This window comes from Methylobacterium sp. A54F, from assembly GCF_053346035.1.
This window is the reverse complement of the sequence record NZ_JBKFBF010000006.1, coordinates 1-54036: the sequence shown is the minus strand read 5'-3', so window position 1 is coordinate 54036 and position 54036 is coordinate 1. Positions and strand designations below refer to the sequence as shown.

Annotated in this window: 56 protein-coding genes, 1 tRNA gene and 1 pseudogene (1 of these 58 only partly in view); 28 read left to right on the top strand and 30 right to left on the bottom strand. The window is 71.2% G+C overall.

The annotated features are described in order from the left end of the window. The 3 genes from ACLBXP_RS11490 to ACLBXP_RS11480 all read right to left on the bottom strand — a co-directional run. Positions 1-1793, bottom strand: the 5' portion of a protein-coding gene (locus ACLBXP_RS11490) for an isocitrate dehydrogenase kinase/phosphatase AceK regulatory subunit (RefSeq protein ID WP_447667793.1). 7 nt of this gene lie to the left of the window's left edge; the window shows 1793 of its 1800 coding nt (coding positions 1-1793); its start codon is at positions 1791-1793; its stop codon lies beyond the left edge, outside the window. 84 nt (positions 1794-1877) lie between these two features. Beyond that, entirely contained in the window at positions 1878-2912 is a 1035-nt protein-coding gene (locus ACLBXP_RS11485; RefSeq protein WP_447667792.1) for a sensor histidine kinase, read from the bottom strand. Between the two features lie 55 nt (positions 2913-2967). Continuing rightward, entirely contained in the window at positions 2968-3381 is a 414-nt protein-coding gene (locus tag ACLBXP_RS11480) for a response regulator (protein WP_447668033.1), read from the bottom strand. A 230-nt stretch (positions 3382-3611) separates the two neighbouring features. Between ACLBXP_RS11480 and ACLBXP_RS11475 the strand changes: the two genes are divergently transcribed. Next, positions 3612-5111, top strand: a complete 1500-nt coding sequence (locus tag ACLBXP_RS11475; RefSeq protein ID WP_447667791.1) for a sensor histidine kinase — start codon at positions 3612-3614, stop codon at positions 5109-5111. 10 nt (positions 5112-5121) lie between these two features. On the opposite strand, the gene ACLBXP_RS11470 is transcribed toward ACLBXP_RS11475, so the two are convergent. Continuing rightward, positions 5122-6867, bottom strand: a complete 1746-nt coding sequence (locus ACLBXP_RS11470; RefSeq protein WP_447667790.1) for a pilus assembly protein TadG-related protein — start codon at positions 6865-6867, stop codon at positions 5122-5124. A 225-nt stretch (positions 6868-7092) separates the two neighbouring features. Here ACLBXP_RS11470 and ACLBXP_RS11465 point away from each other — a divergent pair, with 225 nt between their 5' ends. Next, entirely contained in the window at positions 7093-7695 is a 603-nt protein-coding gene (locus tag ACLBXP_RS11465; protein ID WP_447667789.1) for a TadE/TadG family type IV pilus assembly protein, read from the top strand. A gap of 3 nt (positions 7696-7698) precedes the next feature. Beyond that, on the top strand, positions 7699-8343 hold the full coding sequence (locus tag ACLBXP_RS11460) for a TadE/TadG family type IV pilus assembly protein (RefSeq protein ID WP_447667788.1): 645 nt from the start codon (positions 7699-7701) through the stop codon (positions 8341-8343). 15 nt (positions 8344-8358) lie between these two features. Here the strand turns inward: ACLBXP_RS11460 and ACLBXP_RS11455 are convergent, their stop codons facing one another. From ACLBXP_RS11455 to ACLBXP_RS11445, 3 genes are read right to left on the bottom strand one after another with little or no spacing between them, the layout of a single operon-like run. Then, complete coding sequence (locus ACLBXP_RS11455; RefSeq protein WP_447667787.1) at positions 8359-9924, bottom strand: PhnE/PtxC family ABC transporter permease; 1566 nt, start codon at positions 9922-9924, stop codon at positions 8359-8361. After that, positions 9921-10589 (bottom strand): ATP-binding cassette domain-containing protein, encoded by a 669-nt coding sequence (locus ACLBXP_RS11450; RefSeq protein WP_447667786.1) that lies wholly within the window; start codon positions 10587-10589, stop codon positions 9921-9923. The genes ACLBXP_RS11455 and ACLBXP_RS11450 overlap by 4 nt, the downstream gene beginning before the upstream one ends. An 11-nt stretch (positions 10590-10600) precedes the next feature. Beyond that, positions 10601-11524 carry a putative selenate ABC transporter substrate-binding protein gene (locus tag ACLBXP_RS11445; RefSeq protein ID WP_447667785.1) on the bottom strand — a complete coding sequence of 308 codons (924 nt, stop codon included), beginning with the start codon at positions 11522-11524 and terminating at the stop codon, positions 10601-10603. Positions 11525-11716: 192 nt separating this feature from the next. Between ACLBXP_RS11445 and selD the strand changes: the two genes are divergently transcribed. Next, positions 11717-12766, top strand: a complete 1050-nt coding sequence (gene selD, locus ACLBXP_RS11440; protein ID WP_447667784.1) for a selenide, water dikinase SelD — start codon at positions 11717-11719, stop codon at positions 12764-12766. A gap of 76 nt (positions 12767-12842) precedes the next feature. Here selD and selB read toward each other — a convergent pair whose 3' ends face one another. The 4 genes from selB to ACLBXP_RS11420 all read right to left on the bottom strand — a co-directional run bounded on the left by selB (position 12843) and on the right by ACLBXP_RS11420 (position 17727). After that, complete coding sequence (gene selB / locus ACLBXP_RS11435) at positions 12843-14777, bottom strand: selenocysteine-specific translation elongation factor (RefSeq protein ID WP_447667783.1); 1935 nt, start codon at positions 14775-14777, stop codon at positions 12843-12845. A 68-nt stretch (positions 14778-14845) separates the two neighbouring features. Continuing rightward, positions 14846-15829: an ABC transporter substrate-binding protein gene (locus tag ACLBXP_RS11430; RefSeq protein WP_447667782.1), complete on the bottom strand. Its 984-nt coding sequence runs from the start codon at positions 15827-15829 to the stop codon at positions 14846-14848. Beyond that, positions 15830-16330, bottom strand: a complete 501-nt coding sequence (locus tag ACLBXP_RS11425; RefSeq protein WP_447667781.1) for an ABC transporter substrate-binding protein — start codon at positions 16328-16330, stop codon at positions 15830-15832. It abuts the gene before it with no gap. Between the two features lie 146 nt (positions 16331-16476). Next, positions 16477-17727 carry a DNA topoisomerase IB gene (locus ACLBXP_RS11420; protein WP_447667780.1) on the bottom strand — a complete coding sequence of 417 codons (1251 nt, stop codon included), beginning with the start codon at positions 17725-17727 and terminating at the stop codon, positions 16477-16479. 166 nt (positions 17728-17893) lie between these two features. Between ACLBXP_RS11420 and ACLBXP_RS11415 the strand changes: the two genes are divergently transcribed. The 3 genes from ACLBXP_RS11415 (at position 17894) to ACLBXP_RS11405 (ending at position 20479) form a co-directional block, all read left to right on the top strand. Then, positions 17894-19054, top strand: a complete 1161-nt coding sequence (locus ACLBXP_RS11415) for a glycosyltransferase (protein WP_447667779.1) — start codon at positions 17894-17896, stop codon at positions 19052-19054. Positions 19055-19065: 11 nt separating this feature from the next. After that, entirely contained in the window at positions 19066-19725 is a 660-nt protein-coding gene (locus ACLBXP_RS11410) for a class I SAM-dependent methyltransferase (protein WP_447668032.1), read from the top strand. Between the two features lie 181 nt (positions 19726-19906). Then, positions 19907-20479 (top strand): NAD(P)H-dependent oxidoreductase, encoded by a 573-nt coding sequence (locus tag ACLBXP_RS11405; RefSeq protein WP_447667778.1) that lies wholly within the window; start codon positions 19907-19909, stop codon positions 20477-20479. 63 nt (positions 20480-20542) lie between these two features. Here the strand turns inward: ACLBXP_RS11405 and ACLBXP_RS11400 are convergent, their stop codons facing one another. Beyond that, positions 20543-21145, bottom strand: coding sequence for a glutathione peroxidase (locus ACLBXP_RS11400; protein WP_447667777.1), 603 nt, complete (start codon positions 21143-21145; stop codon positions 20543-20545). A gap of 207 nt (positions 21146-21352) precedes the next feature. Between ACLBXP_RS11400 and ACLBXP_RS11395 the strand changes: the two genes are divergently transcribed. Next, positions 21353-21901, top strand: coding sequence for a PRC-barrel domain-containing protein (locus ACLBXP_RS11395; RefSeq protein ID WP_447667776.1), 549 nt, complete (start codon positions 21353-21355; stop codon positions 21899-21901). Positions 21902-22087: 186 nt separating this feature from the next. After that, the gene (locus tag ACLBXP_RS11390; RefSeq protein ID WP_447667775.1) at positions 22088-22645 is read left to right on the top strand and encodes a cytochrome b; all 558 of its coding nucleotides are present in this window, start codon (positions 22088-22090) and stop codon (positions 22643-22645) included. A gap of 3 nt (positions 22646-22648) precedes the next feature. Here the strand turns inward: ACLBXP_RS11390 and ACLBXP_RS11385 are convergent, their stop codons facing one another. Then, positions 22649-23494 (bottom strand): AprI/Inh family metalloprotease inhibitor, encoded by an 846-nt coding sequence (locus ACLBXP_RS11385; protein WP_447667774.1) that lies wholly within the window; start codon positions 23492-23494, stop codon positions 22649-22651. Then, positions 23491-24459, bottom strand: a complete 969-nt coding sequence (locus ACLBXP_RS11380) for a 2-hydroxyacid dehydrogenase (RefSeq protein ID WP_447668031.1) — start codon at positions 24457-24459, stop codon at positions 23491-23493. The genes ACLBXP_RS11385 and ACLBXP_RS11380 overlap by 4 nt, the downstream gene beginning before the upstream one ends. Before the next feature lie 280 nt (positions 24460-24739). Between ACLBXP_RS11380 and leuC the strand changes: the two genes are divergently transcribed. The 3 genes from leuC to ACLBXP_RS11365 all read left to right on the top strand — a co-directional run bounded on the left by leuC (position 24740) and on the right by ACLBXP_RS11365 (position 27031). Continuing rightward, complete coding sequence (gene leuC, locus ACLBXP_RS11375) at positions 24740-26152, top strand: 3-isopropylmalate dehydratase large subunit (protein ID WP_447667773.1); 1413 nt, start codon at positions 24740-24742, stop codon at positions 26150-26152. Positions 26153-26276: 124 nt separating this feature from the next. Next, positions 26277-26361, top strand: a tRNA-Leu gene (locus ACLBXP_RS11370). Positions 26362-26524: 163 nt separating this feature from the next. Further along, positions 26525-27031, top strand: a complete 507-nt coding sequence (locus ACLBXP_RS11365) for a GAF domain-containing protein (protein WP_447667772.1) — start codon at positions 26525-26527, stop codon at positions 27029-27031. 73 nt (positions 27032-27104) lie between these two features. On the opposite strand, the gene ACLBXP_RS11360 is transcribed toward ACLBXP_RS11365, so the two are convergent. The 3 genes from ACLBXP_RS11360 to ACLBXP_RS11350 form a co-directional block, all read right to left on the bottom strand. Next, the gene (locus tag ACLBXP_RS11360) at positions 27105-27716 is read right to left on the bottom strand and encodes a PAS domain-containing protein (protein WP_447667771.1); all 612 of its coding nucleotides are present in this window, start codon (positions 27714-27716) and stop codon (positions 27105-27107) included. Between the two features lie 245 nt (positions 27717-27961). Continuing rightward, entirely contained in the window at positions 27962-28183 is a 222-nt protein-coding gene (locus ACLBXP_RS11355) for a hypothetical protein (protein WP_447667770.1), read from the bottom strand. Positions 28184-28707: 524 nt separating this feature from the next. Then, a complete protein-coding gene (locus tag ACLBXP_RS11350) occupies positions 28708-28932 on the bottom strand; it encodes a hypothetical protein (protein ID WP_447667769.1) in 225 nt (74 codons plus the stop codon). Between the two features lie 213 nt (positions 28933-29145). Between ACLBXP_RS11350 and ACLBXP_RS11345 the strand changes: the two genes are divergently transcribed. Both ACLBXP_RS11345 and ACLBXP_RS11340 read left to right on the top strand, forming a co-directional pair. Continuing rightward, the gene (locus ACLBXP_RS11345) at positions 29146-29700 is read left to right on the top strand and encodes a PAS domain-containing protein (protein WP_447667768.1); all 555 of its coding nucleotides are present in this window, start codon (positions 29146-29148) and stop codon (positions 29698-29700) included. A gap of 46 nt (positions 29701-29746) precedes the next feature. Continuing rightward, positions 29747-29998, top strand: coding sequence for a hypothetical protein (locus ACLBXP_RS11340; RefSeq protein ID WP_447667767.1), 252 nt, complete (start codon positions 29747-29749; stop codon positions 29996-29998). A gap of 58 nt (positions 29999-30056) precedes the next feature. Here ACLBXP_RS11340 and ACLBXP_RS11335 read toward each other — a convergent pair whose 3' ends face one another. From ACLBXP_RS11335 to ACLBXP_RS11310, 6 genes are all read right to left on the bottom strand, one after another. Then, positions 30057-32231: a TonB-dependent siderophore receptor gene (locus ACLBXP_RS11335; RefSeq protein ID WP_447667766.1), complete on the bottom strand. Its 2175-nt coding sequence runs from the start codon at positions 32229-32231 to the stop codon at positions 30057-30059. Between the two features lie 261 nt (positions 32232-32492). Continuing rightward, positions 32493-33176, bottom strand: a complete 684-nt coding sequence (locus ACLBXP_RS11330) for a class I SAM-dependent methyltransferase (RefSeq protein WP_447667765.1) — start codon at positions 33174-33176, stop codon at positions 32493-32495. Between the two features lie 135 nt (positions 33177-33311). Beyond that, entirely contained in the window at positions 33312-33515 is a 204-nt protein-coding gene (locus ACLBXP_RS11325; RefSeq protein WP_447667764.1) for a CsbD family protein, read from the bottom strand. Between the two features lie 75 nt (positions 33516-33590). Then, positions 33591-34514: a PhnA-like protein gene (locus tag ACLBXP_RS11320; RefSeq protein ID WP_447667763.1), complete on the bottom strand. Its 924-nt coding sequence runs from the start codon at positions 34512-34514 to the stop codon at positions 33591-33593. A gap of 47 nt (positions 34515-34561) precedes the next feature. Continuing rightward, on the bottom strand, positions 34562-34909 hold the full coding sequence (locus ACLBXP_RS11315; RefSeq protein WP_447667762.1) for a CsbD family protein: 348 nt from the start codon (positions 34907-34909) through the stop codon (positions 34562-34564). A 293-nt stretch (positions 34910-35202) separates the two neighbouring features. Further along, the gene (locus ACLBXP_RS11310; RefSeq protein ID WP_447667761.1) at positions 35203-36663 is read right to left on the bottom strand and encodes a helix-turn-helix transcriptional regulator; all 1461 of its coding nucleotides are present in this window, start codon (positions 36661-36663) and stop codon (positions 35203-35205) included. 449 nt (positions 36664-37112) lie between these two features. Here ACLBXP_RS11310 and ACLBXP_RS11305 point away from each other — a divergent pair, with 449 nt between their 5' ends. Continuing rightward, a complete protein-coding gene (locus tag ACLBXP_RS11305; protein WP_447667760.1) occupies positions 37113-38288 on the top strand; it encodes a serine hydrolase domain-containing protein in 1176 nt (391 codons plus the stop codon). Positions 38289-38307: 19 nt separating this feature from the next. Here ACLBXP_RS11305 and ACLBXP_RS11300 read toward each other — a convergent pair whose 3' ends face one another. Both ACLBXP_RS11300 and ACLBXP_RS11295 read right to left on the bottom strand, forming a co-directional pair. Beyond that, positions 38308-38670, bottom strand: coding sequence for a hypothetical protein (locus ACLBXP_RS11300; RefSeq protein WP_447667759.1), 363 nt, complete (start codon positions 38668-38670; stop codon positions 38308-38310). Continuing rightward, entirely contained in the window at positions 38667-39416 is a 750-nt protein-coding gene (locus tag ACLBXP_RS11295) for a hypothetical protein (protein WP_447667758.1), read from the bottom strand. Before ACLBXP_RS11295 ends, ACLBXP_RS11300 begins: the two co-directional genes overlap by 4 nt. 738 nt (positions 39417-40154) lie before the next feature. Here ACLBXP_RS11295 and ACLBXP_RS11290 point away from each other — a divergent pair. The 6 genes from ACLBXP_RS11290 (at position 40155) to ACLBXP_RS11265 (ending at position 44800) form a co-directional block, all read left to right on the top strand. After that, the gene (locus ACLBXP_RS11290; protein WP_447667757.1) at positions 40155-41030 is read left to right on the top strand and encodes a hypothetical protein; all 876 of its coding nucleotides are present in this window, start codon (positions 40155-40157) and stop codon (positions 41028-41030) included. 108 nt (positions 41031-41138) lie between these two features. Then, positions 41139-41462, top strand: a complete 324-nt coding sequence (gene csgH / locus ACLBXP_RS11285; protein WP_447667756.1) for a curli-like amyloid fiber formation chaperone CsgH — start codon at positions 41139-41141, stop codon at positions 41460-41462. Between the two features lie 336 nt (positions 41463-41798). After that, positions 41799-42374 carry a hypothetical protein gene (locus ACLBXP_RS11280; RefSeq protein WP_447667755.1) on the top strand — a complete coding sequence of 192 codons (576 nt, stop codon included), beginning with the start codon at positions 41799-41801 and terminating at the stop codon, positions 42372-42374. Beyond that, positions 42371-42865: a curli assembly protein CsgF gene (locus tag ACLBXP_RS11275; RefSeq protein ID WP_447667754.1), complete on the top strand. Its 495-nt coding sequence runs from the start codon at positions 42371-42373 to the stop codon at positions 42863-42865. The genes ACLBXP_RS11280 and ACLBXP_RS11275 overlap by 4 nt, the downstream gene beginning before the upstream one ends. 18 nt (positions 42866-42883) lie before the next feature. Next, positions 42884-43840: a CsgG/HfaB family protein gene (locus ACLBXP_RS11270; protein WP_447667753.1), complete on the top strand. Its 957-nt coding sequence runs from the start codon at positions 42884-42886 to the stop codon at positions 43838-43840. A gap of 6 nt (positions 43841-43846) precedes the next feature. After that, on the top strand, positions 43847-44800 hold the full coding sequence (locus ACLBXP_RS11265) for a lytic transglycosylase domain-containing protein (RefSeq protein ID WP_447667752.1): 954 nt from the start codon (positions 43847-43849) through the stop codon (positions 44798-44800). On the opposite strand, the gene ACLBXP_RS11260 is transcribed toward ACLBXP_RS11265, so the two are convergent. Both ACLBXP_RS11260 and ACLBXP_RS11255 read right to left on the bottom strand, forming a co-directional pair. Continuing rightward, on the bottom strand, positions 44794-45159 hold the full coding sequence (locus ACLBXP_RS11260; protein WP_447667751.1) for a hypothetical protein: 366 nt from the start codon (positions 45157-45159) through the stop codon (positions 44794-44796). The two genes, ACLBXP_RS11265 and ACLBXP_RS11260, sit on opposite strands and share 7 nt — an antisense overlap. A gap of 274 nt (positions 45160-45433) precedes the next feature. Further along, complete coding sequence (locus tag ACLBXP_RS11255) at positions 45434-45712, bottom strand: hypothetical protein (RefSeq protein ID WP_447667750.1); 279 nt, start codon at positions 45710-45712, stop codon at positions 45434-45436. A gap of 172 nt (positions 45713-45884) precedes the next feature. On the opposite strand from ACLBXP_RS11255, the gene ACLBXP_RS11250 reads away from it, so the two are divergent. The 4 genes from ACLBXP_RS11250 to ACLBXP_RS11235 all read left to right on the top strand — a co-directional run bounded on the left by ACLBXP_RS11250 (position 45885) and on the right by ACLBXP_RS11235 (position 49974). After that, a complete protein-coding gene (locus ACLBXP_RS11250; RefSeq protein WP_447667749.1) occupies positions 45885-47096 on the top strand; it encodes an L-dopachrome tautomerase-related protein in 1212 nt (403 codons plus the stop codon). Positions 47097-47585: 489 nt separating this feature from the next. Then, positions 47586-48677 carry a class I SAM-dependent methyltransferase gene (locus tag ACLBXP_RS11245; RefSeq protein WP_447667748.1) on the top strand — a complete coding sequence of 364 codons (1092 nt, stop codon included), beginning with the start codon at positions 47586-47588 and terminating at the stop codon, positions 48675-48677. A gap of 272 nt (positions 48678-48949) precedes the next feature. Beyond that, on the top strand, positions 48950-49462 hold the full coding sequence (locus ACLBXP_RS11240) for a hypothetical protein (protein ID WP_447667747.1): 513 nt from the start codon (positions 48950-48952) through the stop codon (positions 49460-49462). Next, positions 49462-49974: a hypothetical protein gene (locus ACLBXP_RS11235; protein WP_447667746.1), complete on the top strand. Its 513-nt coding sequence runs from the start codon at positions 49462-49464 to the stop codon at positions 49972-49974. Before ACLBXP_RS11240 ends, ACLBXP_RS11235 begins: the two co-directional genes overlap by 1 nt. A gap of 19 nt (positions 49975-49993) precedes the next feature. Here the strand turns inward: ACLBXP_RS11235 and ACLBXP_RS11230 are convergent, their stop codons facing one another. Together ACLBXP_RS11230 and ACLBXP_RS11225 are read right to left on the bottom strand one after the other, a co-directional pair. Then, on the bottom strand, positions 49994-50395 hold the full coding sequence (locus ACLBXP_RS11230) for a helix-turn-helix domain-containing protein (RefSeq protein WP_447667745.1): 402 nt from the start codon (positions 50393-50395) through the stop codon (positions 49994-49996). A 201-nt stretch (positions 50396-50596) separates the two neighbouring features. Further along, positions 50597-51193, bottom strand: coding sequence for a PAS domain-containing protein (locus ACLBXP_RS11225; protein WP_447667744.1), 597 nt, complete (start codon positions 51191-51193; stop codon positions 50597-50599). A 621-nt stretch (positions 51194-51814) separates the two neighbouring features. On the opposite strand from ACLBXP_RS11225, the gene ACLBXP_RS11220 reads away from it, so the two are divergent. Next, the gene (locus ACLBXP_RS11220) at positions 51815-52045 is read left to right on the top strand and encodes a hypothetical protein (RefSeq protein WP_447667743.1); all 231 of its coding nucleotides are present in this window, start codon (positions 51815-51817) and stop codon (positions 52043-52045) included. A gap of 181 nt (positions 52046-52226) precedes the next feature. Continuing rightward, the gene (locus ACLBXP_RS11215) at positions 52227-52649 is read left to right on the top strand and encodes a hypothetical protein (RefSeq protein ID WP_447667742.1); all 423 of its coding nucleotides are present in this window, start codon (positions 52227-52229) and stop codon (positions 52647-52649) included. A gap of 27 nt (positions 52650-52676) precedes the next feature. Here ACLBXP_RS11215 and ACLBXP_RS11210 read toward each other — a convergent pair whose 3' ends face one another. Next, positions 52677-52886, bottom strand: a complete 210-nt coding sequence (locus ACLBXP_RS11210) for a hypothetical protein (protein ID WP_447667741.1) — start codon at positions 52884-52886, stop codon at positions 52677-52679. Positions 52887-53561: 675 nt separating this feature from the next. Between ACLBXP_RS11210 and ACLBXP_RS11205 the strand changes: the two are divergent. Continuing rightward, a pseudogene (locus tag ACLBXP_RS11205) lies at positions 53562-54036 on the top strand (porin family protein); the annotation flags it as partial.

Sequence of the window (54036 nt, the reverse complement as noted above, 5' to 3'; positions counted from 1 at the left end):
GTGCGCAGCGCGTGGCGGTGCAGGCGGCGGCCCGGCGGGTAGCTGCGGACGCGGGGGACCTTGCCGGCCCCGAGCGCCCGCTGCATCCCCTCCCAGTAATCGACGGTCAGCAACTCCGCATGGGCCTCCCGGAAGGTCCGGCGCAGCGCGGGATCGTCGAGGCGCAGGCCCGTCATCATCTCCTCGGGCAGGAACACCGTGCCCTCCTCGAAGTACCAGTCCGGGATGCCCTCCTCGCCGTCCTCGCGGCCGAGGTTGGTGCGGATCTTCACGTTGGTCAGCGGCTCGACCGCGTCGTAGTCGAACAGGAACACGCGCCGTACGGCGCTGACGCCGTAGTTGCGCCCGTCGAGGTCTCGGTTGAACAGGTTCGCGGCGGCGTTGTTCTTGATGCAGTCGCCGAGGTTGAGGACTGCCCGCACGGCTTCCTCGCTGGAGGCGGTCTCCAGGAAAAGCGGCAGCGGCGTCATCTTCATCTGGGCGATCAGGTGCCCGAACAGCACCGCGTCCCCGTGGCGGCTCACGGTGCCGGCGCCGGCCTCCAGCAATTCGTCCAGCAGCGCCGGCGCGAACAGATCGGCCGGCAGCGAGGCGTTGGTGTAGAGGATGTTGTCCAGCATCGAGCCGGCGCGGTCCGCGCCGTGGACGAGATCGTACTTGTCGAGCACCGCCCGAACGCCCGGGAAGTGGCCCCACTTGTAGCCCGAGGTCGGCCGGTCGCGGATGATCTTCATCACGTAGCGCGACGAGGGCATCGAGAAACCGATCGCCACCGTGCCGCGAAAGCCCGCCGCCGTGTCGAGGCGCTCGCCCGTGCGGGCGTGCTCGGCCAGGATCTCGCGCATCACCGCGCCCTTGCCGACGTGGTTGAAGCCGATGGTCGAGTAGTGGGTGCCGATGGGGCGCCGCGGCATCAGCCCGTGCAGGAAGGCCGCGAGCTCGTGGTAGCGCGGGTTGGTGACGTGGAAGTTCGCGAGCGTCGAGGAGAAGGCGTATTGCAGGTCGTCGCCCTCGGTCAGGACCGCGTCCACGAACAGGCCGTCGCGACCGTGCAGGACCATGATCATCAGGGGCAGGGGCGGGCCCTCGCCCGCCTCGATCCGCCCGACGAGCGCCGCGCCCCGGTCGCGGAAGAAGCCCGCCTCCACCATGTCGATGGCGAGCGCGTCGCCGCCCTTGAGCCCGCGGCGCAGCAGCGCCCGGGTGATCTCCAGGCCGACGAGGCGGGCATCCGCGGCAAGGTCGCGCCAGGACGCCCGGAGGCCGCCGACGGCGAGCATGCGCTGGACATCCGCCGGCCGCACCGGCACCGTCGCGGACAGGCGTGTCAGGACGGAGCCCGGGTGGTCGAGGCCGGGCGCCTCCCGCTCGGCGTAGCTCACCGGTCGCCAGGGCTCCGCGCAGAGGTCGCGGCGGATCGAGGACAGGAACGCGAAGGCGAGGTCGGCCTCGTAGCGATCGGCGATGCGGGCGCGGTAGGCCGCCTCGATCAGGCTCCACGTCGCGGCGTCGCGCGCGAGCTCGGGGGCGGCCGCGGCGAGGTCCGGCGCGAGGCCCGCCACCGCGCGGGCGTAGACCGACAGGCGCTCGCGGGACAGCCGCAGGGTCTCGGGCCAGTCCCGCGCCTCGAAGGCGGCCTGGACCTGGTGGGGGATCGCCCGCGAGGCCCGGTAATAGGCGTCGAAGGCCGAGAACACGATGGCGGCGACGATGCCGGCCCGCTCCTCCCGCTCGAAGGCCGCGTAGAGGTCGTCGAGGCCGGGCGCGTCGGGGGTGGCGGAACTCTCGCTCATCGGCCGAGTATGGACCGGCCGCGGCGGACTTGCCTATGCGGACTGAACCCATTCTGACACCGCCCCGGCCGCGGAGCCGCCCCGTCAGAGCCGCTGGACGGCTTCGAGCGGCACCCTGACCGACAGGGTCGCGCCCTCCGGCGGGTAGGCGAGGGTCACGTCCGCGCCGAGGCCCTGCGCGAGGCTCCGCTCGATCAGGCGGGACCCGAAACCCTTGCGCCGGGGCGGCGCGACGGCGGGGCCGCCCGCCTCGCGCCAACGGAAGTCGAGGGTCGGCACCTCGCCGGCCCGTTCGATCGACCAGGTGATCGCCACCTCGCCCGCGTCGGTCGAGAGCGCCCCGTACTTCGTCGCGTTGGTGCCGAGCTCGTGCAGGGCCAGCGCGAACGAGAGCGCCGAGCGCGGCCCGAGGGTCAGGTCCGGCCCGGATATGCGGAAGCGCCCGGCCTCGCCGGGGGCGAGGATGCGCACCGCGCCGGCGACGAGGCTCGCGAGGTCCGCCTCCGTCCAGCTGCCCTGGAGCAGGAGGTCGTGCGCCTGCGCGAGGGCGATGAGGCGCGCCTCGAACGCCTCCCGGGCCTCGGCCAGGCTGGCCTCGCCCCGCAGGGTCTGGGCCGCGATGGCCTGGACGAGGGCCAGCGTGTTCTTCACCCGGTGCCCGAGCTCCTGCATGAGCAGGCGCTGCCGCTCCTCGGCCTCGAGCTTCTCGCGGCGGAGCCGCTCCTGTTCCAGGGCCGCCTGCACGGCCTCGCCGAGGAGTTCGCGGAAGTGGCCGGCGAGGTCCTTGAGCACGTAGTCGCCGGCCCCCGCCTTGAGGGCGGCCACCGCGATGCGCAGGTCCTCGGAGCCCGTGACGTAGATGACGGGCGGCGGGCTCGGCAGCGCCCGGATGCGCGCGAGGATGTCGAGCCCGGTCTCGGCCGGGAGGTGGTGGTCGAGGGCCACCGCGTCGACGCCGCCGGCCGCGATCCGCGCGAGCCCGCTCGCCCCGTCGACGGCGTGCTCGACGCTCCAGCCCCGCGCCTTCAGGGCGCGCGCCACGAGGCGCACGAGGCCGGCATCGTCGTCGATGTAGAGGAGCCGTACGCCGGGCCCGGGCGAGGCGCCTCCGGCGCTCACGGGGTCGTTCCGGCGGGCGAACGCTCCGGAAGGCTGAAGGTGCGCGCCATCGCCGTCAGGCCGTCTCCGGGACCTGCATCACCGAGAAGAACAGCCCGAGCTGCCGGATCGCGTTGGAGAAGCCCTCGTAGTTCACCGGCTTCGTCACGTAGACGTTGCAGCCGAGGTCGTAGCAGCGCTGGATCTCGCGCTGGTCGTCCGTGGTCGTGAGCACGACCACGGGCGAGCGCCTGAGGTGCTGGTTGGCCTTCACCTGCGCGAGAATGTCGATGCCGGTCATGTCCGGCAGGTTGAGGTCCAGCAGGATCAGGAGCGGCTTGCCGGCATTCGACGCCCCCGTCCCGTCCGCCCCGAGGAGGTGGGCGAGCGCCGACGTGCCGTCGCGGAAGGCGGTGATCGCGTTGTTGACGCCGGCGCGGCGGATGTTGCGCTCGATGAGCCGCGCGTGCCCCTCGTCGTCCTCGATCATGATGATGTGGACTGGGCTCACGCTGCGCTCCCCGGAGGCGCCGGGCCGCGCCTCGGCCCGGCATGATGCGCGGCCGGCAGCGGCATCCCAACCCCTTAGCAGGATCGAGAGAGCGGGCAAGGGGACGCGCCCGGGCATCAGCCGGGTCGCCTCGCATCGCGACCGGCGGCGCGCTTCCGCCCGGCGAGGGCGCACCCTATAGCTCGGCCGACCCGACCGGAGACTCCCCCGTGCCCACGCTCTCCGAGAAGCGCCACCGCGCCCTCGTCGCCGCCATCGCCGAGATGACCTGGACGACCGATGCCGAGGGGCGGGTGCAGGACATGCCGGATTGGCGTGCCTACACCGGGCAGTCGCCCGAGGCGGTCGCGGGCTGGGGCTGGCTGGACGCCCTGCACCCGGACGACCGGGCGCCGACCTCCGCGGCCTGGAACGCGGCAGTGGCGGGCCATGCCCGCTACGTCATCGAGTACCGCGTCCGCGGCGCCGACGGTCTCTACCGCTGGTTCAACGCCCGCGCCGCGCCGGTGCTCGACGAGGACGGGGACATCCTCGAGTGGGCGGGCGTCTGCATCGACATCGAGGATCGCAAGCAGGCGGAGGCCGAGGTCATCGCCCGCGAGAGCGATTTCCGCGTGATGGCCAACGCCATCCCGCAGCTCGCCTGGATGTCCGACCCGGCGGGCGACCTCTATTGGTACAACCAAAGATGGTTCGAATACACCGGAACGACCATGGAGGAGATGCGCGACTCGGGCTGGCGCAAGCTCCACCATCCCGACTACCTGGACGCAGCCGCGGAGAAGTTCACCCGCCACATCGCGAGCGGTGAGCCCTGGGAGGACACCTTTCCGCTGCGGGGCGCCGATGGCGCCTACCGGTGGTTCCTGTCGCGAGCCCGGCCGATCCGCGACGAGAGCGGCGCCATCGCGCGCTGGTTCGGCACCAACACCGACATCACCGAGGCCCGCGAGACGACGCTCGCCCTGAGCGAGGCGAACGAGGAGGTGCAGCGCTACGCCTACATCGTGAGCCACGACCTGCGCGCTCCGCTCGTCAACATCATGGGCTTCACGAGCGAGCTCGACCTGCTGCGCGGCGAGGTCGCGGAGGCGCTCGCGGGGCACCCTGCTGCGGAGACCATCGCGGAGGACTTCCGCGAATCCCTCGGCTTCATCCGGGCCGCGGTGTCCAAGATGGACGGGCTGATCGGGGCGATCCTGCGCCTGTCGCGGGAGGGCAAGCGCCAATACCGGCCCGAAGCCCTCGACATGGGCGCCCTCGTCCGGGGCATCGCCGACGCACAGCGCCATCAGGCGGACGCAGCCGGCGCCGCCGTGGAGATCGGGCCGCTGCCGGCGATCAACGCCGACCGGCTCGCCGTCGAGCAGATCTTCGGCAACCTCATCGACAACGCGATCAAGTACCTCGATCCCACGCGGCCCGGGCGGATCACGGTCACGGGCTGGGCGGGCGCGGAGTTCGCGGTCTTCACGGTGCGGGACAACGGACGCGGCATTCAGCCCGCCGATCATGCCCGCGTGTTCGAGCTGTTCCGCCGCTCCGGCCGGCAGGACCGCCCCGGGGAGGGCATCGGCCTCGCCCACGTCAAGACGCTGGTGCGGGCGCTCGGCGGACGCATCGGCCTCGAATCGGCGCTCGGCGAGGGGACGCGCTTCACCGTGCACCTGCCGCTGCGGGCCGCGCCGGCCTCGCGCCCGGCCTCCTGAGCCGCCTCCGTCACCGCGTGATGCGCAGCTTGCCGATGCTCTTGGCGATCTGCTCAAAGGCCGTGATCAGGCCGGTCGAGTCGTTCGCCACGTAGGCCTGGGCGGAGGAGCTAGCACAGTTCTGCAGGAGAGCCAGGCCGGGCTTGTCGATCGCATCCGAACTGGTGCTGAAGCCGATCGTGTAGACCGCGATGCCCTGGGCCTTGGCGTTGGTGCAGGCCTGCTGCGTCAGGGCGTCGATCGCCGCCCGGGACTGCGTGTCGTTCGTCGGGTTGGCCGTTCCGGTGATCAGGCGGCCGGATTTCCCGGATGCGCCCGCGACGGTGGTGCCGTCATCGTTGGTCACGTATCCCATCGGCCCGTACAGAGAGCCCTTGGCATTCGTAAGTCCGAGTCCCGAATTCGTATTCCAGGTGTTCTCGCCGTCGGTCATCAGGATCAAGACTTTGCGGACCGTGTTGGAATTGTATGGCGCCGCCTCCGCGAAAACGCTGATCGGGGAGATGGTTCGCCAGGCCCACATGAACCCTTCGAAGATGTTCGTGCTGCCCGACGCGACTAAGCTGGTGATCAGGGCCTTGAGCTTCGTGGTGTCGTTGGTGAGGCGCTGCAGGGGCTTGCTCGTACAGAGGAAGTTCGGCCCATTCGCGACGCCGATCCAGTTCGAGCTCGAAGACGAGTAGGCATTTGCGCCGTAGTATTTGCAGGCGCGCATGCCCGCCTCCTGGGGATTCATCGTTGCGGCGTCGCAGCCGGACTGGTTCGTATGGTCCTCCAGGTAGCTGTTCGCATAGGTCTGTCCCGACGAAACCGAGTAACGATCGTCCGTCTTGGGTGACGTGTCGTTCGCGGACTTCGCGATGACGGAGTAGCTCTTGGTGTCCCCGCCCGGCTCGTCGGGCGCCAGCATCGGCACGAAGTAGCTGTCCGGGTTGGTGATCGCCGGGGCGGCGTCGTTCACGTTGAGCGGATAGGGCAGGGTCTCCAGGCAGCCTGCCCAGCCCCAGTTCGCGTTGAGGGTCTTGAGCTGCGCGAAGATGTCGAAGCGGTTCTTGATCTTCGCCTTCACGGTTGCGTTGGCGCTCGCGAAGCTGACGTTGTTCCAGTGGAAGGACGACTTCGCCCCGCCGTCGATCCAGATGGTCGACGCGCCGTAGGTGTTCGGGTCGACCGCCACGCCGCTCGCGAAGGGCACGAGGGAGATCTTGGTGTCGGCGCTGAAGGCGTTGTTCGAGTAGACGTAGTCGATGAAGTTCTTGGCCGCCTGCTGGGCCGCGGCAAGCTTCGTGCCCGAGCCGCCGGAATTGTTCATCGACCCCGTCGTGTCGAGGGCGATGCCGATCTCGAACGTCTGCGGCATCGGCGTCGCGCATTGCGAGGTCGCGTCGACCGGGATCTTCTGCACGCCGAGGATGCGCGTGAAGGAGGTCGTGAAGCTGCCCGAGGCCTTGACGGTGATCTGGCGCGGATTGCTGGTGACGGGCAGGGGCGTCGTCACCGTCGCGCCCTCCGGCATGTAGGCGCCGACGAGACTGACCGCCTGCGCGTCGAGGGCGGCGTTCGTGGTCGTCAGCGGCGTCTGGCACAGGGTGAGCGCCGTGCCGTCGACGGCGTTCTGAAGCCGCGCGCGGAGCGCCGAGGCGCGTCCGTAATCGACGGCTGCCCCGGTGAGGAAGACGAGCGGGATGGCAGTGACGGCGAAGATCACGGCCACGTTGCCGCGCCGATCGCGGAAATAGCGCCCGAACTCCACCATCACACACCTCCGTCGAGAAGATGCTACTGGCGGTTGTTTCTTAAAACTTTGTCCTCCCAAACCCTCGGGATCGACGGCTATCCGACATGCGGACACGGCACTTTGCACAGGCTTTAGAAATTCTGCTGGCTTGAAGGACCCGGTTTAACCAAGCCGTCGAGGTTCCGCGCCCGGTTGCCGGCCCGTTTAAGTCGGCGTTAGCACCGCGACCGTAGGTGTGGGGTCATGCGGCATGGCCAACCCACGATTGCTCAGTCTCGCGCGGGAGCCTCCCGCGCCCGCGCGGCGCTGCGCCGCTTCGGCGGCGCCCGTCGGGGCACGACGGCGGTGGAGTTCGGGGTGCTGGCCTTCCCCTTCCTCGTGCTCCTCACCGGGCTCGTCGACACGGGCCTGACCTTCTGGGCGAGCCAGACCCTCGACGATGCCCTGGTGGACACGGCCCGCTCGATCCAGATCGGGCAGTTCCAGGCGTCGAACCAGGGCGTCACCGACACCACGGTCCTGCTCGCGAACCTGCGCACGCAGTTCTGCCAGGCGCGCGGCAAGACCCGGCCGACGATCTTCGACTGCCCGAGCGTGAAGCTCGAGGTCCAGACCTTCGCCTCGGTCGCGGCCGGCACCGCCCGCAACCCGCTCGACGCCGCGACCCGGGGCTGGACCGCCGATTTCGGCACCCGCTACGCCAATGCGGGGGCGAGCACGATCGTCGTGGTCCAGGCCGCCGTGAAGTACCCCACCTGGTTCAACATGCTCGGCATCACGCCGACCTTCTCGGACGGATCACGGCTGCTGCAGTCGGTGCTCGTGTTCCGCACCGAGCCGTTCTAGCCGATGGGCGCGCGCGGCACAGAGAAGCGGCCGGCCCGGCTGGCCTTCGCGCGGGCGCGCTCCGGGGTCGCCGCCATCGAGTTCGCCCTGATCGCGCCGCTCATGCTCGCCCTTCTGGTCGGCGGTTCGGAGATCGCCCGGGCGACCATGAACGTTCGGCGGGTCTCCGTGCTGACGCGGACGCTCGCCGACCTCACCTCCCTGGGCGACACCGTCTCGCCGATGGCTTCGGGCACCATGGGCGACATCTTCACCGCCTCGAAGCTGGTGCTCACGCCGTTCTCGGCGTCCGGCGTCGCCATGCGGGTGAGCGCCATCGGGGTCTACATGGTCGGCAGCACGCGCACGATCCGGGTGTGCTCGTCGGCGGGCTCCAACATCGTCGCGCGCCCGGTGGGCGTGGCGGGCGCCGACCTCGTGATCCCCCCGATCTACAACCGGAACGGCATGCGCCTCGTCGTGGCCGAGGTCTCGATGACTTACGCGCCGATGCTCGGCACCTCCTACGCGCAGCTCTTCGGTGCCGCGACGAGCAGCTTCCCGATCACCCGCACGGTGGTCTGGCCGACGCGCCAGGGAACCCCCTACACGAGCGGCGCCGACGACGAGGTGGTGCTGCCGAGCGGCAGCGCCTGCCCGAAGACCTGACGGCCCTCCGCGGCCTCAGCGGGCCGGCGCGGGCGGCCGGTCCGTCCCGGACAGGCGGGTCGGCAGGCTGCTGATGCGCAGCGCACGCCGCAGGCCGCGAGAGAGCGCATCGACGCCGACGGCCAGGAGGGCGCAGGCGACGATCAGCACCGCAGCCACGTCGAGGCGCAATTCGGAGATCGCCGCATCCACGTAGAAGCCGAGGGTCGCCACCCCGAGGATGCCGAGGATCGCGCTCTCGCGCAGGATGATCTCCCAGCGGTAGAGCAGGTAGGCGAGGAATTGCCCGTAGAGCCGCGGTACCGTCTCGTAGGCGTAGAGATCGAGCCCGCGCGACGCGTCGGGGCGGTAGGGCAGGGCGTCGGCGTGCCGCCCCATCAAGAAGCCGACGATGCCGGCATTGTGGATCGCGAGCGCCAGGATCGCGGGCAGCATCGATGGCCCGAGGAGCTGCAGCGCCACGTAGGCCAGCATGTACTCGGGCGTCGAGCGCACGGTCACGAGGAGTGCGCGGCCGAGGGGGTGCCCGACCGGGCCTGCGAAGCGCCGGGAGACGAGGGGGAAGAGCAGCAGCGCCCCGAGGCCCGTGGCCACCAGGGCGAGTTGCGCCAGGACGAGCGTGTTGAGGGTGCCGGGAAGCACCTGATCGACCAGGATCGGCCGCAGCCAGGCCCAGAGGCGGATCCAGGTGTCCGCCGTGTCGAGGGCCGCGCCGCGCAGGGGCGCCGGCACGATGTCGTGGCCGAGGAAGCGCGCGAGGCTCGCGCCCACGTCGGTCGTCCCGACCATGGGCGGCAGGGCCAGCAGGCTCCCGACCGCCAGCACCGGCAGGGTCGCGGGCCGGACCCAGAGGCGGCGGCTGCCGATCAGCACGTAGAAGACGAGCAGGAGCGCGCCGGCCTCCGCGTAGCGACCCTGCCGAAAGGCGGATTCGAGGTGGAAGCCCAGGGTGGGCAAGCCGATGAAGCCGAGCACCAGGGTCGAGCGCATCCCGCATTCGAGGCGGTAGAGCGTGTAGTGCCGGAAGGCCGCCGCGACCTCCGGCAGACGCGCGTAGGCGAAGGCCGAGACCGCGCCGGTGCCGGGGGGCAGGACGCGCAGCGCCGAGAGGTCGGCCTCCTCGATGATCTCGGAATAGACCTTGGCGCAGATGCCCGCGTAGGGGAGGGCGATGGCGAGGATGCCGGTCGTCGCCGAGAGGCCGAAGACCTGCATCAGCAGCAGCGCCCAGAACAGCTCGTGCACGGACCGCAGGCCCGCGCAGAGGATGCGGACGCTCCGCCATCGCGCGAAGGGGATCGCGAGGAGGAAGCCCGCGCCCGCGCCGAGCCCGACGCCGAGCACCGCGAAGGCCACCGTGTGGACGATGCTCCATCCCTCCACCGACAGAAGGTCGGGATGGATCAGGCCGCCGAGCAGGCGCTTGAGCTCGGCGAAGGGGGCGAGGCTCGAGACCTGGAGATCCGCGAGGAGAAGCGCGCCGAGCGCCGCGGCGACGAACCAGCCGCTCAGGGCGGCGTAGCCGGGCTCCGGCAGTCGACCCGCCCAGGCGGACGGGGCCCGGCCCCGCGGGTCGCTCACGCGGCGCGCTCGTAGTAGGGCGCGAGCGTCGCCGCATCGAGATCGCGCGCGGGGGCGTCGAGCACGATGCGGCCGGCCTCCAGCACCACGATCCGGTCCGCGTGGGCGAGGGCGAGGGCGACGTCGTGAAGGGCGAGCACGAGGGTCTCGTGGGTGCGGGCCATCTCGGTCAGGACGAGCGCCCCCTGCGCCCGGTCGAGGGCCGAGACCGGCTCGTCGGCGAGGAGGATCGGGCGGCCGTTGTAGAGGGCGCGGGCCACCGAGACCCGCTGCTGCTGGCCGCCCGAGAGCGCGCCGGCCTTGGCGCGGATCGCCTCCGACAGGCCGACCCGGGCGAGCACGGCCTCGACCGCCCGCCAGTCGGCGGCGGCCGGCCAGACGAGATTGCGCAGGTTGTGCAGCGTCGGGTTGCGGTCGAGCCGGCCCATGTAGACGTTGTGGAACACCGAGAGCGTGCGCACCAGCGCCGCCGCCTGCGGTACCAGGGCGATGCGCGCCGCGGCCTCGGCGTGGATGAGCCCGATCAGGGTCGACTTGCCGGCGCCCGAGCGGCCCATCAGCGCGACCCGCTCGCCGGCATGGATCGTCAGGTCGATGTCCCGCAGCACCGGCCGCCCGTCATAGGCGGCCGAGGCGCCGCGCAGCGCGATGACGGGCGGGTTCAAGGCGGGCGGGCTCAGTCGAGGAGGCCCGTGGACCGGCCGACCTCGATGAGCGGCTCGTAGGCGGCATTCGTCACGGGGATGAAGCGCGAGCGGCCGAACGGCTCCAGGATGGCCGGGTCGGTGATGCCGGTGAGCGCCGCCCGCAGGCGCTCGGTGAAGCCCGCGCCGTAGACCGCGTCTGCGTCGCCCCGCACCGTCCACTGGTAGTCCGGGAAGGGCGGGCTCTCCCAGATCACCGACACCGCCCGCGCGTCGACCTTGCCGGCCTTGGTGTCGAGGTCCCAGACCGAGTGGTCGACGGCGCCGACCGCGAAGGCGCCGGACTGCACGAGCTGGATCGTCCGGCTGTGATCCCCCGAGAAGCCCACCCGGGCGAACATTGCCTCCGGCGCCTTGCCGAAGGCCTGGCGGATGAAGAACTCGGGCATCAGCCGGCCGGAGGTCGAGGCGCGGGAGCCGAACGTGAAGGTCTTGCCCGAGATGCCCTGCGGGAAGTCCGCGCCCTTGGTGAGCCCCGTCCCGGCGTTCGCGATGAGGTAGGTCTTGAAGGCGGCGTCCTCCGCGCCCTGCGCGATGGCCTGGGAGCCCGGCACCGCCCGCCGGGCCTGCACGCCCGTGAAGCCGCCGAACCAGGCGAGCTGCACCTGCCCGTTGGTGAACGCGGTGACCGCGGCTGGGTAGTTCTTCACCGGGATGTAGCGAACGGGCACGCCGAGCTTGCCTTCGAGATACGCCGCGACCCGTCCGAAGCGCTCGACGAGGCGGCTCTCGTCCTGGTCGGGGATGCCCGTGAAGACGAAGGTCGGCGCTGCCGCCCCCTGCGCGAGGGCGACGCCTGTCCAGCCTAGAGCGACGCCTGTCCAGGCAATGGCGGCGCCTGTCCGGCCAGTGGCGCGCGCGACGGACAGCAGGACGCCGCGAACCCAGTCAATCATCGTGTCGGGTCTCCGTTCCGGTGCTCGGGGGTTATCGATTCCGGCCAGCCTGGGACCCGATCGCGCGCAATCGGAATCCCGGTCGTCGGTGGCCTTGAGGCCGACGCATCCTCCCCGTTCGCGGGCGCCGATGCTAGGGGGTGCGGGGAGCGGCGCCCACCGACACGGCGCGCGGCCTCACGAGGAGCGACCATGACCGCCGACCCCGTCCGCCTGACGAGCCTCGCCCACGGCGGCGGCTGCGGCTGCAAGCTCGATCCGGCGGTGCTGCGCGGCCTGCTGGCAGACCAGCCCGTGGCGGGGCCGTTCGAGCGCCTCCTCGTCGGCAACGAGACGTCGGACGACGCAGCGGTCTGGGCCCTCGACGACGGCACCTGCCTGATCGCCACCACGGACTTCTTCACGCCGATGGTGGACGACCCCCACGATTTCGGCCGCATCGCCGCGACGAACGCCATCTCGGACGTCTACGCCATGGGCGGGCGCCCGCTGATGGCGCTCGCGATCCTCGGCATGCCGGTGGGCCGGATCGCCCCCGAGACCGTGGCGGCGATCCTGCGCGGCGGCGCCAGCCTCTGCGCCGAGGCCGGCATCCCGGTCGCGGGCGGCCATTCCATCGACACCCCCGAGCCGATCTACGGCCTCGCGGTCATCGGCACCTGCCGGCGGGCGGACGTGCGCCGGAACAGCGATGCGCGCGCGGGCGACGCCCTGATCCTCACGAAGCCCCTCGGCGTCGGGGTCTACTCCGCCGCGATCAAGCGGGACGCCCTGCCGGAGGGCGGCTACGCGGAGTTCGTCGGTACCACCACGCTGCTCAACCGGGTCGGCGCGGACCTCGCCCGCGACCCGGACGTGCACGCCATGACGGACGTCACCGGCTTCGGCCTCGTCGGGCACGGGCTCGAAGTCGCCCGGGGCGCGGGCCTGTCCCTGGTGATCGAGCGGGAGGCCGTGCCGCTCCTCGTTCATGCCGAGGCACTCGCGCGGGCCGGCTTCGTCACCGGGGCCTCGCACCGCAACTGGGCGGCCTTCGGTGCCGAGGTGGTGCTGCCGCCGGCGTTTCCGGACTGGCGTCGCCATCTCCTCACCGATCCGCAGACCTCGGGCGGCCTGCTGCTCTCCTGCGCGCCGGCCCGGGCCAGCGAGATCCGCGACCGCATCCGCGCGGCGGACTACCCCTCCGCCGCGATCGTCGGCCGCCTCGAGGACGGACCGGCGGGTCTGCGCATCGGCGCCTGATACGCGGCACGATCCTGCCGGACGCACCCCGCGCTCAGCGTCCGCGCGTTCGGCCGGGGTGCATCCGCCGTGCCGGTCATGCCCCGGCGTCCTCGATTGCGAAGATCGCCTGCCGGTCGCCCCGGATCCGGCGGCCCTCGTGAAGGCGGGTGGTGAAGCCCGCGGCGTCGAAGTGCTCCAGGAGCGGCATGGTGATGTTGCGCCCGATCCCGGCAGCCTCGCGGAAGCTTCCGACCGTGAGGAGGCCCTCCGGGTGCCCCGCGGCCACCCGCTCGGCCAGCTCGGCCAACGCGGCAGCGGCCGCGGGCAGGACGTAGTAGGACGTCGAGATGCGGCGGAGCCAGCCGAGGCGACCGAGCTTGTCCAGCAGCGGGCGGATCTCGTCCGGCTCGACGCTCAGGCTCTCGGCGAGGTGCGCGATGCGCAGCTGGTCGAGGCCGGCGGCACCCTGCAGGGCGCGGATCCGCTCCCACAGCTCGGCATCGACCGGGGCGAGGCGCACGCGATGCCCGGGTCGGTGGAAGACGCGGCCGCGCCGCGCGACCGCTCCCGCCTCGATGAGGCCCGTGAGCGTCGGCCGCAGGGCGGCGTGGAGCGCCCGGGGTGTGAGCGCCTGGATCTCGTCGAGGGTGAGGCCCGGATCATCGGGCTCCGCCGCGTGCCGCGCGTCGAGGGCGGCGAGGATCTGCGCGCCGAGGGCCGAGAGGCGGGTCCCGGCGAAGCCGAGGCGCCCGGCGGGGCCGGGAATCGCGACCGCCGCCGCCGCGCCGAGGAGCGCCGGCTCCCGCGCGGCGGCGATGTTCCGGATGCGGCGGAAATGGTCGAGGTCGAGCCCGCCCTCGGCCGCCGCCAGGGCCCGCGCCAGGGCCGCCCCGTCATCGGGCTCCGCGAGGGCATCGAGCATCGCGCGGCGGCTCGGGCTGCGCAGGCCGCGGCGGGGCCCAAACGGATCGATGACCCGGCCGCCGCCGAGGGTGCGCCGGGCCGAGACGTCGCGCAGCACGAAGCGGTCGCCGCCGAGGGCGCCGATGGCCGCGTCGAGCGTCACCTGCGCCAGTGCCTCCTCGCCGGGCGCGAGGGCGCGCTCGTCGAGGAGCAGCACGCGGCCGGCGACCGCGGCGGCCCCGAGGTGGAGCTGAACGGGCGTCCGGTGCCGCAGGTCCCGGGCCTCGCCGGGCAGCAGGCGCAGGCGCACGTCGAGGCGCGTCGCCGGGGCGTGGAGGTCCGGCGCGAGGAGCCAGTCGCCCCGGTGCAGGTCCTCGCGGGAGAGACGGGGCCCCACGATGTTGAGGGCGCAGCGCTCGCCGGCCCGGCCGTGCTCGGCCTCCCGGTCCTGGGCGCGAATGCCGCGCACGCGCACCTCGCGGTCGCCCGGCGAGAGGGTGAGCCGGTCGCCCACCCGCACCGTGCCGGCATGGACCGCCCCCGTCACCACGAGACCGACGCCCGGCAGCGTGAAGTGGCGGTCGATGGCAAGGCGGAAGCCCGCCTCGGCCGGGAGCCCGCGCCGGGGCAGGGCGGCGAGCCCGGCGAGCGCGGCGGACAGCTCCGCGAGGCCGGCACCGGTCCGGGCGGAGCAGGGCAGGATCGGGGCGCCGGCGAGCGCCGTCCCGGCCAGGACGGCGCGCAATTCGGTGCCGAGCGCGGCGAGGCGCTCCGGCCCGACGCGGTCGAACTTGGTGATCGCCACGAGGCCGCGGTCGAGGCCGAGCAGGTCGAGGATCGCGAGGTGCTCGCGGGTCTGGGGCATCACGCCGTCGTCGGCCGCCACCGCGAGGAGCGCGCAATCGACGCCGGTGGCGCCCGCCACCATGGTGCGCACCAGCCGCTCGTGGCCCGGGACGTCGACGAAGCCGAGGGGCGCGGCGCCGACCTGCCCGTAGGCGAAGCCGAGATCGAGGGTGATGCCGCGGGCCTTCTCCTCGGGCAGGCGGTCGGCGTCGATGCCGGTGAGCGCCCGCACGAGCGCGGTCTTGCCGTGGTCGATGTGCCCGGCCGTCGCGACGATCATCGCCTGTCCTCGACTGAGCCCGTCGCGGGGGAGGGCGCGGTGCGGAGGCTCGCACCGCGCCCGGTCGTTCAGCCCTTGATGCGGGTCTCCGCGAGCTCCGACATGCAGGTGTCGTAGGGCGTGAAGGCCACCCGGTCAGAGACCGCGAACAGGGTGAAGGGCGCGTACAGGAACAGGCACTTGGCCTCGTCCTGGATGAAGCGCTCCACCTCGCGCACGACACCTTCCTGCTCGGGCTCCCGGTTGGTGCGCAGGAGCTTCGCGTAGAGGGCGTCGAAGGCCGGATCCGCGGGGCCCTGGCGCAGGACGCCGTCCGCCCCGAAGAACTCGCGGTGCACGCAGGCCACCGGATATTGCGGCGTCCAGTCGAAGTACCATTCGAGCTTGACGTCGAAATCCTCCGGCGGCTCCTCCTTGGAGATGACCGGGCGCACCGTGAGCCCGACCTTCGCCAGGCACTCACCGATCGCCGCGACCACCCCCTGCTGCGAGGGCGAGCCGACGACCACGATCTCCCGCCGGGGCAGGCGATCGAGGGCGGCCCGCGCCGCCTCCGCGTCGTGCGGGATCGGCCGCATCTCCGGGTCCGCGCCGTACCGGCCGGGCTGGATGAAGGCCGGGATGACCGTCCCGTAGCCGTGCGCGCCGGTGTCGAGCACGAACTGCCGGTCGATCGCCGCGTTGAGGGCGCGGCGCAGGGCCGGGTCGCGCCAGGGCGAATCCGGGCTCCGCTCGTTGAAGACGCCGCAGAGGATCGCCTTCGCGGCCTTCGTCTGGATGCGCCCGTGCTCGCTCGCCGGAAAGGCCTTGGCCTCGTCGGGCGTGAGGTCGAACACCACGTCGACGCGGCCATCGCCCTCCGCCACCGAGCGGATGGCCTCGGCCTTGCCGATGGCATTGTCGTAGACGATCCGGACCGTCGGCGTGCGGTCGGGATTCCAGTAGCTCTCGTTGGGCTCGAGGACGACCCGGTCGGACCGGGACTCGATCAGCGAGACGCCTTCAGTGAGCACGAACGGGCCAGTCCCCCACGGACCAGGCGCGTCGATCACTCACCAATGGCCCTCGGCCGAGCCCGTCTTCGGGTCGACGAAGCCCCACTCGTTCCAGAAGCGCGTGGAGGGCAGGTGCATGCCTCGCAGCTTCATCAGGGCCGCCGAATCGCCCCCGGGGAAACGCATCCGCACGGTCTCGTCGTCCACGACCTCGCAGGTCACGTCGCGGGCGAAGTTCAGGAAGGCGCCCGGCGGGTGCGGGTTGGTCCATTCCTGGACCTTGTCGAAGCCAAGCTTGAACATGCGGGCGTCGAAGCGCTCACCGTCCTGGTAGACGGCCTCGCGCATCTTCAGCTCCAGCGTCTCGTCGTCGAGCCACTGCCAGCTCCGCGCCAGGCTCGGCTGGCCGATGCCGGCATGGTCGACGCGGTTGGCCTCCTCCATGGTGTTCCAGGTGATGGAGAGCCAGTTGACGGGTGAGGGATCGACCACCGTCACGGTGTTGTGCGGTCCCCAGGACCGCCCGCCACCGGGGTCGCCGGTTGCAGGATTGGGCATGCTTCCTCCTGTCGTTCTGTTCTGCCCGCGATGCGGGTCTGCCCGCCATGCGGGTTCGACGGAAGGTAGCGCAGGATCAATCGGGCGCAATCGATCTCCGGTCGCGATGCCGTGAGGAGTCCGGGGGAGGCGGAGCCGCGCCGCGGTCAGCCGGCGCTCGGCGAGGCCGCCGCGGCCGGCTGACCGCGCGTCCGGCCCCCCGCGGGCTTCCGCGCCTTCTTCGGCGGTGGCTTCCTGTCCGAGGTCTTGGGTGCGGAGGTCTTGCGTGCCGGCGTCTTGCGTGCCGGCGTCTTGCGCCGCTCCGGCGAAGCCTTCGCCTCCGATTCCGCCGCCTCCAGACGGGTGCGCAGCAGGGTCAGGACGGCGGCCTCTTCGGGCTTCAGCGCGTCCAGCTGCTCGCAAAGCTCGGTGTCGACCGCGTCCTTGATCTGCAGGAGGAGTCCACCCTCCAGGTAGCAGTCGAGGATCTCGGGGTGGATGTAGCACTTGCGGCAGATCGTCGGCGTGTTGCCGAGCCGCGCGGACACGTCCTCGATCGCCGCGCGGACGTTCTTCTTGGCCTTGGCCTCGCTGTCGAACGCCTCGAACGCGCGCAGCGCCAGGGCCGCCAGCACCGTGCCGGCCCAGGTGCGGAAATCCTTGGCGGTGATGTCCTGGCCGGTGATCTCGCGCAGGTAGGCGTTCACGTCCGCCGAGGTCACGTCGCGCTGGGTGCCCTCGCCGTCGATGTACTGGAACAGTTCCTGGCCGGGCAGGTCCTGGCAGGCCTTGACGATGCGCGCGACCCGCCGGTCCTTCACGGCGAGGTCCCAGGTCTTGCCGCTCTTGCCCTTGAACCGGAACCGCAGGGCGGAGCCCGCGATCTTGACGTGCGGGTCGCGAAGCGTCGTCAGGCCGTAGCTGCGGTTGGTCCGGGCGTAATCGTCGTTGCCGACGCGGATCAGCGTCGTCTCCAGGAGGTGCACCACCGTCGCCAGCACCTTCTCGCGCGGCAGGCCCTGGCGGCGCATGTCCGCGTCGATGCGGGTGCGGATGCCCGGCAGCGCGTCGGCGAAGCGCATGATGTGGCTGAACTTGGTGGAGTCCCGCGCCTCGCGGAAATCGGGGTGGTAGCGGTACTGCTTGCGCCCCTTGGCGTCCCGGCCCGTCGCCTGGATGTGGCCGTTGCGACGCGGGCAGATCCAGACGTCCGTGTAGGCCGGAGGGATCGCGAGGGCGCGGATGCGCGCGAGCGTGGCCGGATCGCGCACCGGCGCGCCCTTGGCGTCGAGGTAGCGGAAGCCCTTTCCACTGCGGCGCCGGGTCAGCCCCGCCATGCCGTCGTCGACGTAGGAAAGCCCGGCCTCCGAGGCCGCATCCCGCGGATCGACCGCTCCCCCATCGACGCCGGACGCCATGCGACGCAACTCCTCCCGTTCGTTCGGCGACAACCGGCGGGCCCGCGCGGGTGTTCCGGGGGCGGCCCGCGTCAGGAAGGCCAGCTCCGCGCGGCGCACCCGGACCTCGAAGAACGGGGCCGCGGAGGCTGAGGCGGTGGGCGGGCGCCCGTGCTAAGTGCCGCGGATGGACACGCCCGCGCTCGCCCCGTCGCCGATCCCCCCGAAGCGCCTCGTCTTCGTCGTCACCGAGGACTGGTTCTTTGCCTCCCACTTCCTGCCGATGGCCCGCGCCGCGATCGCGCTCGGCCTCTCGGTGGCGGTGGTGACGCGGGTGCGCGACCACCGGGCCGCCATCGAGGCCACCGGTGCCCGGGTGGTGCCCCTGGAGGCCGAGCGATCGAGCCTCAACCCGATGACCTCGGGCTACGTCACCGGCCAGCTCGCGGCGATCCTGAAGGCGCTGCAGGCCGACATCGTCCACTGCATCGCCCTGCGCGGCATCCTGATCGGGGGCGCGGCGGCCGCGATGGCGGGGGTGCCGGCCCGGATCTACGCCGTCACCGGCCTCGGGCTGATCGGCGCGCGGGAGGACCGGGTCGGCCGCCTCGCCCGGACGGGCCTGCGCCACCTGATCCGCAGCGGCCTCGCCTCGCGCCGCACGCGCTTCCTGTTCGAGAATCCCGACGACGCCCGGGCGCTCGGCCTGGACCCGGCCGACACGGCGGTGACGATCGTGGGGGGCGCCGGGGTGGATCCGGAGGCCTTCGCGCCGCAGCCGATGCCCGCGCAGCCGCCGCTGCGGGTGGCGATCGTCGCGCGGATGCTGTGGTCGAAAGGCGTCGACGTCGCCGTGGAAGCGGTGCGGCTCGCGCGGGCCGAGGGCGCGGCCGTGGAGCTCGGCCTTTACGGCGCGCCCGACCCCTCGAACCGGCGGGCCGTCCCGGAGGCGACGCTCCGCGACTGGTCGCGGGACGGGGTCGCCTGGCACGGGCCGACCCGCGACGCCGCGTCGGTCTTCGCCGCCCACCACGTCGGCTGCCTGCCCTCCCGCGGCGGCGAGGGCCTGCCGCGCACGCTCCTCGAAGCCGCCGCCTGCGGCCGCGCGCTCCTAACCACCGACGTGCCGGGCTGCCGCGCGCTGGTGCGGGACGGGGTCGAGGGCCTCGTCGTCCCCCCCGGCGACGCGCAGGCGCTCGCCGCGGCCCTCGTCCGGCTCGCGGGCGATCCCGGCCTCGTGGCCGCCCTCGGCAAGGCCGCCCGCGCCCGCATCCTGGCCGGCGGCTACACCGAGGCCGCGGTGGCCGAGGCGGTGGCGGGGATCTACCGCGAACTCGCGGCCGCGTGAGCCAGGCCCCGATGAACGCGCCGCTCGATCCCGTCGGCTTCATCCGCAGCCACACGCGCCTTCGCCCCGTGCCGCACGCTCCGGAGATCCGCCTCTACGTCGCCGACGAGGCGACGGCGCTCTGGCAGAAGACCGAGGAGGAGCTCGCCGAGATCGGCCTGCCGCCGCCCTTCTGGGCCTTCGCCTGGGCCGGCGGGCAGGCGCTCGCGCGCTACGTCCTCGACAACCCGGAGATCGCGGCGGGGCACCGGGTGCTCGACTTCGCGGCGGGCTCCGGCCTCGTCGGCATCGCGGCGGCGCTGGCGGGCGCGGCCCACGTCACCGCGAGCGACCTCGACCCCTTCGCGATCCCGGCGATCGGCCTCAACGCTGCGGCCAACGGCGTCGCGGACCGCGTCACCGCCGCGGGCGAGGACCTGATCGGCACCGCGCCGGAGGCCGACCTCGTGCTGGCCGCGGACATCTTCTACGAGCGCGACCTCGCCGGCGCGGTCGGCGACTGGCTCGGCGACCTCCACGCGCGGGGCATGACCGTGCTGATCGGCGATCCCGGCCGCGCCTACCTGCCGAAGGCGCGCCTCGAACCCCTCGCCACCTACGCGGTCCCGGTCACGCGGGCCCTGGAGGATGCCGAGATCAAGCGCTCCAGCGTCTGGCGCTTCCGGGGCTGACCCTTGTCCCGGATCCGGACGACGGCGTGACGGAAACCGGCCCTTCACCCGGATATGGGACATTTCGCCTCGGCTCGGGCCTTGCAGTCGAAGCCGGCGCGGCGCGTTCTCTCCCGGATCGGTCCGGGCCCGAACCGCGTGCCGCCGCGCGCCGACCCGAACCGAGCGGAGACCACAGCCCGTGCCACTGCCCCGCGTCGTCGCCTTTTCGGCCAGCATCAACCGCCCGTCGCGCACCCGCAGCCTCGTGGAGGCGGTGGCCGCCGGCTTGGCGCTGCGCCAGCGCATCGACCTGCGGGTGTTCGACCTGATCGATGCCGGCCCCGGCCTCGGCGCGCTGACGCGCGACGGCCTCTCCCTCCCGGCCGCGCGGCTGATCGAGGCGATCGAGGGCGCGGACGCGCTGATCGTCGGCTCGCCGGTCTACAAGGGCGCCTATTCGGGGCTGTTCAAGCACGTCTTCGACTTCGTCGAGCCCGAGGCCCTGGCCGGCAAGCCGGTGGCGCTCGCGGCCACCGGGGGTGGCCAGCGCCACGCCCTGGTGGTGGAGCACGCGATGCGCCCGCTCTTCGGCTTCTTCGCCGCCCACATCGCACCGACCGCGGTCTACGCGGGCGGCGAGGAGATCGCGGACGGCCGCGTGGTCGACCCGGGCGTCGCCGAGCGCGTGGCCGCGGCGGCGGCCGAGATGGCGCTCCTCATCGACGCCGCGCGGGCTTCCGGCGCGGGCCGGCGGGCCGCGCCGGCGGCCTGAGCCGGGCGCCCCGGCGGCGCGTCCTCACGCCGGCCGGTCGAGCTCCGCCCCGGCGGCGCGTCCTCACGCCGGCCGGTCGAGCTCCGCCGCGATGGCGCTGATGATCCGCGGATCGGCGGGCTCCACCTGCGTGCCGAAGGCGGCGGCGAGCGAGCCGTCGCGGGCGACGAGGTACTTGTGGAAGTTCCAGCGCGGGGTCTCCCCCGGCTTCTCGGCGGCCGCCCAGGCGTAGAACGGGTGGGCGGCCGGCATCCGCACGCGGGTCTTGGCCGTGAGCGGGAAGGTGACGCCGTGGTTCTTGCGCGCGGCTTCCGCGATGGCGGGCCCGTCGAGGGGCTCCTGGTTGCCGAAATCCGGCGAGGGGACCCCGATCACCGCGAGGCCGCGGTCCTGGAAGCGGGTCCACAGGCCCTGAAGGCCGGCGAGCTGCCCCGCGAAGCCGCAGGCGGTGGCGGTGTTGACCACGAGGATCGGCCGGCCGGCGTAGTCCGCCAGCGGCATCGGCCCGCCCTCGGGGCGCTCGAACGTGAAGGCGGTCGCCTTGGCGCCGCTCGTGCCCACCGCGGCGGCCGGGCGCGGCAGGCTCCCACCGAGGGCCGCGCCCAGGGAGGCAGTGAGGAGGGTGAGCGCCTCGCGGCGCGGCATCGTGAGGGTACGGCCCTTCATGGCATCGGCCTCTGGAGCGTGGGGTGGTTGCGCGACGCAGTCCCGCCGGTCTGTCTCGCCGCTCGGTCTCGGTTGCCCATCTAGGGCGGCGGCGTGCGGCGGGCAGCCGGCGCGGGGTGCGGCGGAACTTCCGGGCGTATCCCGACTTTGCGGTGCGACCTTCGCCGCGCCGCCCGGCTGCCGGCCTCGAGCCCGAGAGATCCAATCATGCACAGCCTCCTCGCCGGAATGGCCGCCCTCCTGCTCGGCACGGGCGCCGCCCTCGCCCAGGCACCCGACGCACCCGCCCCGGGCCAGCCCGCCACGCTCTCGGGCGACCTGCGCCCGACCTTCGTCGCGCAGACCCCGAACGACCGCGTCGCCTCGAAGCTCGTGGGCCTCACCATCCAGAACGGCGCCAACGAGACCATCGGCGAGATCGCCGACCTCGTCCTCGACGAGAACAGCACGGTGAAGTGCTGGATCGTCGGCGTCGGCGGCTTCCTCGGCATCGGCACGAAGTACGTCGCCATCGCGCCGAGCGCCGTGAAGATCGCGCGAGCCGACAATCAGGCCCTCAAGGCGACGATCGACACGACGAAGGACCAGCTCCGGGCCGCCCCCGAATACGTCTACCTCGGCAAGGAGAAGCCCGGGGAGGGCAAAGCCGACGCGAACAAGGCCGACGCGAGCCGGACGAGCGACGCGAAGCCCGCGGAGACGAAGCCCGCCGAGGCGCCGGTCGGGACCGCGGACACCGGCGCGCCGAAACCATGAGAACGCTCCGGTCGCCTCCCTCGATCAGGGGTGCCGCGGAACGGCCTCGGAGGCGTCCTCCCCGGGCTGCGCGACGATCTGACTCCCGCGCGTCGAACCGGTTCCGCGGGGCGCTCGCGGCATCGGCACTCGCGCGGCGCCGCGTTTCGGGGCAGGCTCGGCGGACCGATCGCAGCGCGAGGCAGCATGTCCCTGGACCTTCCGGCCGCACGTCCCCGCTACACCGGCGTCGCCCAGGCGCTGCACTGGGTCACCGCGCTCCTCGTCGCGGTGGTCCTGCCCCTTGCCTGGATCGCCACGAGCCTCGCCCGCGATGCGCCCAACAAGGGCAACGTGTTCGTGCTGCACAAGTCGGTGGGCCTGACCATCCTGGCCCTCGTCGTGCTCCGCCTCGCCTGGCGGGCGACGCACCCCGCGCCCCCCGATCCGGCGACCCCGCGGGCGCTCAACCTCCTCGCCCGGGCGAACCACTGGCTGCTCTACGCGATCCTCCTGGTCATGCCGGCGAGCGGCTACCTGCTGAGCGCCTACGGGGGGCGGGGGACGCCGTATTTCTGGCTGTTCACGGTGCCGGGCTTCACGAAGGACGAGGCGCTCCACGAGCTGTTCGAGCGGGTGCACGTCGTCGGACAGTGGGCGGTCTACGCGCTCGTCGTCCTGCACGTCGCCGGCACCCTCTGGCACCTCGTCATCCGCCGGGACGGGGTGCACGAGCGCATGCTCCCGACCCAGCACCTGCGCTGAGACCTACTCGACCCGGCGCAGGATGAAGGTCACGCCCGTCTCCGGGTCGCGGCGCCAGCCCCCCGTGCCGGTCGGCACGAGGTTGACGACGTGGCCCCGCCGCGCGCTCAGCACGAGGCGCCCGGCCACGTAGCGCCAGGAGGCGGGATCGAAGATCGCGATGCCGGAGTCGCGGCAGCCGTCGAGGACGCGCACCGGCGCGTTCGCGCCCTCCGGGGGCCCGAGCGCCAGGCGGCAGACCTCGCGGTCGTTGTAGCGGTCGAGGGCGTAGATCCCGGGCTCCGGCCGCGGGCCGGCGGGCGCGGGCTCCGCCGCGGCGGCCGGGCTCGGCGCGGGAGGCGCGGCAGGCGCGGGCTCCGGCGGCCGCATGGCGGCGATCTGCAGGGGCACCAGGCTGTAGGGCTCGCCGGCCTCGCTGCGCGCCAGCAGGCTGCGCTGGTCCGGCCGGCGGGCGAAGGACAGGACCGGCCTCAGGTCCCGGTCGACGAGGCGCACCGCCGCGTCCGCGAACAGCCAGCCCGCCACGCCGTTCAGCACGGGCAGGGCCTTGCGGCAGCCCGCGGGGAAGCGCAGCCGCCGGCCCGCCTCGCCGCTGTCGCCCGTGAGCGTCATCACGCAGCGGCGGTTGGTCCCGTCCCGCGACAGGTCCCAGGTGCCCGGCACGCCGGTGGCCGCCTCGGGCAGGCTCGCCACGAAGCCGGGCTCGCCCGGCGCCGGGGCGGCGGGCGGTGCGGCCGGCTCGGGGACGGGGGCCGCCTCGGGCGGAGGGGATTCGGGGAGCGGCGGCTGCTGCGCGCGGGCCGCGGCGAGGCCGGCGAGGAGCGCCAGGGCGGCGAGGCTGACTCTCACCGGCTCACGCCCCGGTGCGCGCCCCGGCCCGCCGGCACCGGCGTCTCCGGCACGGGGGTCAGCGGCGGGCGGCCTTCGAACCAGGCGAGCAGGTTGTCCACGACGAGGCGGCCCATGGCGGCCCGCGTCGCCACGGAGCCCGAGCCCACGTGCGGCAGCAGCACCACGTGGTCGAGCCCGAGGAGGTCGGCCGGCACCCGCGGCTCGTCGGCGTACACGTCGAGGCCGGCTCCCAGGATGGTGCCCTCCGCGAGCGCCCGGGCGAGCGCCGGCTCGTCCACCAGGCTGCCGCGGGCGACGTTGACCAGGATGCCCTCCGGGCCGAGGGCCTCCAGCACGGCGGCGTCGACGATCCCGCGGGTCTCCGGGCCGCCCGGCGCCACGATCATCAGCACGTCCGCGGCGCGCGCGAGCCCGACGAGGGTCGGGTGGTAGGCGTAGGCGACGTCGGCCTGGGCGCTGCGGCCGTGATAGGCGATGTCGACCCCGAAGCCTTCGAGGCGCCGGGCGATGGCCCGCCCGATGCGCCCGAGGCCCAGGATGCCGACCGTGCGGCCCCGCAGGCTCGCGGTGAGCGGGAACGAGCGTTGGGGCCACAGCCCCGCCCGGAGGTGGCGTTCGGCCTGCGGGATCTGGCGCACGGCGGCGAGCAACAGCCCCACCGCGAGGTCGGCCACCTCGTCCGTGAGCACGTCCGGCGTGTTGGTGACGACGATGCCGCGCCGGCCCGCCTCCGCTGCGTCCACGGTGTCGTACCCGACCCCGAAGCTCGCCACGATCTCGAGGTTCGGCAGGCGGTCCATCAGGGCGGCGTCCACGGCGGCGTGGGCGTTGACCGCGAGGCCGCGGATGCGCGGGCCGATGGCGGCGAGGAGGGCCTGCGGATCCGGGGCGGCGTCGAGCCTGTGCAGGCGGAAGGCCGGTTCCAGAGCCTCCATGACGCTCGGCTGCATCGGCCGCAGCATCAGGATCTCGGCGGGCAGGCTGTCGGACACGGCGGCTCCCGGTTCTCCGGACGGCCGGTCACCGGGGCCATCGGGGGGATTGTGATCACGGGCCCGGGCGGCCGCAAGGCATCCCGGTCCGCCCGCCGCATGAGCGCACGGCCATGCAGCGGGTTCCGGGCAGCCATATCGCCACGAAAGGCCCGAGGCCACTTCCGGAACGCCCGCCGGAACCTTACTAAGGTGGCTCGATGTCTCCTGACGAAGACGCGTCCCGAGCGACCTGCAGAGCGACCCGACCATGACGGCCCCGCGCACCCTCTACGACAAGATCTGGGACGACCACGTCGTCGATGTCGAGCCGGACGGCACCAGCCTCCTCTACATCGACCGCCACCTCGTGCACGAGGTGACGAGCCCGCAGGCGTTCGAGGGGCTTCGCGCGGCCGGCCGCCGGGTCCGCCACCCCGAGCGGACGCTCGCGGTGGTCGACCATAACGTCCAGACCTCGGACCGCAGCCGCGGCATCGAGGACCCGGAGAGCCGCACGCAGCTCGAGGCGCTCGCCGAGAACGTGCGCGACTTCGGCATCGAGTTCTACGACGCCCTCGACCGGCGCCAGGGCATCGTGCACATCATCGGCCCCGAGCAGGGCTTCACCCTGCCGGGCCAGACGATCGTCTGCGGCGATTCCCACACCTCGACGCACGGCGCCTTCGGGGCGCTCGCCCACGGCATCGGCACCTCCGAGGTCGAGCACGTCCTGGCGACGCAGACCCTTCTGCAGAAGAAGGCGCGGAACATGCGCGTCACCGTCGACGGTACGCTGCCCCCGGGGGTCACCGCCAAGGACATCATCCTGGCGATCATCGGCGAGATCGGCACGGCGGGCGGCACCGGCCACGTCATCGAGTACGCCGGCGAGGCGATCCGCGCCCTCTCGATGGAGGGGCGCATGACGATCTGCAACATGTCGATCGAGGGGGGCGCCCGGGCCGGCATGGTGGCGCCGGACGAGACCACCTTCGCCTACGTGAAGGACCGCCCGAAGGCGCCGAAGGGCGCGGCCTTCGACCGGGCGCGGGCCTACTGGGAGAGCCTCGTCAGCGACGCCGATGCCCACTTCGACCGCGAGGTGCGCCTCGACGCCGGCAACCTGCCCCCGATCGTGAGCTGGGGCACGAGCCCCGAGGACGTGATCTCGATCCTCGGCGCCGTGCCGGACCCGGCCGCCATCGCCGACGAGAACAAGCGTCAGTCCAAGGCGCAGGCGCTGGCCTATATGGGCCTGACCCCCGGCACGCGGATGACCGACGTCGCCCTCGACCGAGTGTTCATCGGCTCCTGCACCAACGGCCGCATCGAGGACCTGCGCACGGTCGCCCGCATGGTGGAGGGCCGCAAGGTCCACCCGAACGTCTCCGCCATGGTGGTGCCGGGCTCCGGCCTCGTGAAGGCGCAGGCCGAGGCGGAAGGGCTCGACCGCATCCTCAAGGATGCGGGCTTCGACTGGCGCGAGCCCGGCTGCTCGATGTGCCTCGGCATGAACCCCGACAAGCTGCGGCCGGAGGAGCGCTGCGCCTCCACCTCGAACCGCAACTTCGAGGGCCGCCAGGGCCCGCGCGGCCGCACCCACCTGGTCTCCCCGGCCATGGCCGCCGCGGCCGCGGTGGCGGGCCACTTCGTGGACATCCGCGCCTGGCCGCACGGCTGACGCGGGAGGTTCAGCGGCTGATCCGCAACAGGGCTCCACGGCCTGACGCGGCGGCGGAAATCGCGATTGACGATCCCGCCGCCGCCGCCTAAACGAACCGCACCGCCGATCCACGGATCGCCGGGCCCAGGTGGCGGAATTGGTAGACGCGCTGGTTTCAGGTACCAGTCTCGCAAGAGGTGAAGGTTCGAGTCCTTTCCTGGGCACCATCAGCCGCCTGAAGCGCTGATCCGCAACGACGTTCCTGAATTCAGATCTCGCATACGCCATCCGGCTGAGCGGCAGGCGAGTCCGGCAGGCTCCCCCGAATTGCTGTACCCGATGAAGCGCGGCCGCATGGACGCTGCCCGGCCCGGCCTTTAGTATGCCCGGATGTTCGATACGCGTAGCCAAGCCGATTCTCAGGCAGAAGGCGTCGGCGAGCGGCTCGCGGCGGCCGAGTGCCTCGACGACGTCGTCGCCGCCCTGAGCCAGGGTGCCCGGCGGGAGATCGGTTGCGACGGCGTCGCCGTCGTCCTGCGTGAGGCGGACAGTTGCCACTACGTCGCCGAGAACGCGGTGGAACCGCTTTGGAAGGGCCAGCGCTTCCCGCTTACGGACTGCGTCTCCGGCTGGGCGATGCTGAACAATGAGACGGCCGTCGTGCCCGATGTCGGCCTCGACCCGCGCGTTCCGGTCGCCCCTTACCAGAGCAAATCGATCTGCAGCCTGGTGATGGCCCCGATCGGCTCGCCGCCGGTCGCCGCCCTCGGCGCGTACTGGTGCGCCTACGTCCTCATCGGCGCCGATACGGTCGCGCGGGTCGAGGGTTTGGCCCGCCAGGCGGGCGACGCGCTGGCTCGGATCCTGCGGAGCGATGGCGGTCGACGGAGCGCGTGACCCTCGAAGGCCCGTGCGATGCTTCGGCCGAGATGAGGCCTCGGCGTGTAAGGCCGTCGGCATCGCGTGGGGGTCAGTTCAGGTTCCTGCGCCGCTTCTCGGCGATGCGCTTCGCGAGCCGCCGGCCCAGGGCCAGCAGAACCGTGTCGGCCAGGATCTGGAGCGTCGGATCCCGCACGGCCTTCAGCGCCTCGCGGCCGGCGAGGAAGTGGCGGGCGGCCTCATCGAGCGGCTCATCGGCGGCGCTCAGGCGCCCGGCGGCGTAGATGGCCTCCGGTGGCCGGCTGTGACTCATGTCGATGACGATGCCGCTGGCACGGCAGACCCGGCCGGTGTCGTCGACGTCGAAATGCCCGCGCGCGAAGATCCAGCGCACCACGCCGTCGGCGGAGCGCACACGGTGCTCGATGATGAACCAGCCGCCCTCGCGCGCGCACTGGTCGAAGAAGCTGTTCGAGCGCTCGCGATCCTCGGGGTGGACGCCGGCCGCGAAGAGATCGCGGTGGATGCCGGCCTCCGCCGCGTCGGGATCGAAGCCGAAGAGCAGGGCGACCAGGGCGTCCGCGTGGATCAGGCCGGTGTCGACGTCGAGCCTCCAGCGGCCGACCACGTCCGTTGCGTCCAGCGCGGTCTGGAGCGCCGTATCGCTCGTCGCCTCAATGCGACCCCGTCCGGAACTGGCCAAGAAACGCTCCCTCGCCGTGCGATCGCGATCATGAGCTGCGCCCGCATCGCCACGAGACTTTACGCTCGAAGCGAGATTTAAACCAAGCACGCGCGGCCGCCCGCGACGCAGAATCGGGCCGGATACGCGCTGCGCGCCAGTCTCACGCTCCGAATTCTTCGAAGCTCAGGTCGAATTCTCGTGCGGGCAGGGAATGACCGTGGTGAGGCGTTCGTGGAAGCGCCTCACGATCCCGCGCGCCGATGCTACACCGCTTCGGCGTCCGGCTCGGCGCTGGGCGGGCAGGGGATGACCAGGCTGACGAGCCAGAACAGCGCGATGGCACCCACCGCGGCCGAGCTTCCGGCGAGCGGGGTGAGCATCATGGCGAACACGAAGCCGTGCTTGAGGAGCAGGGCGAACGCGACGAGCGCACCGAGGATCGCCGCGATCGACACGCGGATGATGCAGCATTCAGAGGCCTGCATGCCGGGCTCCCTCAGTTAACAACTCCTACGTGTATCGAGCGGACACCTTCTCAACGTGTAGGAGTACTGAGATGGAGAAATGCAACCCTCCTGGCAGGCCACGTTTCACCGAGCCGCCTCCGCGGCGATCAACGAACGAGCGTCGCTACCACTCGAAGTAGGAGTCCATGCCGGGGAGAAGGCAGACCAGGGTCGCCGCGGCCCCCAGCACGCCCGCCATCATCACTGCCGCGCCCATGTGAGAGACCTCGCGTTCTGCCTGCCTGGCCAACTCGGGGCACCCCGGCAGAGTTTCAGGCTGCGAGCTTTTACCAGCGCAGGAAGCGGTCCGACGCCGGACAGGCGGCTACCGTGATGGCGATTGCGCCGACGGTGCCTGCCAGCATGATGATGAGGGCCAGAGGCATGTTTGCGAACCTCCGATAGCGGTGCCGTGGGACTCTCTCGGATTCAATGGCCGAATCCGTGCCCGGTGCCGTGCGGCAGATTGGGCACCCGAACGCGGGCTTGCTCGCAGGCCAAGGTCATGCCCGAGGATCGCCCCGCTGAACCGCGGCCCTTCGCACGGCGTCGATGAAGCCTCTGCGGATTTCCGGATCGGCGATCTGCTCGAAGGCCTGCAGCAGGTCCGCTACGTCCTGTGCCCGCTGGAGCGCCGAGCAGCCCGGATCGTGGAAGGCCGCGACGGGCAGGCCGAGCGCCGAGGCGATGGCCTGCAGGGTCTCATCGCCCGCATCGTGCTCATCCATGTTCCGGCTCCCAGCGGAGCAGCGAGCGCAATCGCATTGACACAGTGACCCGCGCGAGCGGGAACGGCACCAGGGACTGGATATATCAGAAACGCTTTCACACGCCGCAGGTTGCCGGAGTGTCAGGTCCGGCTGCCGCAACGGACGTTGTCGTCAACAGGATCGACGCCGTTCCGACCTCAGGCGCCGCACCGAGGCCGATGAGGTGCGCAGATGATATTCGTGACCGATGCGACCGGCGCCATAACCTACGTCAGCCCGGAATGGTCCACCTTCACCGGCCAGTCGGCCCTCGCGGCGGCGGGCATGGGCTGGCTCCAGCACGTGCATCCGGACGATGGCGGCACCGTCTGCGATCTCCTCAGCCGAGCGCTGAGCCAGCGCGTGGAACACAGCGCGCGCTACCGCCTCCGGCGGGCGGACGGACAGTACGTCTGGGTGTTGGCCGGAGCGGTCCCGTCCTACGGGCCGCCGGGCCAGACTTTCCTGGGCTACCTCGGGTCCGTCACGCAGCTCAGCCCGGGCGGCGCGGAAGAACCGACCGCCCACGGCACGATCGGGCGCTACGTGCCGCCGCCCTCCCACCCGGCGACCCAACCGGGAAGTGCCGCCGAACTCATCGCGGACCGCCTCCTGATGGCCCACGGGCTGATCGAGGAGGACGGCGTGAAGGCGGCCCTGCCGGGCATCAGGCAGGCGCTCCTCGCCGTCGGCGTCGCGCTCGCGCGCGAACACGCGTTGCGGACACGGCCGGAGCAGATTCACTGAGCCCGCCGCATCGGGCAGGCTGTCGCTTCCAGGAGTTTCAACCCCCATGCGCATTCGGCTCGGTCTCCTCCTCGCCCTGAACCTCTGCGGCTCCGTCGCGGCGGCCGAGCCTCAACTGACGATCGAGCGCCTCCTGGCGGACGGATGGGAGATCGCCGGCTATGTCGGGAACTACGATGTGCGAACGTCCCTGATCCTGTTTCGGAAGAAGGATGCGAAATACCTCGTTCAGTGCTCGACCCTGTACGACGTCACCCGCAACCAGCGGGTGGTCGTGAACTGCTACGAGCTTCATTGATCCTGAATGGTCGCGTGCCCCGGGCGGGCGGTCAGACCCTCAGCGCAGGTCCGCGCGCCTACCAGCGGTAGTTGAGCCGCGCGATCACGCGGCGGCCCTCTGCGTAGAAGCAGCCGAAATCCGCGTTGAAGCAGGAGGCGACGTACCGCTTGTCGAGGAGGTTCGTCACGTTGACGGACAGGCGGTAATTGTCCCGGGTGTAGCTGACGAGGCTGTCGAGCACCGTCGCCTCCGGGACCTTGAAGGTGTTGGGGTCGGCGCCGTAGGTCGAGCCGACGAAGCGGATGCCGCCGCCGAACTGGAAGCCCCGGAAGTCGCCGGTCTGCACGGTGTAGTCGCCCCAGACCGAGAGGCGGTGCCGCGGAACCGTCACGGGCACCTTTCCGGCATTGCCGCCGTCGGGGTCCTTCGTGATCTCGGCGTCGATGTAGGCGTAGGCGGCCCTGACGTTGAGGCCCTCGATCAGGCTGACGACGCCCTCGAACTCCACGCCGCGCGAATTGATCTCGCCCGTCTGACGCGCCGCGAAGGTGGCGTTGACGGCATCGAAGCGGATGACGTTCTGGCGGGTCAGGTCGAAGGCCGCGGCCGTGAAATAGCCGTTGAAGCCCGGCGGTTGGTACTTCACCCCGACTTCGTACTGCCGGCCGGTCTCCGGCGCGAACAGCCGGCCGTTGAGGTCGACGTTCAGCGTCGGGAGGAACGATTCCGAGTAACTGACGTAGGGCGCGATCCCGTTGTCGAAGTTGTAGATCAGCCCCGCCCTGCCGGTGAAGGCCTGGACGGACTTGTCCGTGCGCGTTGCGTTGAATCGGTCGTTGACGCTGGTATCGGCCCAGTCGCTCCGGCCGCCCAGCACCAGGGTGAAGCGGTCGAACCTGATCTGGTCCTGCAGGTAGAGGCCGAGCTGCTGCTGGCCGACCCGGACGTCCTGGTATGGGGTGAGGTCGCTGACGACGCCGTTGTAGACGGGTGCGAAGACGTTGATCGGCGACGTGGTGAAGCTGCTGGCCTTCTCTGCGTAGCCGGTGTCCCGGAAGTCGAGCCCGAACAGGGCCGTGTGGGCGAACGGGCCCGTCAGGAACCGGACCTGCGCCTGATTGTCGATCGCGAAGGTGTTGAGGATCGAGCGCCCGGTGCCTCCGAAGCGCGCCAGGTCGCCGGTCACCGGATCGGCGTAGCCCGCCCCATAGGCGAGGATCTGGTCGTTGCGCAGGTGGCTGAAGCGCGCGTTCTGGCGCACGATGAGATCGTCCGAGACGCGGTGCTCGAAGAGGTAGCCGATCGAGGCCTGCTCGCTGTCGTACCGGTCCTGCCCCGGGATGCCCACGAAGCGGTTGCGGGGAATGAAGCGGCCGAGGTTCGGGAACACGGTGCCGAGCGCTGGCAGGAACTGAAGCCCCCAGCCGGCCATGTCCTTCTGATAGTTCGTCAGGATCGTCAGCGTCGTGTCGGCGGTCGGCCGCCAGGTCACGGACGGCGCGATGAACACGCGGTCGTCGTTGACGAAATCGACCTGGTTGCCGGCTTGGCGCACCAGCCCGGTCATCCGGTAGGCCCACTTGCCCTCGGGGTCGACCGGCCCGCCGAAGTCGAACGTGCCCTGGACCCGGTCGAAGCTGCCGCCGGCCAGCGCGATCTCGCCGAAGGGGACGAAGAGCGGCCGCTTGCTCACGTAGTTGATGATGCCGCCCGGTCCGTTCTGGCCGTAGAGGACCGAGGCCGGGCCCTTGAGGATCTCGATGCGCTCGGCGCCGTACGGATCGAGGCAGTTGAAGTCCGCCGAGGATGTGCCGGGCAGGCGCAGGCCGTCGCGGTAGACGGAGTTGCTCGTCACGTCGAAGCCGCGGATCTGGAAGCCGCCGCAGCGCGTGTCACCCGCGCCGTTGACCTCGCCGGCGACGCCCGCGGTGTATTGCAGCGCCTGCCCGAGGGACTGAGCCTGCTGCACGGCGATCTGGTCCGCCGTGACCACGGAGATCGATTGCGGGGTCTGGATCAGCGGCGTGTCGGTCTTGGTGCCCGTGGCGCTCCGGGTCGCCACGAACCCGCGCACCGGTCCCGTCGCGCTCTCGGTGACCTGCCCTCCGCCCTCGACGCTGAGCGTATCGAGCGTGACGCTGTCCCTCGCGGCCTGTGACTGGGCTTCCGTATAGCCGAGGAGGAGCGCGGTTCCGGACAGCAGCGCGCGCAGCACCTGCGCGGCGCGGCGATGGTCAGGATCAAGCAACACGACGCGACCTCACGCAGGATCAGGGACCCGTAATAGGTCGTTACTATTGATCGGTGCTGATCATCACAATGCTAAACAAGATCATTGTTTGGATGCATTTTAATCTGATGCACGCTCGTCATCGACACGATGCGGGCGCGCCACAGTTGGTGGTTGCATTGGCCTTGGCCGACCCTATCGCCTCGCCAGGTCGCCCGTGGATGCAGAGGGCTTCATAGCGTCCATTGGCGCTTGAGCCAGAGAGCCGCCGGCGGCGACGTCTCAGGGCTTCGTTACGACGATCCCGTAATTGTCGCTGAACAGCCGGCCCTTGAAGTAGGACCCGAGCAGCGGAACATCCTTCCAGTGCCTGGTCAGCAGCTTGGGGATCTTGCCGTTGTTCATGAAGAAGAGACGCGGGTTCACGAAGCCCGCTTCGAGGGCGCAGCGCCAGAGGTCCACCGTGCTGAGCGGCGTGATGTGCGCCGGGTAGTTCGCGTCGTCGAAGGCGGCGAAGTGACCCCGGGTCGAAATGGTGAGAAGCGACCGGATGCTCAGGACGTTCGGCGTCGTGATGATCGCAACGCCGTTCGGCGCGAGGCAGCTGAAGATGTCACGCATGGTCTTCCTCGGGTTTTCGAGGTGCTCGAAAACCTCCACGGCGAAGACCAGGTCGTAGGAATTCGCATCCATCCGGCTGACGTCGTTCAGATCCATCTCGGTCCAGCCGATGCCGGGATCGAAATCGATCGGGCGCGGCATGATGTCGACGGCGTTCACCGATGAGCCGGGGAAGTATTTACTGATTTCCTTCGTGAAATCGCCCGTTCCGGCGCCGTAGTCGAGGATCCTGGACGGACTGTTTTTCACCGCATGCGCTTGCCGCAACGCGACGGAATAAATGTCCCAATTCGAAATGCCCCCGGACCGATAGGCGGCGTCCCGGCGAAAGTTCTCGAGGTTCATGGAATCATCTGCGCGGCTGATGAGACGACATCTCGCCGTAGCATTCGGTCTCACGGTCCCGAGTACAGATTTCGGCGTAAGCGGATCCGCCTTCGATCGAGGGCAGGACCGGCTCGGCCGGTCCCGCCCGCAATCTCAACGCTTGCCGGTTATCTTGTCGGCAATGTTCCGGGCCCCGTCCTTGACGTCGCCCACGGCCTTCTGGGCCTCGCCCTTCAACTCCTGGGCCTTGCCCTCGGCCACGAGGCGGTCGTTGCCGGTCGCCTTGCCGACGCCCTGCTTGACGTTGCCGACGGCCTCGTTGGCCAGACCCTTGATCTTGTCGGTGGTGCTGCTCATCGGATGTCTCCCTGGTGAGCGGTTGGCCGGCCCATGCCGGTGAGGGAGGCGCCCGCGCGGCGGGCGCCGATGGGGTCAGGCGCGGCGGGCGTCGTAGCCGGCCACGAGGGACACCGGGCGCGGGGCGCCGAGCCGGCCGCCGAAGAAGGCGGCGAGCGCCCCGAGGACCAGTGCGAGGGCGGCGTAGAAGGCACCCTGGGTGGCGGCGGACTTCGCGGTCACCGCGGCGGCCTCGGCCTTCTGCTTGGCCGCGGCCACGGCCTGATCGTACTGCCGCTCGTAATCCTGCACCTGCTGGCGGGCCTGCTCCACCGGGATCCCCTGCGCCTTGGCGAGCGCATCGGCCGCGCGAGCCTCGGCCTGCTGCTTCTGCGAAGCGTCGCCGGTGAACAGGGCGCGCACCGCCGCCACCGCCGCGTCGCGGGCGGCCTGCGGGTCCTGGCCGGCGGCCTGCTGGCGCACCGTGTTCTCGATGCCGTCGAGCGGGTTCGAGATCTTGGAGAGCGAGGGGGCGGCGGCCTGCGCGGCCGTCTGCACCGTGCCGCCGACGAGGTTGCCCGCGCCGCCGAGCGCGCCCGAGACCGTGCTCAGCGTGCCGCCGACGAGGCCGCTGGCCGCCGAGGTGATGAGGTAGAGGACGACGAGCGTCGTCACCGCCCAGGAGACGAGGCCGTGCAGCGCGGCCGCCCCCGGCAGGGTCTTGCCCGAGAGGCGCCCGGCGATCAGGCCGCCCGCCAGGGAGGCGACGATGCCCGAGACCACGAACCAGACCCCCGCGCTCAGCGAGACGGTGGAGGCGGCCGGGTTGTCGGCGGCGTTGGTGCCGACGGAGGCCAGGCCCACACCGACGCCGACGAGGTTCAGGATGACCTGGGTCACGAGGGCCGTGACGGCGCCGGCGAAGATGGCACCCCACGACACCTGGTTGAGGAGGACCGCACGCGTGTCGGCGTGCGCCTCGGCGGGAAGGGGCGGGGCAACGGTCTGGATGGTGGTCACGCTTTCACTCCGGATAAGGCGGTCGTCAGACGATCGTGCAGAGGGCGTCAGTCGCGGCGCGCGGTGACGAGGAGGCCGAGGCCGAAGCCGACGACGCCGGCGACGAGCAGGGAGGCGAGGGGGTATTCGGCGACCTGCTGGCCGACCTCACGGGTGCCGCGGCGCAGGTAGTGGCTGCCGCGCTCGTAGGCGTCCTCGGCGTAGTCGTAGGCCTCGTCCGAGGCGTGACGCACCGCGTCCTTGGCCTGCCCGTAGAGGTTCTCGGCCTGTCCGGCCGCCTCGCGCACGCGGCCCTCGGCCGAGTCCCGGTGCGAGCCCGTCAGGTCGCCGACCGCGCCCTGCACCTTGCCGCCGATCTCCTTGGCGGCGCCCGTGATCCTGTCCGTGTCAACCATGTCGTTCTCCCGTGTCGGTCCGTACCCGTGGTGACGGCGCCTCGGGCGAGGCTCCGTGGATGAACCGCCGAGGCGCATTCCGCCCCGCGGCGTCGGCCCCCGAGCGCCGCTCCGGCATGGCCGGGGCTCGCGTCGAGGGTGTTCTTCGCCGCGCCCGACTGAGGCGTGGCAAAAGTCGATCCCGTGTGTTCGATGCCGGACCCCTCGTCCTGCGCGAGGATTTCCGGCGCCGCCCTGCAGATGTGCGCGCGCAACGCACAATCAATGGTACGGAAATACTGGTAGAGCGAACTTCAGCTACCAGATGCCTGCGCGGGGAAACCGTTCTGGCGTCCCCACAGGATGACCTCCGTACGCTTGTGCAGGCCGAGCTTGCGGTACAGCGCGGCCCCGTGATTCCGAACCGTGTTGCGCGACAGGCCGAGCTTCCGCGCGATCGCATCGTCGTCGAGGCCCGAGCAGATCAGGTTCAGGATCTGGCGCTCGCGCACCGTCAGGTCCGGCACCGACCCGTCCGGGCCGTCGCGCCCCGGGCGCCGGAGGTTGGCGAGCTTCTCGATGAGGCCGCGGCTGAACCACGAGGTGTCGGCCATCACCGTCTCGATCGCGTCGAACAGCTCGCGCTCGGTGTGCTTGCGGGCGGTGATGTCCTGCAGGACGATCAGCACGAACGCGGCGTCGTTGATGCTCACGCGCTCGGCCGAGACCAGGCAGTCGAGGCCCGTCCCGTTCTCGTGGCGCAGGCAGACCTCGACGCCGAGCACGTAGCCGTGCCGCGCGAGCGCCGACTCGAACTGCTGGCGCTGGGCCTCCGTCACCCAGAGCCCGGCCTCGACCAGGGTGCGGCCCACCACCGTGTCCTCGCCGAGGCCGAAGACACGGCCGAAGGCCTCGTTGACGCTGGTGACCTGGAAATCCTCCGCCCGGGCCAGCACGGTCGCGACCGGGGTGAGGCGGAAGGCCTTGGCGAAGCGCTCCTCGCTCTGGCGCAGTGCGGCCTCGGCCTTCCGGCGCAGCTCGAGGTCCGCGAAGGTGAACAGCATGCAGGGCTCGTCGCCCATCTCGATGGGCTGCCCGGCCACGATGACGAAGCGGGTGTTCCCATCCGGCAATTCGAGGCAGGCCTCCATCTGCGGGATGGTGCCGCCCTCGTTCAGACGCGAGACCGCGAGATCGCGGTTGCGCGCGCCGGCCAGCACGTCGACCTCGTAGACGCTGCGGCCGATGACGGCCTCGCGGGTGTGGCCCGTCATCTCCAGGAAGCCGAGGTTGACCCGGACGTGGCGCAGGTCCGACAGCCGGGTGATCACGGCCGGGGCGGGGTTGGCGTTGAAGGTCCGCTCGAAGCGCTCCTCGGCCTCGAACTGGTCCGTGACGTCCTTGAGGATGAGCGCGAGGCAGCTCGGGCGGCCGTCGCGGTCGGTGGCCACGAGGCTCCTGAGGGAATGCACGAAGTCGAGGTCGGGCCGGTCCGTGCGCGTCACCTCGACGACGACGTCCTGGAACTGCTCACCCGAGACCACGCGCTCGATCGGGTAGGCGACGGGCGCGTGGTTGTTGCGGTAGCGGAGTGCGAACCGGTCGCGGTAGGCCTCGACCGTTGCCCCGAGCTCGTCCAGGCTCTCGGCGCCGTGCATCGCGAGCGCGGCCGCGTTGGCGTAGGCGATGGTCTGGTCGGGCTCGACCAGGATCACGCCCTCGCTGAGGCCGGCGATGATCTGCCGAAGCTCATGCCTGTCGACGCCCACCGTCACGGCTCGCCTGACCCCCGTTGTGTACGCAACCGCCGCGATGGCAGCGGGGCACAAACGGGTCGTGCGCAAACGGGTTCCGCATCGCACACGCTTTTCCCTGGTACAGGCGCATCAGTGACGCGAATGTTATCGATCAGGGAGCGGAACGTTTCCGATGGCCGCGGGCTGCACGCAGGGTCGGATAGGGACGGCCCGAGAGCACCGAACGCCCGGTGGGGCCTGAGCGAAACATCCCGATCCGCTGGTTCGGGCCAGTGGCAGGGAGGGGACCGGTATCGACCCGTCGTGCAGTCCGCGTGGACGCGAGGGGGCGGAGCGCCAGGAAGTCCACGGGGATGAAGAATGTCCCTGGATTGTCTCTCCGTCGTCTTTCGACCAGACGGGGCGAGTTCCTCCCGTGCCGTCCGGTGCGGAAGGCAACGCGGCCCTTGGGGGCGATCGGGGTGAGCATGGCGCGGCACGGGCGGAACGATCGGCGCTGGCACCGGCTGCTGCTCTGGGCAGGCCTCAGTCTCGTGGGCGCCACCGCGGCCGCGGCGCAAGGCGGTCCCGCCGGGGGAACGGCCTCCGGGGCGGACGCGGAGGCGCTGCGCCCGCTGGTCGACCGCCTCGTCGGCGGCGCGGTCGCCCGCGAGGCGATGCCGGGCGCGGTGGTGGGCGTGAGCTGGCGCGGGCGGCGCAGCTACTTCGGGTACAGCGGCACCGGCGACAGGCCCTACGAGCCCGGGACCATCGTCGAGATCGGCTCCATCACCAAGGTGTTCACCACCGCGCTGTTCGCCGAGGCCGTGATCGAGGGGCGGATGCAGCGCGACGCGCCGATCCAGTCCTACCTGCCGGACAGGCGGCTGCGCCCCTGCACGGCGCGGATCACCCCGCAGCAGCTCGCCGACTTCACCTCGGGGATGCCCGCGCTGCCGGGCGACGCGCCGCGGGCGCTCGCCGAGCGCGGCATCGGGACCTACACGGGCGCCGACTTTCTGCGCTGGGTCGAGCGCTGGTCGCCCGAGGACGGGGAGGGGGGCGTCTGCGGCCTGCCTGCGCCCTACCGCTACTCGAACGCGAGCGTCGGGCTCCTGGGCGATCTCGTCGCCGCGCGCCTCGGGGGACGCTGGGAGGAACTGGTCCGCGCGCGGATCACCGGGCCGCTCGGCATGGCCAGCACGGCGGTCGCCGTGCCGGCGGAGCAGCGGGCGCGCCTAGCCCCGGGCTACGGCGCGGACGGGCAGCCCGTGATGCCCTGGCCGGTCTTCGCCTGGTACGCCGCCGGCGCCCTGCGCTCGACGGCGGTGGACATGCTCGCCTTCGGCGAGGCGGCCCTCGGCCACGAAACGGTCGAGGGGGCGGCGGTGCCGCCGCTCCTGATCCGTGCGCTCCGCGAGGCGATGGCTCCGATCTACCAGCCGGAGGGGCAGACCTTCGGACAGGGGCTCGCCTGGATCGAGGAGCCGGGGGACGCGGAGGCGGGCCAGCGCCCGGTCTTCCTCAAGGTCGGCGGGACGGACGGCTTCAACAGCGTGCTCGTCGTCAACCCGGGCAAGGACCTCGTCGTCTTCATCGCGGCGAGCCGGCCCCGGAGCGGCGTGCCGCGCCTCGGCGTCGCCCTGTCCCGGCAGATCCGCTGACGGCGCCGGACGGACGCCCTCAGCGCAGGTCGATGATGTTGGCGCGGCCCGCCTCGGGGTTGCGCGCCCGTGGGCCCGCGCCCTGCAGGAAGTCCGGCCTCCGCTGCGCCGTGGCGGGCGCCGCCGAGCCGGCCTCCGCCGGAGCGGCCGCCTGGGTGCGCCCGCCGGTGGCCGGATCGGCGACCGGAGCCGCCGGGGCCTGCACGCGGCCCTCGGTCTGGTCGAGGCAGCGGCGGAGCGCCCCGGGGTCCGGCAGCAGGGTGCAGTCGTTGACGTTCATGGGGCTCGGCTGCGCGAGGGCCGGCACCACCCCCGCGATGAGGAGCGCCGCCGCACCGGCGAGCCCGCGGCGGAACCCCGGGTACGCGCCACGGGCGCTCATGGCCGCGCCTGCCGGGCGCTGCCGTCGACCTGGCGGATCTCGATCTCGCTCGGCTCCGAAGGGCGCAGCCGCTTGACCTGTGCGGCGGCGGGGCCTTGCTGCTGACCCTGCGGCTGGCCCTGAGAACCCTGCACCTGGGCCTGGGCGGGGGGCGGCACCGGCTGCTGCGGGCGGCCCGCCTGCGGCCCCGCCGGCGCCGCCTGATCGAGCCGGCCGAGGCGGACGCGCACGTACGCGACGCTGCGCTTCGCGGCATCGAACCCGCACTCGTAGGTGACGCGGACCCATTCCTTCTGGGGGCTCAGGAAGCGGATCGAGTCGCCCCGGTAGCGCACCACCGTCGCGGTACCCTCCGGCGCCTCGGCCTGCTGGAAGATCTTGGCGAAGGGCCGGGAGACCCACTCGAAATCGGTCGGCGCCTCGGCCTCGACCCGCGGCGCGCAGAGCTGGCTCGCCAGCTCGGCATTGGCGCGCACGCAGGCGGCGTCACAGCCGGCGGGGGGCTGGGGCTGCGGGGCCGGGGCGTTTGCCTGCGGGGCTTGCGCCGTCGCCTGCGGGGCCACCTGCGCCTGCACCGCGGCCTGGCTCTGCCCCTGCGCAGCCTGCAACTGGGCGGGCCGGACCGGGACGCTGCCGGCGATCGATTGCGCCTGGGCGCCCGGCGCTTGGGCCAGCGCGGCGGCGATCAGGCTCGCGGCGCCGAGCGCTGGCAGCCGGTGAACGTCGATGTTCAGAGTTTGACGCATGGGTCACTGTCCAGGCTGGCGTGGCGCCGGTTGCCGGCGACCTGTTCGTGAAGGGCGCGATGCGTTCAGGCTTCGCGACGGTCGGCCTTCGTGTTCCTAACCCGATCCTCTCGCCGATCCAGCGAAGCATTCGTATGCTCGGCCGCAATTTTGGAAGGTTATACGTACTTATGGTTGATTTTTCTCAACAACCGTAAATTCGTGCGGCTTGTCGATATGGACCCGTCTCCGCACAACGAAAGCAGATTCGATGCTCCGGAAGGAGTCGCTGTGTCCTTTCCTTGCGCCATGCTTGCGGCGACAACAATCATCCTGTCCACAGACTCATACCAAGCTGCAGTGATAGCTCTTATCGGCAGGTTTATACCTCTTTCGACGTAGGGTTAGTGTCACTTCGAAGGCACAGTCCAGCGTCCGGATTTGCTGTCTACGACCCGCCTCGACGCGAAGCGGCCCCCAGATATGGAGCGCGCGCAGCCCTTTCGGCGAATGGCTAAGCTGCTGATATGGCTTGGTGATTCAATGCAGTCTCGCGTGTCGGACTGCGAGAATAAGACAGGTGAAGGCACACAAAACCCGCCGCTGATCCCTGCAATATCTGCCACTTTCGATCGCTTGATTTCCTGCGACCGCTGCTTGTAGGTAAACGAACCGTTAACGAGCCGGGGTCAGGCCCGCTCAACTGTGACGGGTCGCGGACGCATCGCGTTCGTAGTGATTTACACAGGGAGCTATCCAGTGAAGAAAATCGCATTGCTTGCGTCCACCACGCTCGCCCTGTCGCTCGTTGCGGGCTCGGCCTTCGCGCAGTCGACGAGCGCCCCCGTCCTCGGGGTCGGCACCACCGCCAACGAGGCTGTCGTTGTGCAGCGTGGAAACGGCGTTGGTCTCTTTGGTTATTCTTTCGGCAATAACGCCACCGTTGACCAGAGTGGCACCAACAACAAGGCGGGCCGCGTCAACAGCTACGTCGACCTCTCTGCAGGAAACCTGTCCACCGGCGCGAGCAATGCGACCCTGGATGCTTCCTATTCTGTGGCTCAGGTCGGTAATTACAACAATCTGAGCATCACTCAGAGCGGTTCGAACAACTCCGTGGTGACGACCACCGGTAACTGGACGCGCTCCTCGTTCGGGCTCGATGCGAACGGCGGTTCGTTCCAGGCCGGCGATAAGAACAAGTTCACCTCCACGCAGGCTGGCACCAAGGGCCAGGTCCAGTTCCAGCAGAAGGGTGACCGGAACGTGGGCACCGTGTCTGTCGAGAACGGCGCGCAGAACACTTATGCCGGCATCTTCCAGGACGGCTATGGTAACACGGGCGCGATCAATCAGTACTACAGCGCCAACAACGCTTACGCTGCCATTGTTCAGCGCGGCAATGACAACGATGCTACCATCAAGCAGTCCGGCGTGACCAACTATGCCGCCGTGCTGCAGGTTGGTAACAGCAACGATGCCTTGATCACCCAGAGCGGCGCCGGTGTCGGTGCTTTCGGCTACCAAGTCGGCAGCTACAACAACGGCACGATCTCGCAGACCGGGGCGGGCTTCGCCAACGCCGTGTACGCGCAGTCGGGCACCTTCAACACCGTCTCGATCAAGCAGCGCTGATTGGGCCGGCGCGGGAAGCTTGCTTCCCGCCACCGCCCGCAGACAGCCGAAGGCACGCCGGTCACGCGACCGGCGTGCTTTCCCCAGCCGTCGCTGGATGAGGCCCCCATGCCCATCGTCGACCTGCCGCCCGCCGATCTTACCTGCCGCGTGGTGGAGACGCGCGCGGGTGACACCGCTCGGATCGGGCTGCGGATCGAAGGGCCGGCCGGCGTGACGGGCCGCTACACCATCCGGGTCGGCAAGTCGGATTCGGCGGGCAGCGCCCAGCTGAGCCAGGCCGGAGCCTTTCCGGCGATGACCGGGCACGGCGAACCGGTCGGGAACGTCATCCTCGGCGTCGGGCCGGAGACGGTGCTGCGCATCGACGGGCAGATCGAGGTCGAGGGCCGGACGATGACCTGCCGCACGGAGCGGGAGGACAGGCTGTGAGAGCACGGTCGCGTCGATCGCAGGCGTTCCGTGTGTTCTTGGCCGGAGATGCTGGTCAGGACCAAATCATTGACCAAAAACGTTCCGTGTACGGTACATTAACCAGGATATCGCCGGGCCGAAGACAGAAATAGATCGTTCAAACATTCGGCCTAAGACTTTTCCATAAGAGTACGGGTCCAGAAATTAGGCATCGTCCGCGGTTTCCGAGCCGGTTTAAGCGATGTCCACAGCCCTTCGGTGTTTCAGAGGAATGCAACCCGACCGCGCATCTGTTATCGAGAGTCTCGTGCCGCGCGGCTCGAGGACAGGGCGGTCCGGGGCAGGGAGGACGCGATGAGACACGAACGGCGGCCGGCGCCCGCGCGCCTGAGCCTGCTCCTGGCCGGCCTCGCGCTCGCCGCGACGCCGGCTGCGGCGCAGGATCCGGTGACGATCGATCAGGTCCGGATCACCGGGGCGCCCGCGCAGCCGCGCGGCCTCGCGCAGGACCGGTTCCGGGAGGCGGAGTACATCCTCGGCGGGCAGGCCGCGGCGGGGCTGATGTCGCCCAGCGGGCCGGCCTACGGGCCCGCCGCCAACCAGGCGCGCGCGTTCCAGACGGGCACCGGCAACGCGTCGACGATCGACATGTCGGGCACCGGCAACAGCGCGCTACAGGTCGTGACGGGCGCGCGCAACAGCGTCACCCAGATCCAGGCCGGCGACCAGAACAGCTCGACCGTCACGGTGTTCGGCAACGCGAACACGGTCGGCACCCGCCAGGAGGGCAGCGGCGCCGACGCGACGATCACGGTGCGCGGCAACAACAACGCCGTGACGGCGCAGCAGCAGGGCAGCAACCCGCTGCCGGTCAGCATCACGCAGGTCGGCAACGGCGGGAACGTCTCGGTCTCGCGGAGCGGCAGATGATCAAGGGCATCCTCCTCGCAGGCCTCCTCGCCGCACCGGCCCTCGCCCTGTGCGGGGCCGCGTCGGCCGGCAGCCTCACCTACCAGCCCGTCAACCCGTCCTTCGGCGGCAGCCCGCTCAACGGGGGCTGGCTGCAGGCCGAGGCGGCGGCGCAGAACGACGCGCAGCGGCGGGCCCAGCGCCTGCAGCAGCTGCAATCGGCCGCCCAGAGCAGCTCGAGCAGCCTGAGCCAGGGGCAGCTCTTCTCGCAGCAGCTCCAGTCCCAGATCTACGGGTCGCTCGCGAACCAGATCACGCAGGCGATCTTCGGAGAGAACGCGCAGCAGAGCGGCAGCTACAGCTTCGGCGGCTCGACGGTGACGTTCCAGCGGGTCGGCACCAACATCCAGCTGCAGATCTTCGACGGCTCCTCGACGACGACGGTCGTGGTGCCGGCGACCTCCGCTCTCGCCAACGGCTCCGGCACGACGCCGCTGTCCGGCGCTCCCTGATCCCGCACGGTCCCGGCCATGATCCTGCATCGCGCATCCGGGCTTCGCGCCGTGGCCCGCCTCTCGGCCCGCGGGCTCGCGCGGGCGGCCTGCGTGGCGGCCCTCGGGCTCGGCGCCGGGGGGTGCACCACCACCTGGCTGCGCGAGCCCCTGGCGCAGGCGCCGGTGGTGACGCCGCCGTCCCCCACCGACCTCAACCTCGAGACGCTGCCGCCGCCGATCCGCAAGGTCGACGTGGCGATCTACAGCTTCCCGGACCTGACGGGCCAGAACAAGCCGAACGACAACATCGCCGAGTACTCGCGGGCGGTCACGCAGGGCGGCGGGGCCTTCGTGGTCGATGCCCTGCGGCGGGCCGGCGGCGGGCAGTGGTTCTCGGTGGTGGAGCGCACGGGCCTCGCGAACCTCCTGCAGGAGCGCCAGCTCATCCGGGCGACGCGCCAGGAATTCGAGGGCCAGGACGCCAAGCCCCTGCCGCCGATCCGCTTCGCGGGCCTCATCCTCGAGGGCGGCATCATCGCCTACGACGCCAACACGGTGACGGGCGGCGCGGGGGCGAACCTCCTCGGCGTCGGCGGCGACACCAAGTACCGGCGCGACGAGGTGACGGTGGCGATGCGCATCGTCTCGGTGCAGAGCGGCGAGGTGCTCAACAGCGTCACGGTGACGAAGACGATCTACTCGGTCGCCCTCAACGCCAACGCCTACCGCTACGTCTCCGTCGCCAAGCTCCTGCAGGTCGAGGCGGGCGTCACCCGCAACGAGCCGACGCAGATGGCGGTGCGCGAGGCGATCGACCTCGCCGTCTACGCCACGATCATCGAGGGCGCGCGCAAGAAGCTGTGGCGCTTCCGCGACCCCGCCTCCGGCGACCGCCTGATCACGGAGTACCTCCTGCGCGACAAGCCCACACCGCTCGTCCAGCCGGAGCTCGTGCTGCCGGAGGGCGCCGAGCCCGTGGTGGCGAAGTCCTGAGCCGCCATGCGGTGGCAGGCCGCCCCTTCGCTCGGAGCCGCCGCCTGGGGCGGATGGCCGATCGTGCGGGCCCTCGCGCTGTGCGCCGTCGCGGTCTCGGGCCTCATCCTCACCCTGCCGCCCTTCGATCCGGCCAAAGTCGAAAACCCCGACCGCAGGCCGTCCTTCGCGGTGCGCCTCGCCGTCCAGCCCGCGGTGCGGGCAGGGCCGCGGCCGGCCCCGTCGCTCGGCGGCGACCTCCTGATCGTCCGGCCCGCGGAGGGTGCGGACGACGCCCGCTGGATCCTGTCCTTCGGCGAGCGCACGGATGAGATCCGCGGCCTGATCCTGGCCTCGGCGGCCCGGAACGCCCTGCCGGCGGACTTCTTCCTGCGGCTGCTGCACCAGGAGAGCCGGCTCGATCCGAAGGCCGTGAGCCGCGCCGGCGCGCAGGGCATCGCGCAGTTCATGCCCTACACGGCGGCCGAGCGGGGCCTGCGCGACCCGTTCGATCCGCGCGAGGCGATCCCGAAATCCGCGGAGCTGCTGCGCGAGCACCAGGCCCGGTTCGGCAATCTCGGCCTCGCCGCAGCCGCCTACAACGCCGGCCCGCGCCGCGTGCAGGACTGGCTCGACGGCCGCTCCGGACTGCCCGCCGAGACCCGCACCTACGTGCTGCGCATCACCGGCCGCCCCGTCGAGGCCTGGGCGCCCGGCGGGGTGAGCCCGGCGCTGCCGATCCTCGCCCTGACGAGCCTGGGCACCGGCCTCGCGCAGAACGCGACGGCCGGCCTCCTCTCCCCCGGTGCGCCGGTCTTCGAGACGAGGGCCGCGCCCCGTCGGCTCACTGCGACCGAGGCGCGGCGCGGGGCGCGGGCATCCTCGCGGGAGGCACGGGCGGACAGCCCGCGCTCCGAGCAGGGCCTCTGCTCGGCGCTCAACCGCTCCGGCGCGACCTGCCTCGTCCAGGCGGTCTACTGAGCCGGGGCGAGCTGCTGGATCTGCACGGCGCTGGACGGGGGCTGGCGGCGCGCTTCCCGCATCGCGCGGACGCGCACGCTGCGGCGGCCGGGGCGCGTGCCGGCGATCGGCCCAGCCGCGGCAATCAGGGCGGGATCGACGATCGGACGCGGGCGGAAGGCAGCTGCGCGCGGTCCCGGCGCGAGGCGCTGGCCCTGGTAGAGATTGATGCAGTCCCGCAGCGCGATCGGGTCTCGGATGAACGTGCAATCGTTCACGTTCGGCAGGGGGGCGCCCTGCGCAGCGGCCGGCGCGACACCGCCCAGGAGCAGGAGACCGAGGGCAAGGCCCGCGGGGCCGAGATCTGACCGTTCACCCATCACTGCCCCTCGTGCCGTCGCGCCGCACTGCCTGCGGGGCCGATTGCTGCCCATGATGCCCGTCAAGTCATGGAGTTCAAAGTCGAGCGGCCGCAGAAATCAGACATCGCGTCGGACCTGCGCAGATGCGACGTCTGTATCGCAACGATCCTCGCATGTTTCAGGCCGAGTGCACATCGCTTCGATCATGCCAAGCCGGTCTATGCGGTGGAGGGCGGGGCGCCCACCGAGCCGTTCGGCCCCCGGGGGCGCCCCGCGCTGCCCGGCCGGGTGCCTAGTGGGTGCCGGAGCCCTTCGCGGTGCCCTTCGCGCCGGGGGTCGAGCCAGCGCCCGCATCGTTGGCGCCGGTGCTGTTCTGGGTGCCGGAGCGGCTCATCCCGCCGGTCGTCGGTGCGCTGCCCGCCGCGCCCGGCGACGCGCCCGATCCGGCATCGTTGGCGCCGGTGCTGTTCTGCGTGCCCGAGCGCGATGTCCCGGAGGTGCCACCCTCCGCCGCGAGGGCCGCGCCGCCGAGCGCCAGGGTCGCGGCGAGGGCGAGTGTGAGGATTCTCATTGTTACCTCCCGTTTTCGTGTGGTCCGAGGCCAACGGCGCCCCGGCTGCGCAGTTCCGGCGGCGGGCGAACCCGCGAGCTGCCCCGGCGTGGCCTCGCCCTCGTGATGGACCTTCGCACCGCACGCCGCGTTGCCCGGAAACACCCCCCAACGCTCACGAGGTCGTTTCCGCATGCCGACACTGCACCGCGCCCGCCTGCGCGCCGGGCGCATCGCCCTGGTCGCCGCCCTCCTCGCCGGCACCGCGGCGGGGCCAGCGCTGGCGCAGGCGCCCACCGGACAGGGGCAGCTCACGCAGGTCGCGCGCTTCGAGCATCAGGTCACCGGCATCACGGTCTCGCGGGACGGCCGCATGTTCGTGAACTTCCCGCGCTGGAGCGAGGACGCGCCGGTCTCGGTCGCCGAGGTGAAGGACGGGAAGCCCGTCCCCTATCCGAACGCCGAGTGGAATGCCTGGCGCAACGCGCGGGCCGACGAAGTCTCGCCGAAGGATCACTTCGTCTGCGTGCAGAGCGTGGTGGCGGACGCCCAGAACCGCCTCTGGGTGGTGGACGCGGCGGCGCCCGCCATGGCCCACGTCATCAAGGACGGCCCGAAGCTCGTCGGGATCGACCTCGCCACCAACCAGGTGATCAAGACGATCCCGTTCGACACCAGCACGGTCCTGCAGGCCTCCTACATCAACGACGTGCGGATCGCGCCGGACGGCAAGACCGCCTACCTCACGGATTCGGGTGCCGAGGGCGCGCTGATCGTGGTCGACCTCGACAGCGGCAAGGCCCGGCGGGTGCTGGCCGGCGATCCCGCGACCATGCCTGACAAGAGCGTGACGGTGACCTACGACGGGCAGCCGCTGCGCCGGCCGGACGGCCGCGGCGTCGCCTTCTCGGCCGACGGCATCGCGCTGTCGGGCGACGGCAAGACGCTCTACTGGCAGGCGATCAAGGGCAAGACGCTCTACAGCCTGCCGACCGACGCGCTGACCGGCTGGGCCACCGCCGCGGTGGTGCCGGAGACGCTCACCGACCGCAGCCTCGCGGGCAAGATCGCGACGGTCGGCGAGAACGGCGTGGCGGACGGCCTGCTGATCTCCCGGCACGACGGCCGCATGTACGTGACCTCGCCGCAGGACGATTCCGTGAAGGTTCGCGACCTGTCGAAGGCAGGATCGGCCCTCACCACCCTGGTGCGCGACCCGCGCCTGCGCTGGCCGGACACCTTCAGCGAGGGTCCGGACGGCACGATCTACGTGACGACCTCCCACATCCAGGATTCGGCCGACTACAAGCCCGGCGCGCCGATCAGCCTGCCGACCGAGCTGTGGAGCATCCGGCCCGGCACCCCCGAGGCGACCGGCTCGACCGGAACGCCCGCGGCCCGCTGAACGGCAGGCGGACACGGTTTCGCGGGGCGTCGGCTCGGCGCCCCCGAATCCGTCCGCCAGGCCGTCCGCCCAGCCCGTCCGCGGTTCGTCGGCGGCGTCCGATCGCCCGCAGCTGAAGTCCGAGGCCTGCTCGGGCACGGGCCTTCCATCCGCGCGGGGGTGTCAAGGGCTCCGTGCGAGCGGATCGAGGCCGGCATGGCCGGCCCGGCCTCGCAGGGGTTAACGCCGCGCGCACCGAAGCGCTGTCCACCGGAAAAGCAAACCCGCAAGTAAGAGGCACGTAAAGCCCGCTAAATCAGCGGCTTGGCCTTTGCCGACAGCGGTGGACAACGTGGCCTCTGCCTGTGCGCAACGTTGCGCATCGGTAAAAATTAACCATGAATCAACATACAACTTTAGCTTTCGTTTAACGGATCGTTAACCTTGGGCTTGCCGACGCACGGAACGCGTCCGGACAGGTCGAAGCCACGGTTCAAGAGGCGAGAGTCGATGAGCAGCACGTCCGTACCCCTTGCGCGCGGTCAGGCCCTGCCGGCGCAGAGGACGGGGCCGTCGTCGACGGTTCCGGACACGACGGTTCAGGCGCTCCTCAACCGGCGCCCCATCCAGCGGCGCGCCCCGGCGCCGGGCACCAACTACTATCCGGAGGTCGTCGCGGACGTCCGCCACGCCCTGGACCGGCTCCTGGCCCAGGCCGAGCACGCCGGAGCCGGGCCGGTCGCCTCCGAGCTGATCGGTCTCCTCGAGCTTCTGAAGGCCAACTTCGCCCCCGAGACCTGGCGCGAGGCCGTCGTGCCGACGGCGCGCTCCCACGCGATCGGCCGGCTGATCCACGAGTGCCCCTTCACCCGCCACTCGTTCCTGCGGCCGCGCGGCTATCCGGGCGATGCGGGGCTCATCGACTTCGTCTATCGGCACGAGGCGACCCGGGCCGCGGTCGAGGCCGCCACGGAGGCGGGGCGGGCGGTGATGGACCACACCGTCAACGTCTCGGCCTGCGAGGCGGTGCGGCAGCGCAAGCAGATCCTGGCCGCGAAGATCGACGAGGCCGCGCTGCGCTGCCCGGATGCGGAGATCCTCGCCGTGGCCTGCGGCCACCTGCGCGAGGCGGAGAGCTCGCAGGCCCTGCGGGATGGAGGCATCCGCCGCTTCCTCGCCACCGACCAGGACGAGACCAGCCTGCGCATCGCGGCCGCCGGCACCGCGGCCTGCGGGACGGCGGTGGAGACCCGGACGCTCAGCGTGCGCAACTTCATCACGGCCAAGCAGCAGGTCGGCACGTTCGACTTCATCTACGCGGCCGGATTGTACGACTACCTGGAGGCCCGCGTCGCGGCGCGCCTGACGAAGAGCCTGTTCGACCGCCTCAAGCCCGGTGGCCGGCTCCTGATCCCCAACTTCCTCCACGGCGTCCGCGAGGAGGGATACATGGAGACCTTCATGGACTGGTTCCTCCTGTATCGCACGCCGGCGGAGATCGAGGCGTTCGCCTCGCTGATCCCGGGGGTGGATCTCGCGCGCGTCATCTACTCTGAGGACGGCTTCGGGCGGATCGGCTACCTCGAGGTCGAGAAGGCCTGAGGCGACGCGTTCGTCCCGCAAGGGGAGGGCGCTTTGCGCCCGCCCGCGACCCATCGGCCGGTGCCGTTGCGCCGGTCTGCGAGCAGGGGCGCCGAGAGGCGCTCGTCCCTGTGTCGCGCCGGCCACGGATCTCGGGATTTTCAGTTGCGTTCACGCAAGGTTAGCAATCAACACTTGCGTTAACACACCGTTAACCAGTCCAAATCATCGCTTGATCGTCTCAGCGCCGACCGCTCATTCCGGGCTTCGGGGCACGCGTGGATTGCACAGCGATGGATCCGGCCAAGAAGCTTCAATGGGAACGTCCGGGCGGGCTCGACGGCGCGGTGGACAGGTCGGCGCTCTCGCCGGCTCCGCTGCCGTCGGCGCCCGATCACCTTGCCAGCATCCTTCGCCTCGTGGGCGCGCCCGGTGAGGCGGCCTCGTCCGCCGCGACCCAGCGCCCCTCGTCCCCGCAGGAATGGGCGGCCCTGATCGAGCGCGTCCGCAGTGCAGCGGGACGCGCCCGCGAGGTCGAGAGCCAGGCCCAGGAGCAGGAGCAGCGGGTCCAGGAACTCCTCGAGCGCGTCCGCGAGGACATGCGCGCCGCCAGCGAGCGCGTGCGCGCCGCGGAGATGCGGGCGGCCGAGATCCAGGCGCACGCGGAGAGCATGGTCCGCGCCGCCGACGAGCGGGCCGCGGCCGCGGAGGAGCGCGCCCGGATCGCCGAGGAGTGGCTGTTCCGCGTGCACGAGACGATCAGCACCGAGTTCTCCGGCCTCGTGGCTCGTCCGGGTCCGGCCTGATGGGTCAGGCCGTCCACGAACAGCGGCTCCGGGCGCTCTTCGAGGGCGACGACGGCCCGGCCGCCGACCCGCCGGACGGGCCCGCCGGCCGACCTGGCTCAGGCTCCGCGCCGCAGGTGGCGGCCGCGGATGACGACCTGTTCGGCGACAGGGCGGAGGTCGACTGGCCCGGTGCGGTTCAGCTGATCCGCGATGTCGGCACGCGGGTGCGCCGCTCGCGCGACCAGGCTCAGGAGACCGTGCGGCGCTCGCAGGCGCTCATCAAGCGCAGCATCGTCCAGGCCGAAGAGGCCGAGGAGCGGGTGCGCACCGCCGAGGCCGCGGCCGCGCAGGCCCAGCAGCGGGCGGAGCGGGCCGAGGCCGCCGCCGCCGCCGCGGAGGCGCGCGCCCGGGCGGCCGAGGCGGAGGCCCGCGTCGCGCGGGCCGCGCAGGCCGAGGCGCAAGCCTGGCTCAAGCGGGTCTACGTGTGCGTCAGGACCGAGTTCGAGAGCCTGACCGACGAGGTGGCCTGAGACGGCGCGGAGCCCCGCATCAGGACTCGGTGCGTCCCGCCTCCAGGCGAGCCGCGGATTTGACAAGGGCGAGCACCTCGCGGCGGACCTGGTCGTCGCGGATCGCGCTGTAGGCCTTCACGAGATCCAGCGCGCCGGCCGCCCTCAGGCCGATCAGCGCCTCGCCGTGGTCCGACGCCTCCGACTCGTCCTCGTCGAAGAAGGTCGCGATCGGCACTTCGAGGAGGTCGGCAATCGCCTGGAGCCGGCCGGCGCCGACCCGGTTGCGCCCGCTCTCGTACTTCTGCACCTGCTGAAAGCTCACCCCGATCGCGGTTCCGAGGGCAGTCTGGCTCACGCCGCGCGAGATGCGGAGGGCGGCGATGCGCGTGCCGATCGAATGATCGGCGTGAGTCGTCTGCTTGGGCTTCGAGGGGGTCATGAGCCTGTCGATCTTGATGCTGAGGCGGTCGGGCGACGCTTGGTATGCAAGGTACAACTTAAAACTTCATTGGGCGCAATCGTGTTCCTTGCGGGAGCAACGGTGCGGCCGTGCGCCAAGCGCATACCTTGACCGTATTCTACCGCAATGCAGCGAGGCCGCCGGGCGATGAGATCCGTGCGTGCCGGCCGGCGTCCGGTCTCAGGGGCCCGGAGCGCCGAGACGCGCCAGGGCGCTGCCGATCTCGAACAGCAGCAGGTCGGCGGTGCGCTGGGCACCGCGCTCCCCGGTCCTGGCCAGTTCGCGATGGGCCGCGATCAGGTGGCCGGCTGCACGGACGAGGGGGTGCGTCGCCGCGGACGGCACGTCGAGGCCGAAGCCTTCCTCGCTGACAGCAGCGGCCGTGATGTCGATCAGCAGGCCGTGCCCGCGCTGGAGCTTCCGGCGGCGATCGAGCTCGAAGCTGCCGCGCTCCAGGATCCAGCGCGTGCGGGCCAGCCCCGCGTCGACGCGGTATTCCGCCACGAAGGACCCGCCTTCCTCCATCGCGTGCGCCACGACGGATGCCACCCGGTCGCGGTCCTCGGCATGGACGTGGGTCCTGAAGTCCAGGCCCGGGGGGCGCGTGTCGGCCGTTCCTCCGCGCGCAAGGCCGAACACGTCCGCGAGCGAGGCCGGGAAGCTGAGGCGCCGGTCCACGAAATCGCAGGTCCAGAGCCCGGACACGATCGGTCCGCCCGGATTCCGATGCAGGTCGATGTCCAACCCGCCGGTCAGCGGCAATACGTTCGCCGGCATGAAGCCCCTCGAAGCATTGTGAGACACCGGGTGAAGCCACTGTCAGGCACAGTCGCGCGGTCCTTGGCCGACATTTCTCCACATCCTCGAGACGCCCCCTCGAAAGGATCATCCCGATGGCAACGAATACGCTGGTTCCACGCGCACCGGCCTCGCACATCTTCCCCGACTTTGAGTCCGGATCAATGGCGCAGTCGCAGGAATCTGCAACTTCAGAGGAGAAGTGCGGCTGCAGATGCCACTTATGATTAGCGCAACCTCGATTCCCCGGATAAGCAGGCTCTTGTCGGGAGGGAAGCCGATCGCTCGCGCCGCTCGGAAACCGCTGCGTGGCCGGCTGCCGGACGCGAAGCAGTGCCGACGCTCGAATTAACAATGCCACCGCGCGCAACGCGAGCTCACGATTGTTATGTGCGCGATTGGATTTCCTAAAAATATCTTAAATATCGATGCGTAGATGGGTCGATCAAGATTTAGCTTTGTGGAAACACGAAAGAAACGAATGCCTTCATGGAGACATGAATTCGTCGGACTCGTGTAGATATTCGCTCTCATTGCTCGGGGTGGAGTTTGCTCCGTGCCTCAAGAGGCAACCGCGCGGGCGTCACGTTGGTCTGATCAATGGTCGAGAACGTCGAACATACGATCATGGCACGGATTGCCGCCGCCCTCGGCATCCCGGAGACGGCTTTTCGGGCCGCCATCACCGGCGATGCTCGCAGCGATCCGCATCTGGCAGGCCTGGAGGAGGTGGAACTCCTGTCCGCCTTCCTGCGCATCGAGGATCCGGAGGCGCGCAGCGCGTGCCTCGCCTTCGTTCGGGAGGCGGCCCGCCGGTCGACGGAGCCGTAGGCTGGAATCGCCTCCGCTCCGCAATCTACGGCTGAGACGGCGCCCGCATTCCGCGGCTACGTTAACGAAGCCTTAACCAAGACGCGCGCGTCTTGGACGCGGGACCCGGCCGGCGCACGGAAGGGCGGCTCCCGGTGATCGGGCAGCGCGTCGCACGAGAGAGCTTCTTCCGGAGGCGGCCATGGCCATCCAAGCGTTCGTCGATCGGCCGACCCGCCCGAAGCGTGCGGTCCGCGGCGCCTGGGCCTCGCTCCTGGCCGGCGGCATCGCCCTGGCCGGCGTCGGCCTCGCATCCGCCGAGGACAGGGCGAGCCGCCTGTTCATCCAGGTCTGGTGGGAGGCTCAGGCCGTCGAGATGGACCCGAGCGACGATCCGGGCCGGATCGAGGTCTATGTCGGCGAGGTCTTCGTCGGCTGCGCCATCGCGCCCGCGCATCTCAACTACCGCAAGCAGTTGATGCTGGTCCCGCCGTCGCTCGGCTACATGGCCTCCGGCGAGGCGAGCGCCGTGAAGGTCCAGGTCACGGGGCACCTGGGTTCGCTCCCGGGGCGGCAGGTCAAGGTCACGCGGGTCGAGGGCGCGGCAGAGCGCCCGCCTTCCTGAGCCCGGTCCTCCTCAGCCCGGTCCTCCTCAGCCCTTGCGCCGTTCGCAGCGCGTGACGAGGTAGCGCCCGTCGTCGCTGTGCAGGTCGAGGGTCTCGGCGGCGATCACCTGCCCGGTCATCGCGCATTCCATCGGCATGGCGACGGGACGCGTGGCGACGTCGAGGGCGGTGACGCGCGAGCACTCGGCCGGGGAGATGGCGGCCGCGCAAACCAGGACGACGGCGAGGAGCTGCATCGGAGCCTCCTGAACCAGATGGTGGATCTGGGCTCAGGATGTCGCGGACCCCGGACGTCGTCCGTGAGCAGCATCACGGTCGCGGTCAGCCTGCACTGCGCACGCGGACGCATATCGGGCGTCGCGGTGCGGGCCGGAACCCGTAAAAGAACGCGGCTCGGCCCGCCCATCGTTCGGCTCTAGAACCCAATAGGCTCAAAACCGCAGCGACTGACCCATCTAACCATTGGTTCTAGCCGCGAACACGGTGAAGAATACCGGGTTCGACCTTTGGTTGCGTATCGGCTCCGGCGGGCTGGAGCGCGGCATCTCGGCCACGCCTGGGCGGTCGCGTGCGATGAAGTTGCCGAAACGCCTTGTCTTCCCGCGCGGAAGTGCGTTCACATCGGGCATGCCGCGCGCCTGGCTGGTCCCGGGGGCGACGTGCAGGCGAACTTGTGCCCCGCGAGCCCATCGGACGCGGGGCATTTTATTTTCCGTTACCGCTCGGCGCCGGGCTCCCGCTTTCCCCAAGGGGCGCAGGGTGTCTTGTGCGGTGCCGCACATCGGTCCGCACGCCTCCCGCAGTGCGGCGCCGGGCGGCCGGAGGGGTGTTGCAATCGCGCACTATCGGGCCGGCGGCCTTTCCCGTTTCTGTGCGGTCAAGTTCCTTGGGGGAACACACGGGATTTGATGATGAAGACGCTTCTCCTCGCCAGCACCGCCGCCGCCCTCCTGTGCGGCAGCGCCTTCGCGGCGGATCTGCCGCGCCGCGCCGCGCCGCCGGTGTTCCAGCCGGTGCCGGTGTTCACCTGGACGGGCTTCTACGCGGGCTTCAACGCCGGCTACGGCTTCGGCACTCAGGACGACCGCGCCCCGACCGTGATCGGCGTGCCCGCCGGCGCCACCACCGCCGGCAGCCTGTTCCGCACCGCCGCCGGTGCCCCGGCCGCGGGCGTCGTCGCCTTCGGCAACCGCAACAACAACGAGGGCTTCGTCGGCGGTGGCCAGATCGGCTACAACTACCAGTTCACCCCGGGCTCCGGCGTGGTGATCGGCGTCGAGGCCGACGCGCAGTACGTCGACTTCGGGCGCAACCGCAACCGCTTCGCCTTCGCCACGGTGGCGGGCGGCGGCGTGAACCCCGGCGCGCTGGTGTTCAACCCCAACG

What these genes read in the sequence shown, in the direction of transcription:
- ACLBXP_RS11230 (WP_447667745.1), bottom strand. Translation starts at nt 50,395, where the DNA reads ATGACCCCCTCGAAGCCCAAGCAGACGACTCACGCCGATCATTCGATC.
- ACLBXP_RS11215 (WP_447667742.1), top strand. Translation starts at nt 52,227, where the DNA reads ATGGCCATCCAAGCGTTCGTCGATCGGCCGACCCGCCCGAAGCGTGCG.
- ACLBXP_RS11340 (WP_447667767.1), top strand. Translation starts at nt 29,747, where the DNA reads ATGCGCATTCGGCTCGGTCTCCTCCTCGCCCTGAACCTCTGCGGCTCC.
- ACLBXP_RS11470 (WP_447667790.1), bottom strand. Translation starts at nt 6,867, where the DNA reads ATGGTGGAGTTCGGGCGCTATTTCCGCGATCGGCGCGGCAACGTGGCC.
- leuC (WP_447667773.1), top strand. Translation starts at nt 24,740, where the DNA reads ATGACGGCCCCGCGCACCCTCTACGACAAGATCTGGGACGACCACGTC.
- ACLBXP_RS11355 (WP_447667770.1), bottom strand. Translation starts at nt 28,183, where the DNA reads ATGCAGGCCTCTGAATGCTGCATCATCCGCGTGTCGATCGCGGCGATC.
- ACLBXP_RS11295 (WP_447667758.1), bottom strand. Translation starts at nt 39,416, where the DNA reads ATGCGTCAAACTCTGAACATCGACGTTCACCGGCTGCCAGCGCTCGGC.
- ACLBXP_RS11365 (WP_447667772.1), top strand. Translation starts at nt 26,525, where the DNA reads ATGTTCGATACGCGTAGCCAAGCCGATTCTCAGGCAGAAGGCGTCGGC.
- selB (WP_447667783.1), bottom strand. Translation starts at nt 14,777, where the DNA reads ATGATCGTCGCGACGGCCGGGCACATCGACCACGGCAAGACCGCGCTC.
- ACLBXP_RS11220 (WP_447667743.1), top strand. Translation starts at nt 51,815, where the DNA reads ATGGTCGAGAACGTCGAACATACGATCATGGCACGGATTGCCGCCGCC.
- ACLBXP_RS11265 (WP_447667752.1), top strand. Translation starts at nt 43,847, where the DNA reads ATGCGGTGGCAGGCCGCCCCTTCGCTCGGAGCCGCCGCCTGGGGCGGA.
- ACLBXP_RS11270 (WP_447667753.1), top strand. Translation starts at nt 42,884, where the DNA reads ATGATCCTGCATCGCGCATCCGGGCTTCGCGCCGTGGCCCGCCTCTCG.
- ACLBXP_RS11415 (WP_447667779.1), top strand. Translation starts at nt 17,894, where the DNA reads ATGGACACGCCCGCGCTCGCCCCGTCGCCGATCCCCCCGAAGCGCCTC.
- ACLBXP_RS11325 (WP_447667764.1), bottom strand. Translation starts at nt 33,515, where the DNA reads ATGAGCAGCACCACCGACAAGATCAAGGGTCTGGCCAACGAGGCCGTC.
- ACLBXP_RS11330 (WP_447667765.1), bottom strand. Translation starts at nt 33,176, where the DNA reads ATGAACCTCGAGAACTTTCGCCGGGACGCCGCCTATCGGTCCGGGGGC.
- ACLBXP_RS11275 (WP_447667754.1), top strand. Translation starts at nt 42,371, where the DNA reads ATGATCAAGGGCATCCTCCTCGCAGGCCTCCTCGCCGCACCGGCCCTC.
- ACLBXP_RS11390 (WP_447667775.1), top strand. Translation starts at nt 22,088, where the DNA reads ATGTCCCTGGACCTTCCGGCCGCACGTCCCCGCTACACCGGCGTCGCC.
- ACLBXP_RS11280 (WP_447667755.1), top strand. Translation starts at nt 41,799, where the DNA reads ATGAGACACGAACGGCGGCCGGCGCCCGCGCGCCTGAGCCTGCTCCTG.
- ACLBXP_RS11420 (WP_447667780.1), bottom strand. Translation starts at nt 17,727, where the DNA reads ATGGCGTCCGGCGTCGATGGGGGAGCGGTCGATCCGCGGGATGCGGCC.
- ACLBXP_RS11315 (WP_447667762.1), bottom strand. Translation starts at nt 34,909, where the DNA reads ATGGTTGACACGGACAGGATCACGGGCGCCGCCAAGGAGATCGGCGGC.
- ACLBXP_RS11350 (WP_447667769.1), bottom strand. Translation starts at nt 28,932, where the DNA reads ATGGATGAGCACGATGCGGGCGATGAGACCCTGCAGGCCATCGCCTCG.
- ACLBXP_RS11345 (WP_447667768.1), top strand. Translation starts at nt 29,146, where the DNA reads ATGATATTCGTGACCGATGCGACCGGCGCCATAACCTACGTCAGCCCG.
- ACLBXP_RS11445 (WP_447667785.1), bottom strand. Translation starts at nt 11,524, where the DNA reads ATGATTGACTGGGTTCGCGGCGTCCTGCTGTCCGTCGCGCGCGCCACT.
- ACLBXP_RS11255 (WP_447667750.1), bottom strand. Translation starts at nt 45,712, where the DNA reads ATGAGAATCCTCACACTCGCCCTCGCCGCGACCCTGGCGCTCGGCGGC.
- ACLBXP_RS11260 (WP_447667751.1), bottom strand. Translation starts at nt 45,159, where the DNA reads ATGGGTGAACGGTCAGATCTCGGCCCCGCGGGCCTTGCCCTCGGTCTC.
- ACLBXP_RS11300 (WP_447667759.1), bottom strand. Translation starts at nt 38,670, where the DNA reads ATGAGCGCCCGTGGCGCGTACCCGGGGTTCCGCCGCGGGCTCGCCGGT.
- ACLBXP_RS11465 (WP_447667789.1), top strand. Translation starts at nt 7,093, where the DNA reads ATGCGGCATGGCCAACCCACGATTGCTCAGTCTCGCGCGGGAGCCTCC.
- ACLBXP_RS11400 (WP_447667777.1), bottom strand. Translation starts at nt 21,145, where the DNA reads ATGAAGGGCCGTACCCTCACGATGCCGCGCCGCGAGGCGCTCACCCTC.
- ACLBXP_RS11305 (WP_447667760.1), top strand. Translation starts at nt 37,113, where the DNA reads ATGGCGCGGCACGGGCGGAACGATCGGCGCTGGCACCGGCTGCTGCTC.
- selD (WP_447667784.1), top strand. Translation starts at nt 11,717, where the DNA reads ATGACCGCCGACCCCGTCCGCCTGACGAGCCTCGCCCACGGCGGCGGC.
- ACLBXP_RS11425 (WP_447667781.1), bottom strand. Translation starts at nt 16,330, where the DNA reads ATGCCCAATCCTGCAACCGGCGACCCCGGTGGCGGGCGGTCCTGGGGA.
- ACLBXP_RS11410 (WP_447668032.1), top strand. Translation starts at nt 19,066, where the DNA reads ATGAACGCGCCGCTCGATCCCGTCGGCTTCATCCGCAGCCACACGCGC.
- ACLBXP_RS11460 (WP_447667788.1), top strand. Translation starts at nt 7,699, where the DNA reads ATGGGCGCGCGCGGCACAGAGAAGCGGCCGGCCCGGCTGGCCTTCGCG.
- ACLBXP_RS11250 (WP_447667749.1), top strand. Translation starts at nt 45,885, where the DNA reads ATGCCGACACTGCACCGCGCCCGCCTGCGCGCCGGGCGCATCGCCCTG.
- ACLBXP_RS11210 (WP_447667741.1), bottom strand. Translation starts at nt 52,886, where the DNA reads ATGCAGCTCCTCGCCGTCGTCCTGGTTTGCGCGGCCGCCATCTCCCCG.
- ACLBXP_RS11395 (WP_447667776.1), top strand. Translation starts at nt 21,353, where the DNA reads ATGCACAGCCTCCTCGCCGGAATGGCCGCCCTCCTGCTCGGCACGGGC.
- ACLBXP_RS11380 (WP_447668031.1), bottom strand. Translation starts at nt 24,459, where the DNA reads ATGCTGCGGCCGATGCAGCCGAGCGTCATGGAGGCTCTGGAACCGGCC.
- ACLBXP_RS11225 (WP_447667744.1), bottom strand. Translation starts at nt 51,193, where the DNA reads ATGCCGGCGAACGTATTGCCGCTGACCGGCGGGTTGGACATCGACCTG.
- ACLBXP_RS11240 (WP_447667747.1), top strand. Translation starts at nt 48,950, where the DNA reads ATGGATCCGGCCAAGAAGCTTCAATGGGAACGTCCGGGCGGGCTCGAC.
- ACLBXP_RS11480 (WP_447668033.1), bottom strand. Translation starts at nt 3,381, where the DNA reads ATGATCGAGGACGACGAGGGGCACGCGCGGCTCATCGAGCGCAACATC.
- ACLBXP_RS11235 (WP_447667746.1), top strand. Translation starts at nt 49,462, where the DNA reads ATGGGTCAGGCCGTCCACGAACAGCGGCTCCGGGCGCTCTTCGAGGGC.
- ACLBXP_RS11245 (WP_447667748.1), top strand. Translation starts at nt 47,586, where the DNA reads ATGAGCAGCACGTCCGTACCCCTTGCGCGCGGTCAGGCCCTGCCGGCG.
- csgH (WP_447667756.1), top strand. Translation starts at nt 41,139, where the DNA reads ATGCCCATCGTCGACCTGCCGCCCGCCGATCTTACCTGCCGCGTGGTG.